Origin of the sequence: Stenotrophomonas sp. SORGH_AS_0282 (assembly GCF_030818125.1) — a bacterium.
Classification (GTDB): Bacteria; Pseudomonadota; Gammaproteobacteria; order Xanthomonadales; family Xanthomonadaceae; genus Stenotrophomonas; species Stenotrophomonas rhizophila_A.
Window position 1 is genome coordinate 572,969 of the sequence record NZ_JAUTAB010000001.1, and the last position, 55,077, is coordinate 628,045.

Consider the following 55,077-nt stretch of genomic DNA (forward strand, 5'->3'; position numbering starts at 1 on the left):
AGTCGCCTTAGTGGGTGCGGAATCCGAGCTTGGGGGCGACGAGGTGAGGGCGATGTCCGCACGCGCTGCACGGTGCCCACACATCGCGGTCACCACCCGGCTACGCAGGGCACGGTATCCCTTGCCTGACCCGCCCGAAGAACACGGTTCCACCGGTCATATATATGGATCAGATCGTCGAACATGCCGCGCCCGCGCTGGAGTCCGCCGCACGAGAGGTGCTGGCACGCCAGCCGTCGCTGCCGCTGCCCGGGCGTGGACATACGCTGGAGCGCTGGCGGGCGTTGGCTGCCATTGCCGGGCGCGATCTGTGCGTGGCGAAGGTGATGGAGGCCCACTACGACGCACAGGCGATCCTGGCCGACCTGCATTCGGCTCCCTTGGCGGACGGGACGCTTGCGGCGGTCTGGGCGGCGGAAGGTCCCCAGGCCACGCTGTGCTACGACGAAGCGACGGGCACGGTAAGTGGCGCCAAGCCCTGGTGCTCCGGCGCCGGTCTGGTCGATGTGGCGCTGGTCACTGCCCACTGCGGCGACGTATCCCGGCTGGTCTGCCTGCGCACTGACGCGCCCGGCATCCTGTTGCAGCCGCAGAGCTGGCATGCCACCGGCATGGGCGGCATTCCGAGCGGCACGGTGCAGTTCGACCACGTACGCGCCGAGCCCATCGGCGCGCCCGGCGCCTACCTCGCGCGCCCGGGCTTCTGGCATGGCGGTGCCGGTATCGCCGCGTGCTGGTATGGCGCGGCGGTTGCGTTGGCCTCACCGCTGCAGCGCTCGCCGCGCGTGGACGACAACGCCCAAGCCGCTGCATTGCTTGGCCAGGTCGACATGGCGCTGCAGGCGTCGGCGGCGCTGCTGCGCGAACTGGCTGCCTGGATCGATGCGATGCCATCGCAGCCGCACAGGTCCGACGTGACCCGCGTGCGCAGCGTGGTGGAGCGCGCCTGTGTGCAGGTGCTTGATGCGGTCGGACGCGCGCTGGGCCCCGCGCCCATGTGCCTGGATCCAGGCCACGCCCAGCGCTGGGCGGATCTTACCGTCTTCATCCGGCAGAGCCACGCCGACCGCGACTGGGCCGAACTCGGCCGCGCGATCCAGCGCCAGGAGCAACCATGGACGCTGTAACCGTGCGCATCGAAGGGCGCGGCACGCTGGAATCGGCGTGGGAAGCCTGCGCCTGGCTGGATGCGTTGCCCATGGTGGAGGCCGATACGGTGCTGCTGGGTGCGCGCCGCCTGGTGGTCGTTTCACCGCATCCGGACGACGAGGTGCTCGGCTGTGGCGGCCTGATGCAGGCGGCGTTGGCACAGGGCTGTGCGGTCCAGGTGGTCTCGGTCAGTGATGGTGAGGCCTGTTATCCCGACCACCCGCATTGGCCAGGGGCTCGGCTCCGCGATGCCCGGCGCCGCGAACTGGCCGATGCCATGCAGGCCTTGGGCATGGACGCCACCCATGTCACCGCGCTGGGCCTGCCGGACGGTGGCATTGCCCGGCATGAAACGGACCTCGCCGCCCACCTCGCCGCACGGTTGTCGCCCGGCGACGTGGTCGTCGGCCCTTGGGTACACGATGCCCACCCTGATCACGAAGCGGCCGGTCGTGCCGCCCGCGCGGCGGCGGCCAGTTGCGGGGCGCGGTTCCTGCAGTACCCGGTCTGGGCCTGGCACTGGCTGGATGCCGAGGCGCCGGTAGGGCCGTGGTCGAGCGCGCAACGCATTGCCCTGTGCGCCGATTCCCAGGCGCGCAAGCGCCAGGCGATGGCGGCATTCGCCACCCAGACCGGAGAGGTTGCGGGACTGGACCGTGAGCCCGTGCTCCCCGACCACGTGCTGGCCAGGTTCCGCCGTCCGTTCGAGGTGCTGATCGGATGAGCACCGCCGCTTACTTCGAGCAGATCTACCAGCACCCCGATCCCTTCCAGTACCGCGATCGTTGGTACGAAGCGCGCAAGCGCGCCCTCACCCTGGCCAGCCTGCCGCGCCAGCGTTACCGCAACGGGTGGGAACTGGGCTGTTCCAACGGCGTGTTGACGGCGGAGCTTGCGGCGCGGTGCGATGCGCTGCTGGCCACCGATCTCAGCGCGGCGGCGCTGGCCGAAGCGTCGGTGTCGACGCAGGCGCATGCCAACGTGCGGCTGCAGCAGGCCAGCCATCCCGACCAGTGGCCGCAAGGCCGGTTCGACCTGATCGTGGTGAGCGAGGTGGGCTATTACCTGTCCCCGCAGGACGTGGTGACGATGGCAACGCAACTGCGTGGCAGCCTGGCCGATGACGGGCTGCTGCTGGCCTGCCATTGGGTGCATCCGTTCGCCGAGGCCCGCACTTCCGCTGCGCAGGTGCACCGCACGTTTGCGCGTGGTCTTGAAGAAGCCTTCTGCTACCAGGACGCCGACATGCTGCTGCAGGGCTGGAGCGCCGAACCGGTCAGCGTGGCGCGCTGGGAGGGGTTGCGATGATCGCCGTGATCGTACCGGCGCATGACGAAGCGCATGCCATCGGGCGCTGCCTGGCGTCCATCACGGTTGCGGCTGCGGACCCGCGCCTGCGCGGCGAAGCGGTCCTTACCGTGGTCGCGCTGGATGCCTGTACCGACGATACCGCCGCCGTGTGCGCTGCGCACGGGGCGACCACCCTTGAAGTGACCGCCCGCTGCGTCGGCACCGCGCGGGCGGCCGCAGCCGAGCACGCGCTCGCGCGCGGCGCTCGCTGGATCGCCAGCACCGATGCCGATACCGAAGTGCCCCCGGACTGGTTGTGGCGGCAGCTGCGCTGCGGCGCCGATGCGTTCTGTGGCGTGGTCGAGGTCGTGGACTGGCTGGACTATCCCGACGTGGTACGCACCGCCTTCTCCGGGCGCGAGGCGATGCGCGACGGTCATCGGCATGTGCATGGCGCCAACCTCGGCCTGAGCGCGGCGGCCTACCGTGCCGTGGGCGGCTTTCCTCCCCTCCGCACCGGGGAGGACGTGGCCCTGGTGGAGGCACTGGCCGGCAGTGGCGCCCGCATTGCCTGGCTGGCGCGGCCGGTGGTCGCGACCAGCGCCCGCCGCAGCGCGCGTGCGCCGCATGGGTTCAGCAGTTTCCTGCGCGCGCTGGAGCGCGAGGTCCTCGGTGGCGGTGGGGCCCTGCGTCCCGCGCAGCTGGTGCAGGAGTGATGGAGCAGCCGGCCGACCTGCTGGGCTGGGCCGCGACCGTGGTGCTGATCGCCACGCTGGTCCGGCAGATCGTCAAGCAGCACCGGGCCGGTTCGGTGGAAGGCGTCTCGACGTGGTTGTTCGTTGGCCAGATCACCGCCTCGGTGTTGTTCATCGCCTACAGCGCGTTGCTGGGATCGCTGGTGTTCGTGGTGACGAACTCGCTGATCCTGGTCACGGCGGTGGTCGGGCAGGGCCTGGCCATGCGACGGCGGAGGTCGGCAGGAGAGCGTGGAAAGTAACGCCTGAGCGGCGGATTGGCTGAACAAGTCAGGGTTGTGCATCCGCTCTTCACGCGACATCAGTTGTCGTGATGGTCCGTGTACCTGAATTCATTTAAGCTCAGGTGAAACCAAGCCCCGTCACGTCCTCGTGGCGGGGCTTTCCCACCTTCCCAGCAGGAAACCACCCCCATGGCGGCTTTGCAGCAGCGCACCATCGACCTCATCCGCAGCCACCAGGACGCCGTCGTGGCGCAGTGGGTGGAACAGCTGGCCGGCGCCGGCCAGAGCCAGGACAGCCGCCTGTCCGCGCGTGAGCTGGATACCCAGGTGCGCGAGTTCTGGCGGCTGTTCCAAGCCGCGCTGTCCACCTCCGGTACGGGCGTGGCCGGCAGCGAATGGCAGGAACTCCGGCATTTCCTCGAGCAGCTCTCGCGCGAACGCGTGCTCAAGGGGTTCAGCTCGGCCGAGACCGCCAGCTTCCTGTTCTCGCTCAAGCGCCCCCTGTTCGAGCTGGCCCAACAGCAGCTGGCGGATGACCCGAAGGTACTGGGCGACCAGCTGTGGGCCATCTCCGAGCTGATCGACGGCCTGGGCCTGCACAGCGTCAAGGTCTACCAGAAGACCCGCGAAGACGTGATCCAGCGCCAGCAGGAAGAAATGCTGGAACTGTCCACCCCGGTGGTGAAGCTGTGGGAGGGCGTGCTGGCCCTGCCGATGATCGGCACGCTCGATTCGCAGCGCACCCAGGTGGTGATGGAATCGCTGCTGCAGCGGATCGTCGACACCGGCTCGGAAATCGCCATCATCGACATTACCGGCGTGCCCACCGTGGACACGCTGGTGGCCCAGCACCTGCTCAAGACGGTGACCGCCATCCGCCTGATGGGGGCCGACGCGATCATCAGCGGCGTGCGCCCGCAGATCGCGCAGACCATCGTCCACCTGGGCCTGGACCTGCAGGGCATCGTCACCAAGGCCAACCTGGCCGACGCATTGGCACTGGCGCTCAAGCGCACCGGCCAGACGGTGACCAAGGCAGCCCGCTGAAATGGACCGCATCCCAATTCTGCAGATGGGCAATCTGCTGCTGGTGACCATCCAGGTGGACATGCATGACCAGCTTGCGCTGACCCTGCAGGACGACCTGACCGAACGTATTCAGAACACCTCTGCACGCGGCGTGTTGATCGACATTTCCGCGTTGGACATCGTCGATTCCTTCATTGGCCGGATGATTTCCACCATTTCGTCACTGGCCAGGATCATGGATGCCACCACGGTGGTGGTGGGCATGCAGCCGGCCGTGGCGATCACGCTGGTTGAGCTGGGCCTGACCCTGACCGGGGTGCGCACCGCGCTGAATGTCGAGCGTGGCATGGATCTGCTGCGCAAGGACCTGCTGCAGCAACCCGACGAAGAGGCGCCATGACCCCCGTCTGTGGATCCTTGCCGATCCGCGTCGAGCAGGACGTGGTGCTGGCCCGCCAGGCTGCCCGGCAGGCGGCCGTGGCATGCAGGATGCGGCTCATCGACCAGACCAAACTGGTCACCGCCGCCAGCGAACTGGCCCGCAACGCGGTGATCTATGGTGGCGGCGGCAGCATGGAATGGGAAGTGGTGGACAGCGGCATCCGCCGCGGGCTGCGCCTGGTGTTCTCCGACAACGGTCCCGGCATTCCCGATATCGCCCAGGCCCTGACCGATGGCTGGACCTCGGGCAGCGGCATGGGGCTGGGGCTGTCCGGCTCGCGGCGGCTGGTGGACCAGTTCGAACTGGAGAGCGAACCCGGCAAGGGCACCCGGGTTGCCATCACCAAATGGATCTGAATTTCTCTGGCCGCGTTACCCGGGTCGTGGTGGTGGAAGAGGTCTCGCAGGTAGGGCAGGCCCGGCGCGAAGCGCTGGCCATGGCCGATGGCATCGGCTTCGATGAAATGGATGCCGGCCGGGTGGCCCTGGCCGCCACCGAGCTGGCCACCAATGTGATCAAGCACGGACGCGGCGGGCGCATCTACCTGTCAGTGGTATGCGGTCGCGGCGGCGAGGGCATCGAACTGTGCACCCTCGATGCCGGGCCGGGCTTCTCGCTGGCGCAGTCGCTGCCTGATGGCTATTCGACGGGCGGTACCCAAGGCCTGGGCCTCGGCGCGATACAGCGCCAGGCCACCGTGCTCGATGCCTGGTCCGACGACAAGGGCTGCGTGGTGGTGGCGCGCGTCTACGCCAGCCGTGTTGCCCGCGACGTGGACGTACCCTACGGTGCGCTGCGCCTGGCCATGCGCCATGAGGTGGCGTGCGGCGACGCCTGGCACCTGCGTGCCGATGCCCAGTCGGTGGCCGTGACGCTGATCGATGGCCTCGGGCACGGGCTGCAGGCGGCCGATGCCGCCCAGGCCGGCGTGGCGGTCGCAGCCGCGCGCGGGGCGGTTGCACCGGCGGACCTGATCGCGGCGATGCATGCCGGCATGTCCGGTACCCGGGGCGGGGCCGCGGCGGTTGCCAGCGTGGATGTTGCCAGCGGCGCGGTCCAGTTTGCCGGCATCGGCAACATTTCGGCGGGCCTGCACGAGGCGACCACGACCCGTGGCATGGCCTCGCATCCGGGCATCGTCGGGGTGCAGTTCCGCAAGGCGCAACCATTCCATTTTCACGCGCCGGAAGGCACGCTGCTGCTCATGCACAGTGATGGAATGCAGGCGCGTTGGAGCCTGCGCGACTACCCCGGCCTGTTCCATCGCCACCCGGCGCTTATAGTGGCGGTGCTGCAGCGCGATTTCGATCGTGGCCGCGACGACACCGGCATCATCGCCCTGCGGCTCGGAGACCTGCATTGAACGCCCCCTCACCGGAACAGGAAATCGACCAGCTGCGTGCGCAAGCCACGGCATTGCGCGCGGAGCTGGAGGAGACCAACCAGGGCGTGCTGGCCCTGTATGCCGAACTGGACCAGCAGGCGGAGCAGCTGCGCGAGGTGTCCGAACTCAAGAGCCGGTTCCTGTCCTACATGAGCCATGAATTCCGCACGCCGCTTGGGTCGATCCTGAGCATGACCCGATTGCTGGAAGACGGCATCGACGGCCCGCTCACCGACGAGCAGCGCCGCCAGGTGCGCTTCATCAGCGGGTCGGCGAGCGAGCTGCGCGAAATGGTCGACGACCTGCTGGACCTGGCCAAGATCGAAGCGGGCCGGATCACCATTTCGCCGGCCTGGTTCGACCTGATGGACCTGTTCGCGGCGCTGCGCGGCATGTTCCGGCCCCTCATCGAAGAAAACCGGGTGGACCTGGTGTTCGAAGATCCGCCGGCGTTGCCCCTGCTGTACACCGATGACAAGAAGCTGGCGCAGATCCTGCGCAACTTCATTTCCAACGCGCTCAAGTTCACGCCCAACGGCCAGGTGGTGGTGTCGGCCAAGCTGGTCGACGCGCATTCGGTGTGCTTCAGCGTGCGCGACACCGGCATCGGCATTCCGCAGGACCTGCTGCCTACCCTGTTCGAGGATTTCGTGCAGGTGGACACGCCGCTGCAGAAGCGTCTGCGCGGCACCGGCCTGGGCTTGTCGCTGTGCAAGCGCTTTGCCGAGCTGCTGGGCGGCGAGGTGGGGGTGACCAGCGAACTGGGCGTCGGTTCGGAGTTCCATGTGAAGCTGCCGCTGAAGCTGGCTGCCGAGGAGACCGCTGATGCCGACGCGTGACCGGATCCTGATCGTCGACGACAACGCGGCCACCCGCTATTCGGTGCGCCGGGTGCTGGAACACCACGGGTTCCGCGTGGAAGAAGCCGGCACCGGCACCGACGGCCTGGTCCAGCTCAACACGCAGGATTTCGGTGCGCTGGTGCTGGACGTCAACCTGCCCGACATGAGCGGTTTCGATGTGGTTCGCCAGCTGCGCGAAGATCCGCGCATGCAGCTGTTGCCGGTGGTGCATGTCTCGGCCGCCTCGATCGCCACCGGGGACCTCATCACCGGCCTCAACGCCGGTGCCGATGCCTACCTGGTGCACCCGGTGGATCCGGACGTGCTGCTGGCCACGCTGCGCAGCCTGCTGCGTGCGCGCCGCGCCGAAGACGCATTGCGCGATGCCGAAGCGCGTTTCGGCGAGATCTTCCGCCAGATCAATGCACCGATCACCGTCCTGGATGCGCAGCTGCAGGTGCATGAAGCCAACGATGCCTTCAAGCGCCTGCTTGGAGAGGACCTGGGGCCGGGCCGGATCGAGGCCTTGCTGGACCACCAGTTCGCGCCGATGAGCGCGTTGAAGGTGGCGCTGGCCGAAGGTGAGCGTTGGCAGGGCACCTTTGCCTTGCAGGTGCAGGGCAGCCGGCGCATGACCGAGTGGCGGGTGACGCCCTACAGCGCTCCCGGCCTCGGCCTGGTGCTGGTCGAAGACATCACCGAGCGCCACGTGCGCGAACTGGAGCAGCGCCAGGAGCTGGAGAGCGCCAACAGCGAGCTGGCCTTCCAGATCGCCGAGCGCGAGCGCACCGAAATGGAGCTGATGCAGGCCCAGAAGATGGATTCGCTCGGCCAGCTGACCGGCGGTATCGCGCATGATTTCAACAACCTGCTGACCACCATCATCTCCGGCCTGGACATGATCGAGATGGCCGCCAGCAGCGGCAAGTGGGAAAAGGCAAGCCGTTACGTCGACATCGCCACCGCCTCGGCGCACCGCGCCGCGGCACTGACCCAGCGCATGCTGGCCTTTGCCCGCAAGCAGCCGCTGGACCCGCAGACGTTCGACGTGGTTGCCCGCGTACGCTCGCTGGAAGACATGCTGCGGCGCTCGATCGGCGAGAACATCGAACTGGAACTGGAGCTGGGCGCCGAACCGCTGGTGGCCATGGCCGATCCCAACCAGTTCGAGAACGTCATGCTCAACCTGGTCATCAACGCGCGCGATGCGCTGGCTGGCCAGGGCCTGATCCGCATCCGCGCGGGCCGCGCGAGGATCGAGCGCGACCACGAGCTGTCGCCGGGCGACTACATCAGCATCAAAGTGATCGACAACGGCACCGGCATTCCACTGGACCTGATCAACAAGGTATTCGAACCGTTCTTCACCACCAAGCCGCAGGGCGAAGGCACCGGCCTGGGCCTGTCGATGACCTACGGCTTCGCGCGCCAGTCCGGCGGCAGCGCCCGTATTGCCAGCGAGCAGGGGGAAGGTGCCGAGATCGAACTGCTGTTGCCCGAGGGCCAGCAACAGGTCGAGCCGGCGTCTGCGTCCACCGCGCAGGTGCAGGTGCAGCGCGGCCATGCCGAACGCATCCTGCTGGTGGACGACACCGATTCGGTGCGGATGATGGTGCGCGAGATGCTGCTCGAGGTCGGCTACCAGGTCGTGGAAGCCACCAATGCGCAGCAGGCGCTGCTGGAGCTGCATTCAGCGCGGGCCGTGGATCTGTTGTTGTCCGATGTCGGCCTGCCCGGCATGAACGGTCGCGACCTGGCGGATGCCGCGCGCGCGTTGCGCCCGAGCTTGCCGGTGCTGTTCATCACCGGCTATACGGAAAGCGCCGCCGTGCGCAACGAGTTCCTGGGCGAGGGCATGTCGCTGCTGCCCAAGCCGTTCAGCGTGCACGAGCTGCTGCACAGCGTTGGCGCAATGTTCGGCCCCCGTCAGTAACCGCCCACCGGTTCGGTTTCGAACCGTTCGCCGAAGCCGGTGATATGCGGGCGTGCGCGGGCAATGGCCTGCTGCACGCCCGGCAGCGCCAGCGAGGCGTGGTGGAGTTCAGCGCTGTCCCAGACTTCAGTGATCCAGATCGCGTCGGCATTGGCGGGATCCTTCGCCACCACGTAGCTCCGGCATCCCGGCATGGCCTGGGTGCCCTCCAGCAGGATCGCGATGACCGCGTCGCGCTCGCCGGGAGCGATGTTCATCTTTCCGATCAGACCGTACATGGATGCCTTCCTGCTGCTCGAGGGAGGGTCGATGGTATCCTGCGCGCCGTTCTGCCGCCTGGCCCCCCATGTCTGTCTCCTATCCCCCGCGCCAGCAGTGGCTCGGCAATATCCGTGGCGACCTGCTTTCGGGCGCCGTGGTCGCCTTGGCGCTGATTCCTGAAGCCATTGCCTTCTCGATCATTGCCGGCGTGGACCCCAAGGTGGGCCTGTATGCGTCGTTCTGCATCGCCGTGGTCACCGCCATCGCAGGCGGCCGGCCGGGCATGATCTCGGCGGCCACCGGCGCGATGGCGCTGGTGATGGTGGACCTGGTGAAGGACCACGGCCTGCAGTATCTGCTGGCCGCGACAATCCTGGCAGGCCTGCTGCAGATCATCGCCGGCGCACTGAAGCTGGGCGCGCTGATGCGGTTCGTGTCGCGTTCGGTGATCACCGGCTTCGTCAACGCACTGGCCATCCTGATTTTCCTGGCACAGATGCCCGAGCTGATCGGGCGCTCGTGGCAGGTGTGGGCGGTGTGCGCGGCGGGGCTGGCCATCATCTACCTGCTGCCGCGGTTGACCCGCGCAGTGCCGTCGCCGCTGGTGGCCATCGTGGTGCTGACCGCGCTGTCGATCGGGCTGCACTGGGAAGTGCGGACCGTGGGCGACATGGGCGCACTGCCCGACAGCCTGCCCACGTTCCTGTTCCCCGATGTGCCGATGACGTGGGACACGCTGGCGCTGCTGCTGCCGGTCTCGGCAACCCTCGCGGTGGTGGGCCTGCTGGAGTCGATGATGACCGCGCAGATCGTCGAGGACATGACCGACACCCCGAGCCAGCGCAACCGTGAGTGCGCCGGCCAGGGCCTGGCCAACATCACCGCTGGCCTGTTCGGCGGCATGGGCGGCTGCGCGATGATCGGGCAATCGGTCATCAATGTGTCCTCCGGCGGGCGTGGCCGGTTGTCCTGCCTGGTGGCAGGCGTGCTGCTGTTGCTGCTGGTGGTGTACGGGCACGACTGGGTGCGGCAGATTCCCATGGCCGCGCTGGTGGCGGTGATGATCATGGTCAGCATCGGGACCTTCCACTGGCGTTCCTTTGCCGAGTTCCGCGTGCACCCCATGAGCTCCTCGGTGGTGATGGTGGCCACCGTCGTGGTGACCGTTGCCACCCACGACCTGGCCAAGGGCGTGCTGACCGGAGTGCTGCTGTCGGCGTTGTTCTTCGCGCGCAAGGTGGGTCGGCTGCTGGTCGTCACCGACCACACCGATGCCGACGGAGTCCGTACTTACACGGCGACCGGGCAGGTGTTCTTCGCTTCGGCGGGGCAGTTCGGCGAGAGCTTTGATTACCAGGAAGTGCCGGCGCGGGTACGGATCGACCTCAGCCAGGCGCATTTCTGGGACCTGAGTGCGGTTGGCGCACTGGACAGGGTTACCCTCAAACTGCGCGGGCATGGGGCGCAGGTCGAGGTGATCGGACTCAACGCCGCCAGCCAGACGTTGGTGGAGCGGCTGGGTGGCCGTACGCCTCACTGAACCTGGTCAGGATCCGGCGCTCAACATCTCCAGCACAGGGCCGTTACCAGCGTATGACCCGACCTGCATGTGCGTTGCACCGTGCCGGCCGGGCCGCAATGGACTGCGTGACGTAGTAGCGGTGCCCGCGGGCGCGCGCTGTTCTGTACTCCTGCCTGGAACACCCCCATGTCCACGTCCCGCTCGTCCGCTTCCAAGCGTCCCGGCAGCATCGCCAACCGGCTGATGATCGGAACCGCGCTGATCGCCATGCTCTGCTTCGGCGTGACCGCCGCCCTCAGTTACCGCGAAGCCAGCGAAGCGCTGCTCGAATCGTCGCGGCGGACCATGGAAAGCCAGGCCGAGGCCGAATCGCGCCGGGTCGGTGCCGATCTGGCCGCCGCGTTTTCCACCAGCCAGGCGCTGGCCGACAGCCTGGTGGTGCAGCACCGCGCTGCCACCCTGTCGCGCGCGACCGCCGCGCAGGTGCTGCAACAGCAGCTGCAATCGCACCCGGAATGGGTGGGCCTGGGCACGCTGTGGGAACCGCAGGCCTTCGATGGCAGGGACGCCGAGTTCGTCGGTGCCGAAGCCCACGATGCCACCGGCCGCTTCATGAGCTACTGGGCCTGGCAGGACGGCGCGCCGGTGCAGGATGTACTCAAGGGCTATGACGTCCCCGGCGATGGTGACTGGTACCTGCGCCCGCGTGAGCTCAAGCGGCAGGCCGTGAGCGAGCCGTACCGTTATGAGATCGGCGGCAGGCAGGTGCTGATGACCACGCTGTCGACCCCGGTGCTCGACAACGGACAGTTCCTGGGCGCGGTCACCGTGGACTTCGGCCTGGCTGCACTGCAGGAGCGTCTGGCGGCGCTGCGCCCGATGGGGCAGGGCCACGTCGAACTCATCTCGCCTGGCGGCATCGTGCTGGCCGCGCAGGATGCCAAGCAGATCGGCCAGCGCCGCGACGATGCCGTCACTGCGCAGGTCCTTGCAGCCGTGGCGCGTGACCAGCGCTTCGAGGCGTTCACTCCGGATGCCGCAGGCAACGTGAAAGCGTATGTGCCGCTGCGCATCGGTGGCAGCCAAGAGCGGTTCGCGCTGGGCGTGATCGTGCCGTATGCGCTGATCACCGAACAGGCGCGCTCGCTGCTGTGGATCATCCTCGGCGTTGGCCTGGGCGCGGCACTGGTGCTCAGCGCCAGCGTGTACGTGCTGCTGCGCCGCCAAGCGATCCGCCCGCTTGCCGATGCCGTGCGGCTTTCGGCGGACGTGGCCGAAGGCCGTCTGGACACGCCGCTGCCGCCGCCACGCGACGACGAAGTTGGCCGCCTGCTGGAGTCCATGCAGCGCATGCGCGGCCAGCTGCGCGCGGTGATGGCCGCGCAGGGCGAGATGGCGCAACGCCATGAAGCCGGCGAGCTGGGCTATCGCATGGACGCGCAGGCCTTCCCGGGCGCGTACGGACGCATGGTCGAAGACACCAACCAGCTGGTGGGCGCCAATATCGCCGTCACCCGTCGCCTGGTCGAGGTGATGCAGCGCTATGCGGTGGGCGATCTGTCGCAGGACATGGACCGCCTGCCCGGCGACCAGGCCGTGTTCACCGATGCAATGGACACCACCAAGGCCAACCTGCGCGCGATCAATACCCAGATCCGCGACCTGGCCGGTGCCGCCGCGCGCGGCGACTTCAGCCAGCGCGGCGATGGGGTGCGCTTCGACCACGACTTCCGCGCCATGGTCGAAAACCTCAACACCATGATGCAGGTGAGCGACGACAACCTGCAGCAGATCTCCGCGCTGCTGCGCGCGATCGCCGCCGGCGACCTCACCGCACGCATGCACGGCCAGTTCCACGGCGTGTTCGCGCAGATGCGCGACGATGCCGATACCACCGTGACCCAGCTGACCGACATCGTCGGTCGTATCCAGCAGGCGACCGACAGCATCAACCTGGCGGCGGGCGAAATCGCCTCGGGCAACAGCGATCTGTCGCGCCGTACCGAACAGCAGGCCGCGAGCCTGGAGGAAACCGCCGCGTCGATGGAGGAACTGACCTCCACCGTGCGCCAGAACGCCGACCACGCCGTGCAGGCCAACCAGCTGGCGGCCGGTGCTGCCAACGTGGCCGAACAGGGCGGGCAGGTGGTGGGCCAGGTGGTGACTACCATGGCCGGGATCGAGGCCGCGTCCAAGCGCATCGCCGAGATCATCTCGGTGATCGATGGGATCGCCTTCCAGACCAACATCCTGGCGCTCAACGCCGCCGTGGAAGCGGCGCGCGCCGGTGAGCAGGGCCGCGGCCTTGCGGTGGTGGCCTCGGAAGTGCGCGCGCTGGCGCAGCGCTCGGCCGGTGCGGCCAAGGAGATCAAGCAGTTGATCGACGATTCGGTGGAGCAGGTCGCCGAAGGCTCGGCGCTGGTGCAGACCGCCGGGCGCACCATGGAAGAGATCGTTACCGGCGTGCGCCGGGTCAACGACATCATGGCCGAGATTTCCGCCGCCTCGAAGGAGCAGTCCGCCGGCATCGAGCAGGTCAACCAGACCATCACCCAGATGGACGAAACCACCCAGCAGAATGCGGCGCTGGTGGAAGAAGCCACCGCTGCGGCGCGGGCGATGGAAGAGCAGGCCCAGCACCTGGGCACTGCGGTGGCGATCTTCCGCACCGGCGCGGCTGCGCCGGCCGCAGCGCCTGCGGCACCGCGCAAGGCCGTCGGCCAGAAGCGGGCCTCGGTGCGTGCAACAGCGACAGCGGTCGAGACCGAATGGGAAACCTTCTGAGCAGCAAAAAGCCCGGTCAATCGACCGGGCTTTTCAGGTGAGGCGAGCTGCGGGGGTTTACCAGCGCATGCCCTGGAAGGGGTTCCAGCTGGTGTCGCCCTTCACCTTTTCCAGGTAGTAGTTGTAGTTGGTGGTGAGCGCAATGAACAGCGACCACGCAATCGCGATGCCACGGCCGATCGGGTCGGGCAGGAATGCCAGCACCACGCCGAGCACCAGGGTCAGGCCCAGGATCGTCAGGGCCTTGCGCCACATGCCCAGGATGAAGAGGTAGATGCAGCCGAAGAACAGGGCGAAGAAGTTGAAGTTGACCTTGATCTTCTGCCCGAACGGCAGCGCCTTGTAGGCGGCCTTGAAGGCTGGCGAGTTCGGCGCGCCATAGGTGTTGAAGAAGTCGAACCGGAACTGCCACTTGGGGCTGAAGGATGACGCGATGTTGGAATCCATATCCACTTTATGATGTTGAAAACGGTTACATGATAGTCGCTGACTATTGAAAAGCGCCAGTTTTCGGGCGCGCGTCAGTGCTGATGCATTCCGGCGTAGGCGACGTCACACATTCGTCCACAAATTCATATAGGGTTCGCATTCCTCGCGGCATGGGTGCCGCGCGGGTGTATTGGAAGCGATCGAGAGTCAGACCATGTCGAGTGTTGTGATGTCCCCTGAGCGTCCTGAAGCCGGCCCGCGCATCCTGCCGTGCCCGGTTGCCACCCAGGCGCAGCATCTGCTGGCACAGCTGCAGTTTTCCCATGTCGGTTCGCGCGCGCTGGCGCGCCTGCCGGTGGAGAGCGATGTGGCCGTGGACGCCACCCCGGCCTGAAGCGGGTTCATCCCCCCCATTGAGCGCCGGTCTGCGCAGTTCCATGCCGGGTGCGTCTGTCCCCGGCCTTCTTTCCCAGGCTGCCCTGGGGCGCCTTCTGCCAGGGGTTACCCTACGCCCTGAATAGGGAAAGTCTTACGGCACAAGGCCTGCGGCCGTTTGTCGCAATCCGCCCGTTCGAGGGCTTGCGCCGGTTTGCTGAATGGGGGGGAATACCCCGAAAGCCCCTTCGCGCGCGGCTTACATTTGGCCCCCTATGCTGGGCCGCATTTTTCGCCTCAGTGCCGTTGGAGAGTTCGTGGGTTCCGGTAGTCACAGACATCAGCAGGGCGCCGGCCACGGCCACGCCGCTGCAGGACAGGGCAGCACTGGCGGGAAGCGCACGCAGGGTAGCCGCGCATGAGTGTGCAGACCGTCAACGCCGTGATCGATGCCGGCCGCCCGGTGCTGCCCGTTGAAAGCCCGATGGGCATGCCCGAACAGACCTTTACCCAAGGCCGCCTGCTGACGCCGCGCCAGCGCACCGCGCCGCGCATGATCGCGCTGCGCCGCTTCTACATCTTCGGCGGCACGGCGGCCATGACCGTGGCCGCCACCCACATGATGTGGAAGGTGCTGGCTACCAATGGCGTCACCGTATTGGAAGGCTGCCTGCTGGTGCTGTTCGTGGCGCTGTTCGCCTGGATCGCGCTGTCCTTTGCCGGTGCCCTGGCCGGGTTCCTCACCGCCGTGTTCGACCGTGGCTATAAGCTGGGCATCGACCCGGACCAGCCGCTGCCGCAGGTGCATACCCGCACAGCGCTGCTGATGCCGACCTACAACGAAGATCCGCGCCGCCTGCTGGCCGGCCTGCAGGCCATCTATGAGTCGGTGGCCGATACCGGGCAACTGGAGCAGTTCGATTTCTTCGTGCTCAGCGATACCCGGCGCGAGGACATCGGTGCGGCCGAGGAACAGGCGTTCGCCGAGCTGTGCGACGCGGTCGGTGGGCATGATCGCCTGTTCTACCGGCGCCGTGGCGACAACAGCGGGCGCAAGGCCGGCAACATCGCCGACTGGGTGCGCCGTTTTGGCGGCGGTTACCCGCAGATGCTGATCCTGGACGCCGACAGCCTGATGACCGGCGACACCATCGTGCGGCTGGTGGCGGGCATGGAGCACAACCCGGACGTGGGCCTGATCCAGACCCTGCCGGCGGTGATCGGTGGGCGTACCCTGTTCGCGCGCATGCAGCAGTTTGGCGGGCGCGTTTACGGCCCGGTGATCGGGCGCGGCGTGGCATGGTGGCACGGCGCGGAAAGCAATTACTGGGGCCATAACGCGGTGATCCGTACCGAGGCCTTTGCCGAGAACGCCGGCCTGCCGCCGTTGCCGGGCCGGCAGCCGTTTGGTGGCCACGTACTGAGCCACGATTTCGTCGAGGCGGCGTTGATGCGTCGCGGTGGCTGGGCCACCCATATGGTGCCCTACCTCAAGGGCAGCTATGAAGAAGGTCCGCCGACCCTGACCGACATGCTGGTGCGCGACCGCCGCTGGTGCCAGGGCAACCTGCAGCACGCCAAGGTGGTGGGTTCGCGTGGCCTGCACTGGGTCAGCCGCATGCACATGATGATCGGCATCGGCCATTACTTCACCGCGCCGATGTGGGCGATGCTGATGTTGATCGGCATTGCCATCCCGCTGTTCCAGGGCGGTATCGATTTCAGCGAAGTGCTGCACATGTCGCCGGGCCTGTACTGGCGCCAGCAGGATGAAACCCAGGTGATCCGCATGTTCGCCATCACCATGGCGGTGCTGTTGCTGCCCAAGGTGCTGGGCTACATCGCGATGTTGATCGACCCGGCCGAGCGCCGCGGTTGCGGCGGGGGCATCCGCGCATTCGTGTCGATGCTGCTGGAAACCGTGCTGGCCGCGCTGATGGCGCCGGTGGTGATGTACGTGCAGTCGCGCGGCGTGGCCGAAGTGCTGGCCGGCAAGGATTCGGGCTGGGATGCACAGCAGCGCGACGATGGCGGCATTTCCTGGCCGGCGCTGATCAAGGGCTACGGTGGCCTGAGCGTGTTCGGGCTGTTCATGGGCGTGCTGGCCTATGCGGTGTCGCCGGCGCTGGCCGCCTGGATGGCGCCGGTGGTGGTGGGCATGGTGCTGGCCATTCCGGTGGTCGCGTTGACTTCCGGGCGCCGCGCCGGCGACCTGCTGCACCGCCTGCGCCTGATGGAAATCCCGGAAGAGACCACCCCGCCGACCATCCTGCAGCGCGCCGCCGAACTGCGCCGTGCTGCTGCCCAACGCGCCGGCCACTGACATCTGGCCCCATAATGCGGCCAGAACGTACTGGAGCCGCACGATGTCGCAAGCGCTGGAAACCGTAGTCAACGAAACCGCCGCCAACCCGCAATGGTCCGTGCTCTGGCTGCACGGCCTGGGCGCGGATGGCCATGATTTCGCTCCGATCGTGCCCGAGCTGCTGCGTCCGCACTGGCCGGCGATCCGCTTCGTGTTTCCGCATGCCCCGATGCAGCCGATCACCATCAACAACGGCGTGCCCATGCGCGCCTGGTATGACATCGTCAGCATGGACTTCCGCTCGCGCGCCGATGCTTCCGGTGTGGATGCCTCGGTACGCGCGCTGGATGCCCTGATCGATGCCGAGGTAGCGCGCGGCATTCCCGTCGAACGCATCCTGCTCGCCGGCTTCTCGCAGGGCGGGGCGATCATCCTCAGCGCTGCATTGCGCTCGACCCGGCCCATCGCCGGTCTGATCGCGCTGTCCACCTACCTGCCGGATCCGGAAACGGCCATCAAGGCCGCCATTGCCGATGGCGCGCGGCCGCCGGTGTTCATGGCCCATGGCGCGCAGGACCCGGTGATCCCGCAGGTGATCGCTGCCGACACCGCCCAGCGGCTCACGGCAGCCGGCTTCCCGCTGGAGTGGCATTCCTATCCCATGGCCCACCAGGTCTGCGCAGAAGAACTGCAGGCGCTGGGCGACTGGCTGGACGCACGCTTCGCCGCCGCCTGAGCCATGAACGACCCGCGCCAGCAGCTGTGGTTGCCCGAGCTGTGCCGCCTGCCGCGACTGGGCGCGATGCTCGGCCTGGCAGAGCTGGTGGTGGTGGTGGTGGCGCTGTCGCCCGACGGCAGCCGGCAATGGAGCGTGCCGGATTTCCTGTCGGCCAGCGGCCTGGCGTTGTGGCTGGCATTGGCGGTCACGGTGAGTCTGTGCGCGGCACGGGCGACCTTGTCGCGGCTCCCGGAAGCGTTGGGTTCGGCGCTGGCAGTAGCCATGGCCGCCCTGATCGCTGCTGCCTGCACGGGCATCGTGCATGCGCTGTATGCGGTGCTGGATGCGCGCGGTTTCGCCGGGGATGTCGGCTTCTGGCGTTTCACCCTGGGCTGCGCCACGGTCACCGCTCTGATTGTGGCACTGGCGTTGCGCTACTTCTACGTGAGCGATCGCTGGAGCGCGCAGACCGTGGCCAACGCACGCGCGCAGGCCGATGCGCTGCAGGCGCGGATCCGCCCGCATTTCCTGTTCAACAGCATGAATCTCATCGCCAGCCTGGTGCGGCGTGATCCGGAAGTGGCCGAGCGCGCGGTGCTGGATCTGTCCGACCTGTTCCGTGCCGCGCTGGGGGCGGGCGAGGGCGACTCCACCCTGCAGGCCGAGTGCGAACTGGCCGAAGCCTACCTGTCGATCGAGTCGCTGCGGCTGGGGGAACGCCTGCAGGTGGAATGGCAACGCGCAGACGGCTTGCCCTGGACCCTGCCGATGCCGCGCCTGGTGCTGCAGCCGCTGGTGGAAAACGCGGTGCTGCATGGCATCTCGCGGCTGCCGGCTGGCGGCACCATCGTCATTGCGCTGTCCTTCGAAGGAGCGCAGCTGCACATCCGCATCCAGAACCCCGCGCCCGATCCGGACGTGCGTGCGCTGCCGCTGATGCAGGGCGCCGGGCACGCGCAGCGCAACATCGCGCACCGCCTGGCCTGGCGGTTCGGCCCGGCTGCACGGATGACGGGGGCATGGAACGACGGCTACTATGCCTGCGACATCTTCGTGCCTGTTCAGTGAGGAAGCCTGCTTGAGAGTTGTCATCGCCGACGACGAGCCGCTCGCCCGCGAGCGCCTGCGCAGCCTGCTGGCCGAACAGCCCGGGGTCGAGGTGGTGGCCGAAGCCGAGAATGGCGAGCAGGCGCTGCATGCCTGCGCGGAGCTGCAGCCGGACCTGGTGCTGCTGGATATCGCCATGCCCGGGCTGGACGGGCTGGAGGCCGCCCGTCACCTGGCTACCTTCGATCCGCGCCCGGCGGTGGTGTTCTGCACCGCCTACGATGCGCACGCGCTGTCCGCATTCGAAGCGGCGGCCATCGATTACCTGATGAAGCCGGTACGCAGCGAACGCCTGGTTGCCGCGCTGGAACGCGCCCGGACCTTCCTGGCCGGCCGCAACGGGCAGCCCAGCGCGCCCAGCCAGCAGGCACGCACGCTGTTGTGCGCGCGCCTGCGCGGCAGCCTGCGGCTGATCCCGATCGACGACATCCACTACATGCAGGCCGAGGAAAAGTACGTGGTGGTGCACCATGCACGCGGCGAGGACCTCATCGAGGAATCGCTGAAGTCGCTGGAAGAGGAATTTGCCAGCCGTTTCGTGCGCATCCACCGCAACTGCCTGGTGGCCCGCCACGAACTGGTGGAGCTGCGACGAAATGGCGCAGGCCAGGTCCAGGCCGTGCTGCGCCATGGCAAGGCCCCGCTGGAGGTCAGCCGGCGCTGCGTGGCCAGCCTGAAGCAGGACCTCAAGCACCTGTAACCGGCGATAATGGGCGCATGACCACCCTGCGCATCGCCACCCGAAAGAGCCCGCTTGCCCTGTGGCAGAGCGAACATGTTGCCGACCGCCTGCGCCTGGCCCACCCCGGGCTGGACGTGGTGCTGGTGCCGATGAGCACCCGCGGCGACGAAGTGCTGGACCGCTCGCTGGCCGCGATCGGCGGCAAGGGCCTGTTCCTGAAGGAGCTGGAGCTGGCCATGCTGCGGGGCGATGCGGACTGCGCCGTGCACTCGCTCAAGGACGTGCCGATGGAACTGGACGTACCGTTCGCGCTGCCGGCCATGCTGACCCGGCACGACCCGGCCGACGGGTTCATTTCCAACCTGTACGCCTCGGTGGACGCGCTGCCGATAGGCGCGCGCGTGGGCACCTCCTCGCTGCGCCGCCAGGCCCAGCTGCGCGCGCTGCGCCCGGACCTGGAACTGCTGGACCTGCGCGGCAACGTCAACACGCGCCTGGCCAAGCTCGACAACGGCGGCTACGACGCCATTGTGCTGGCCGTGGCGGGCCTGGAACGGCTGGGGCTGGGCGGGCGCATCGTGGCGCGGCTCGCTGCACCGGACTGGTTGCCGGCGCCGGCGCAGGGCGCGGTCACGGTGGAATGCAACGGCGACGATACGCGGGTGATGGCGCTGTTCGCCGCGCTCGACGATGCACGTACGCGCGCCTGCGTGGAAGCCGAGCGCGCCATGAACCGCGCGCTGCACGGCAGCTGCCACGTGCCGGTGGCCGGCTACGCGCAGTGGGAGGGCGACGATCTGTTCCTGCAGGGCCTGGTCGGCGGCGTGGCCGACGGGCGCCTGATCCGCGCCGAAGCGCGGGGCCCGGGCAATGACCCGGATGCGCTCGGAAAGTCGGTGGCCCAGGGCCTGCTGGACGGCGGTGCCGGCGAGTTGATCGCCGTCTGAGGCTGCGCGCGGTGTCCGGCCAACGGCCGGACCTACGAATTGCTACGGGCCCATTGGGATCGGGATGAACCAACCCCGGATCCCGGTTGTCCCCATTACTTGAATTTGTAGACCACGTTCATCGTCGTCAGGGTATCGGTCTTGCGCTTGTCTTCGGCCACGTCGCTGTTGTAACGCGCCTGCCAGGCCGCCTTCAGGGCCAGGTGCTCGTTCATGCTCACCGACACGCCGAAATCGTTCTGGCCGAAGGTGTTGTACGAGCCCGATTCCACCAGCAGGGTGTTGATCAGGTCGGTATTGGGGGTCAGCGAATACTTCACGTCGAACAGCCCGCGGCCGATCAGCCCGGTACGGGTCTCGTCGTCTTCGGTGTTGTGCGTGCGGCGCACACCGGGGCCGATCTGCGCATCCATGTAGAAACGGTCGCCTTCCACCAGCCGGGTGCCGTAACCCAGGCCGAACGAACTCTGGCGGTCGTAGGTGGCGAAATCGTCGCGCTCATAACGCACCGTGGCGGTGATCTGGCGGTGCTCGCCGAGCTGCAGCGCGCTGCCGGCGCTGCCGGTGTAGCGGTTGGCGGTGGTGTTGCTGCGCTTGGTGACGGTGCCATCGTCGGCGGTTTCGGTGTATTCCGAACGCGAGCGCAGCCCGAACAGGTCCATGCTGTGCACCCAGTCGTCATCGGTATAGCGCAGGCGCAGGCGGCCGTTGGCGCTTTCGGTGTTGCTGTTGCCCCGTGCGGAGGCAAAGCCGAGTTCGCCGCCGCTGCCGCTCCACGGCGAGGTCATCGCGGCCAGGTCGGTGGTGTCCTGGGCAAAGGCGGCCGGGGCACTGAGCAGCAGGGAAGCAAGCAACGTCACGCGCAGGGACATCAACGATTCTCCGGATCAACAGGGGGGAGGAGCAACGCGTGATGATACTGGATGCCTTCACGCCGTTTTTCCTTTTCCCGCCCGTGCTTTAGGAGAGGTTTGGACTTGTCGCCTGTTCAGGGCACTGCGATCTGCAGTGTGGGGTCGTCGAAACGGCTGTAATCCACCGTGACCTTGAAGGCTTTGCCCTGGGTCTGGCCCTGGCGTTCGATCCGCACCGGAAGGCCGGCCGTGTTGATCCAGTACAGCATGCCGTCAGGTGCGGCGCTGGCATGGCGCACGCGGTAGCGGCGGGCGGGCTGCCCCTCCACGCGCTCCTCGCCCAGTGCTTCAACCTGCAGTTCGGCGGCGGTGGCGTCAGCCGGCAACGGGCTGCGCCATTGCGCCAGCAGGCCCGGCGGCACCGGCACTTGGCGGACTTCGCCGGCGCGCTGCAGGAAGAACGTGTCGCCGATGATGGTCTGCACGCCCTCGTCGGTCTGCAGGCGGTAGCGGTCAGGCGCCACGAATTCCATGCTGGCGTCCAGCGTGCGCGGCCCCTGCATGTGCAGGCTGGCGTGGAAGCTGCGCAGCTGCCCGAAGCGCTGGCTGGCGGCCAGTACCGCCTGCGCGGGATCGCTGGCGACCGGTACCGGCGGCGTGGCGGCTGCAGGAGCGGCGGGCGCAGGTGCCTGCCCGCAGGCAGACAGCAGCAGGGACAGCACGGCAACGGCAGGCAGCAGGCGCATGGCGGGGTTCGGGCGGGCAGGGGGCCCCACGATAGCCGAAGTTCGGATCCGGGCCGCCACAACGGCGGCGACTCGGACATAATCGGGTCATGGACCGATATGAACGCATCAACGCCCTGCATCGTCTGCTGAAGTCCGCCCGCTATCCGGTCACGGTGGCGACCCTGCAGGAAAAACTGGCGTGTTCGCGCGCCACCGTCTATCGCGACCTGGCCTTCCTGCGCGATGCGCTGATGGCACCGGTCGAGGGCGATGGCGAGGCCGGCTTCCGCTACCAGGACAACGAGAGCGAGCGGTTCGAGCTGCCCGGCCTGTGGCTCAGCTCCGAAGAACTGCACGCCCTGCTGGCCTCCCAGCACCTGCTGGCGCGTACCGGCGGTGGCGTGTTGTCGTCGGTGCTGGCGCCGCTGCAGCAGCGCATCGAAGGGTTGCTGGCCGCGCAGGCCGGCGTGTCGACCTGGCCGGTGGACCGGGTGCGGGTCATTCCGCACCGCGGCCGCAAGTTCGATGAAGCCAGCTTCCGCGCCGTGGCGTCGGCCGTGCTGGAGCGCAGGCAGCTGGCGTTCGAGTACCGGGCCCGTTCCACCGACGAGGCGACCAAGCGCACCGTGTCGCCGCAGCGCATGACCCACTATCGCGACAACTGGTACCTGGACGCCTGGGACCACGGCCGCGAGGGCCTGCGCAGCTTCGCCGTGGACCGCATCTACAAGGCCCGCGTGGTCGACACGGTTGCGCGCGACGTGGACGACACCGAGCTGGACGAGCAGTTGGGTGCCAGCTACGGCATCTTCTCCGGCCCGCCCAAGGGCTGGGCCACCATCGTCTTCAGTGCCAAGGCCGCGCGCTGGGTGGCCGACGAGCATTGGCATTCCAAGCAGCAGGGCCGGTTCCTGGCCGACGGCCGCTACGAGCTCAAGGTGCCCTACAGCGTTTCGCGTGAGCTGCTGATGGACGTGCTGCACTACGGTTCGGACGCGGAAATCATCGAGCCGACCGTGCTGCGCGAGCAGGCCAAGGCGCTGCTGATGATGGCGCTGAGCAATTACGAATAACGGTCATGCCCCCCGGTCATATGGCCGGGATACCCGGCTGGCCGGGGCTTGCGGTATGGTTGGCTGCTACGCAGCCCCCCGGATTCCGTCCCCATGAAAAAGACCCTGTTGCTCCCGTTGCTGGCCGCCACACTGGCCCTGGCCGCCTGCGGCAAGCCCGCCGCCGATTCCAGCAAGCTGGTCGTTGCGGCCACTGCGGTGCCGCACGCCGAGATCCTGGCGGTGGTCAAGCCGATCCTGCAGAAGGAAGGCCTGGAGCTGGACGTAAAGGTCTTCAACGACTACGTGCAGCCCAACGACCAGCTGGTGCAGAAGCAGGTGGACGTGAACTACTTCCAGACCGAACCCTACCTGGACGCCTACAACCGCGACCGCAAGACCGACCTGACCAAGGTGATCGGCGTGCACATCGAGCCGTTCGGCGCCTACTCGCGCCGCTTCAAGTCGCTGGCCGATCTGCCGGTGGGGGCCGACGTGGTGATTCCCAACGACCCGAGCAACAACAGCCGTGCGCTGATCCTGCTGCACAAGGCCGGCGTGATCACGCTCAAGGACCCGACCAACGCACTGGCCACCCAGCGCGACATCATTGCCAACCCGAAGCAGCTCAAGTTCCGCGAACTGGATTCGGCGATGCTGCCGCGTGTGCTCGACCAGGTGGACCTGGCCCTGATCAACACCAACTACGCGCTGGATGCGGGCCTCAACCCGACCCAGGACGCGCTCGCGATTGAAAGCAAGGATTCGCCGTACGTGAACTTCCTGGTCGCCCGCCCGGACAACAAGGACGACCCGCGCGTGCAGCAGCTGGCCAAGGCGCTGACCAGCCCGGAAGTAAAGGCCTTCATCGCCGAGAAATACAAAGGCGCGGTGCTGCCGGCGTTCTGATCGGACACGAGCCGACCCACGGTCGGCTCCTACCGAGGGGTGCGGAAGCCCATCGTCGCTTCCACCGCCTGGAGCCACCCGGCATACAGCGCTTCGCGCCGGTCAACCGCCATCTGCGGCACGAACCGGCGATCCACCGCCCACTGCTCGGCAATCTCCGCGCGGCTGCTCCAGAACCCGGTGGCCAGGCCGGCCAGGTAGGCCGCGCCCAGCGCGGTTGTCTCGGCCACCTGCGGGCGCAGCACGGGCACGCCCAGCAGGTCGCTCTGGAACTGCGCCATGAAGTCATTGGCGATCGCGCCCCCATCGGCGCGCAGTTCCTTCAGTTCAATGCCCGCATCGGCCTGCATCGCGGCCAGCACGTCGCGGGTCTGGTACGCCATTGATTCCACCGCCGCGCGGATGAAGTGTTCCTTGGTGGTGCCCCGACTCAGGCCGAACACCGCCCCGCGCACATCGCTGCGCCAGTACGGCGCGCCCAGGCCGACGAAGGCCGGCACCATGTACACCCCACCGTTGTCGGCCGCGCGTTCGGCATAGGCCTGGCAGTCGCTGGACTTGCCGAACATGCGCAGCCCGTCGCGCAGCCACTGCACCACCGAGCCGGCCACGAAGATCGAGCCTTCCAGGGCGTACTCCACCTGCCCATCGATGCCCCAGGCCAGCGTGGTGAGCAGGCCGTTGCTGGAGGCCACCGCGCGGGTGCCGGTATGCATCAGCATGAAACAGCCGGTGCCATAGGTGTTTTTGACCATGCCAGGTTCGAAACAGGCCTGGCCGAACAGCGCGGCCTGCTGGTCGCCAGCGATGCCGGCAATTGGAATGTGCTGGTCGAAGAAGAACTGCGAACGCGTGGTGCCATACACCTCGCTGGAGCTGCGCACTTCGGGCAGCATCGCGCGCGGGATGTCCAGCAGCGCCAGCAACGCATCATCCCAGGCAAGGGTGTGGATGTTGAACAGCAGCGTGCGGGCCGCGTTGCTGTAGTCGGTGACGTGCACCGCGCCGCCGGTGAGGTTCCACACCAGCCAGCTGTCGATGGTGCCGAACAGCAGCTCGCCGCGCTCGGCGCGGGCCTGCGCGCCGTCCACGTGGTCAAGGATCCAGCGGATCTTGGTCGCCGAAAAGTAGGCATCCACCAGCAGCCCGGTGCGTGCGCGGATCAGCGGCTCGTGGCCTTCTGCCTTGAGGCGTTCGCAGATGTCGTTGCTCTGTCGGGACTGCCAGACGATCGCATTGTGGATGGGCTGGCCGGTGGCCTTGTCCCAGACCACCGTCGTTTCGCGCTGGTTGGTGATGCCGATCGCCGCGATCTGGCGCGGATCGATCTGCTCGCGGTTGAGCAGCTCGGTCAGGGTGGTATAGACACTGGTCAGGATCTCGCGCGGATCGTGTTCAACCCAGCCCGGCTGCGGGAAGATCTGCCCGAACTCGCGCTGCGCCACCCCGGCGACGTGTCCGGCGCGGTCGAACAGCATTGCGCGCGAGCTGGTGGTGCCCTGGTCGATGGCGAGTACGTAGCGTTTGTCCATGGGGGATCCTGGGGTACGGCCGGCACGATGCACTGGCGATGGTAACGCTACGCGATTGCCGCCATGGCAGATCGTACAGCTCGACGGCCCATTCCCGCGATCAAGGTAGTCCACTTCACGCGCATACAGCCCCGCGCCGAAATGCGACCGGTAAAAAGGGCAATGCCAGAAACGACAACGGGCCCGCGAGGGGCCCGTTGCATTGCTACGTGTAGCGGAAGCGCTTAGAAGCGCGCGCCGATACCAAAGCCCACGGTCCACGGATCCAGCTTGGCTTCGTCGCCGGTGCTGCGGCCGTTGACGGTCAGGTCCGGGCGCGAATGCATGTAGCGGGCATCGGCACGGGCGAACCAGGTGCTGTTGATGTTCATGTCCACGCCGACGGTACCGATGGCGCCCTTGGCGGTTTCCAGCCCGATATGGCCGGCGTCGCTGGCCAGCTTCTCGTTGCTGAAGTTCGACTCGTAGTAGCCCACGCCCACGAACGGGCGGAACACGTTGTCGGCCTGGCCGAAGTGGTACTGGCCGCTCAGCGCGATCGGCTGCTGCTCAACCGTGCCCAGCTGGCCATTGGCGCCGCGCACGCGGTGGTCGAACTTGTCAGCTGCGCCCCACAGTTCCACGGCCCAGTTGTCGTTGATGTAGTAGCTGAAGCTCAGCGTCGGCGCCGGGCCGCCATCGACCTTGTCGATGCCTTCCAGCGGATCATTCTTCGGCTGCAGCAGTGCAACGCCGCCGACAACGGCGAAATGCTTGCCCGACGCGGTGTCGGTGGTGCTGTCCTGCGCGAAGGCGGCAGGTGCGAAGGCAAGGGCAGTCAGGGTAGCCAGGGTCAGGGTGCGGATGGAGCGCATGGGGGAATCTCCTCAGGTATTTTTTTGTTCTTGGGCCCCCGTTGCATCGGGGCGAGGCAAACGTAGTCCCCGCAACATGAATCGAATCCGACGCACGTTAAAATTTAGTTTGTTCTGTTCAGCCAGCAGCGCGAAATCGTTGCGCTGGCGCGCGATCATGCAATGCGCGACATTCATGCATCTGGAGACACTGTGACGAATCCAACGCTGTGCATCGGCCTGCCTGCGCAGGTTTCGGCAGGTTGCCGCGTGCTGGTGCTGGGATCGATGCCGGGCGTGGCATCGCTGCATGCAGCGAAGTATTACGCGCATCCGCGCAACCGATTCTGGCCGTTGATGTCGGCGCTGACCGGGATCAACGCGGGTCTTGCCTACGTTGATCGCCTGCAGGCGTTGCAATTGGCGGGCGTAGGGCTGTGGGATGTGATCGGGCAGTGCGAGCGGCGTGGCAGCCTGGACGCGGCGATCGTGCGCGGCAGCGAAGTGCCCAACGCCGTGGCCGATCTGGTTGGCCAATTGCCGGCCCTCGCGGCGGTCGCCTGCAATGGCGCCACTGCACACGCGGCCTTCGTGCGTTACATCCTGCCGGTGCTGGACGACCGTGCGGCGTCCCTGGCGGTGTGGTCGCTGCCCTCGACCAGTCCGGCGAATGCGGCATGGCCGCTGCCGCGCCTGCAGGTGGCGTGGCAGCCCGTCGCCGATGTCCTGGCCGGCTGAGCCGGACCGTAGCGGGACAATACGGTACCGACTGGAACACCGGCCGCAGCAGCGCCCATCCCTGCTGCAACACGCTGTCCCGGGACAGAGCGGGTGAAAATTGCCCAAGCTGGTTGGCGCTGACGCCTCATGCCCCCACAATAGGCGATTCCCTACACCAGATTGCCGGAGTTATCCCCATGGCCGAAATCAAGGAAGCACTTGTCCCCGATATCGGTGACTACAGCGATATCCCGGTAATCGAGGTGCTTGTCGCCGTTGGTGACACCGTCAAGAAGGACCAGGGGCTGGTCACGCTCGAGTCGGACAAGGCCACGATGGAAGTGCCGTCCTCGGTCGCCGGCGTGGTCAAGGAAATCAAGGTCAAGGTCGGCGACAACCTGTCCGAGGGCAAGGTCGTGGCGCTGATCGAAGTGGCTGACGCGGCCGCAGCGCCTGCCCCGGCGGCTGCGCCGGCACCCGCTGCCGCCCCGGCCAAGGCCGCTGCTGCTGCCGCCCCGGCCCCGGCCACCCAGAGCGCGCCCGCCGCTGCACCGGCTGCTGCCGGCGGTGGCCCGGTGGAAGCGCTGGTGCCGGACATTGGCGATTACACCGACATCCCGGTGATCGAAGTGCTGGTCGCCGTCGGCGATACCGTCAAGAAAGACCAGGGCCTGGTCACGCTCGAGTCGGACAAGGCCACGATGGAAGTGCCGTCGTCGGTTGCCGGCGTGGTCAAGGAAATCAAGGTCAAGGTCGGCGACACCCTGTCGCAGGGCAAGGTTGTCGCCATCATCGAAGCCGAGGGCGCCGCCGCCCCGGCGCCGAGCCAGGCCGCCGCTGCCGCCGCCCCGGCCGCTGCCGAAACCGGCACCAAGGTGGAACCGGTCGCCGTGCCGGCCCAGCCGGACAAGCTGGCGGCGCGCGAAATCGCCAGCGCCCCCTCGGCCGGTGCCCCGAGCAGCCCGCCGGTGCAGTTCAACGCCGACAGCGTGCTGCCGTCCAAGGTGCCCTATGCCACCCCGGCGGTGCGCGTGTTCGCCCGCGAGCTGGGCGTGGACCTCAACCAGCTGACCGGCACCGAAAAGGGCGGCCGCATCACCAAGGCCGACGTGCAGAAGTTCGTCAAGTCGGCGCTGACCGGCGGTGGCGCCGCCGTTGCCGGTGGCACGGTCGCTGCGGGTGGTGGGCTCAACCTGCTGCCGTGGCCCAAGGTCGATTTCAGCAAGTTCGGTGAAGTCGAGACCCAGCCGCTGTCGCGCATCAAGAAGATCTCCGGCGCCAACCTGGCGCGCAACTGGGCCATGATCCCGCACGTCACCCAGTTCGAGCAGGCCGACATCACCGACCTGGAAGGCCTGCGCGTGGCGCTGAACAAGGAAAACGAGAAGGCCGGCATCAAGCTGACCATGCTCGCCTTCCTGATCAAGGCCAGCGCCGCGGCGCTGAAGCAGTTCCCGGAATTCAACGCATCGCTGGATGCGGCCGGTGAAAACCTGACGCTGAAGAAGTACTTCAACATCGGCTTCGCTGCTGACACCCCGAACGGCCTGGTCGTTCCGGTGATCCGCGACGTGGACAAGAAGGGCGTGGTGCAGATCGCCCAGGAAACCGGCGAGCTGGCCAAAAAGGCGCGCGACGGCAAGCTGGGCCCGGCCGACATGAGTGGCGGCTGCTTCTCGATCAGCTCGCTGGGCGGCATCGGCGGCACCGCCTTCACCCCGATCGTCAATGCACCGGAAGTCGCCATCCTGGGCGTGTCCAAGTCCTCGATCCAGCCGGTCTGGAACGGCAAGGAATTCGCTCCGAAGCTGATGCTGCCGCTGTCGCTGAGCTACGACCACCGTGTCATCGACGGTGCGCTGGCCGCGCGCTTCACCACGTACCTGTCGCAGGTGCTGGCCGACATGCGGCGCGTGCTGCTGTGAGGCAGCGCCTGGCGGGCGTTGCGGTGATGTTGGCCGCCCTGGTTGTTGCGCCCGGCGCGTCCGCCGCGTGCACGACCGATATCGGCCGCGGCTGGCCGCCGGCGGTGGGCAACTACGGCCAGGCCGTGGAAACCCTGTTCAACGGCAAGGCACAGCCCGCGCTGGCGCTGACCATCCTGCCCAAGGGCGGGGTGGAAACCGGCGTGGCGCTGCTGCCCGGCAGCCAGGACCAGGCGTGGACCCTGCGCTACAGCGAGGCCGACAAGCGCGTGTACAACTGGAACAACAGTGCACGCGGTGGTGGCGTGGAGCTGCGCGTGGACCAGGAACCGGACCAGTACCAGGTCGCCATCCCCGCCGCGCTGGCCCAGCGCCTGCTGCGCAGCTGGCAGGCCGCGCTGGATTCGGGTGTGCCGGCAGGGCGCAAGGCGCCGGTGACCGACGGTGAGGTGCTGTCCTTCCAGGTGGCTGGAGAGCGCTACAGCGGCCCGCGCTGGGAGTGCGGCGCCGGCAAACTGATGATGAAACAGGTGGCGCTGCTGATCGAAGCCAGCGACACCAAGGAAAAGAAGCTCGACCGTCGCTGGCAGGATCTGGACGAGTCGCTCGACGAACTGCAGCAACTGCTCGCCGGCAACGCCGGCTGAGACCCAGGAGAAGACGAATGGCCGCTATTGAAATCAAGGTTCCCGACATCGGCGATTACAGCGCGGTGCCGGTGATCGAACTGCTGGTCGCCGTGGGCGACACGGTGAAGAAGGACCAGGGCCTGGTCACGCTGGAATCGGACAAGGCCACCCTGGAAGTGCCGTCTTCGGCTGCCGGCGTGGTGAAGGAAATCAAGGTCAAGCTCGGCGATACGCTGTCCGAAGGCGATGTGGTGGTGGTGCTGGACGCCGAAGGCGCCGCTGCCGCTCCGGCCGCGTCTGCGGCGGAAGCGCCCAAGGCCGCCGCCCCGGCCAGCAAGCCGCCGGTGACCCCGTCGCACCGCGCGCCGGCCGAACCGGCCGCGCCGCAGCCGGCGCTGTCGTCGGGCAAGCCGGCCGACATCGAATGCCAGATGGTGGTGCTGGGTGCGGGTCCGGGCGGTTACACCGCCGCGTTCCGCTCGGCCGACCTGGGCGTGGACACCGTGCTGATCGAACGCTACGCCAGCCTGGGCGGCGTGTGCCTCAACGTGGGCTGCATTCCGTCCAAGGCGCTGTTGCACGCCGCTGCGGTGATCGACGAAGTGGCCCACGCGGGCGATTTCGGCGTGGAATTCAGCGCGCCGAAGATCACCCTGGACAAGCTGCGCGGCTACAAGGAAAAGGTGGTCACCCAGCTGACCAAGGGCCTGTCGGGCATGGCCAAGCAGCGCAACGTGCGCACCGTGCAGGGCGTGGCCACGTTCGTCTCGGCCAATGAGCTGGAGATCGTCGGCGACGACGGCACGACCCAGCTGCTGCGCTTCCAGCAGTGCATCATCGCCGCCGGTTCGCAGGCGGTGAAGCTGCCGAACTTCCCGTGGGACGACCCGCGCGTGATGGATTCCACCGACGCGCTGGAACTGGCCGACATTCCCGGCTCGCTGCTGGTGGTCGGTGGCGGCATCATCGGCCTGGAAATGGCGACCGTGTACGCGGCGCTGGGCAGCAAGGTGACCGTGGTGGAGTTCATGTACCAGCTGATGCCTGGTGCCGACAAGGACCTGGTCAAGCCGTTGGCCGACCGCCTGAAGAAGCAGGGCGTCGAGGTCCACCTCAAGACCAAGGCCTCCGGCGTGAACGCGGACAAGAAGGGCATTACCGTGACCTTCGAAGCCGCTGCCGAAGGCGAGAAGCCGGGGCTGGAGCAGGGCACCTTCGACCGCGTGCTGGTGGCCGTGGGGCGCTCGCCGAACGGGAAGAAGATCGGCGCGGAGAAGGCCGGGGTGGGCGTCACCGAGCGTGGCTTCATTCCGGTGGACCGTCAGATGCGCACCAATGTGCCGCACATCTTTGCCATCGGCGATATCGTCGGCAACCCGATGCTGGCCCACAAGGCCACGCACGAGGGCAAGCTGGCCGCTGAAGTGGCCTCGGGCGAGAAAAAGGAGTGGGTGGCGCGGGTGATTCCGTCGGTGGCCTACACCAACCCGGAAATCGCCTGGGTTGGCGTGACCGAAACCGAAGCCAAGGCGCAGGGCCTGAAGGTTGGCGTAGCGAAGTTCCCGTGGGCGGCCAGTGGCCGTGCCATCGGCATCGGCCGCACCGAGGGCTTCACCAAGCTGATCTTCGATGAGGAAACCCACCGCATCATCGGCGGCGCGATCGTCGGCGTGCACGCCGGTGACCTGCTGGCCGAGATCGGCCTGGCCATCGAGATGGGCGCCGAAGCTGAAGACATCGGGCACACCATCCACGCCCACCCGACGCTGAGCGAATCGGTGGCGATGGCCGCGGAAATCTACGACGGCACCATCACCGATCTGTACATCCCGAAGAAAAAATGATTGGTAGAGCGGACTGTTAGTCCGCTGCATGCCTGATCCGCTGCATGCCTGGTCCGCTGCATGCCACCCAACAAAAAACCCGGCTTTCGCCGGGTTTTTCGTGCGGTAACACACCAACCAACGGTTGGATCAGAACGAAACGCTGATGCCGGCCACCGGGCCCTTGAATTCCTGCTTCAGGCCGATGGTGCCATCGCTGCCGGTCTGGTCGACGTCGAGGCGGAACCAGTCGTAGCCGGCGAAGATGCCGAAATTGTCGGTGAACCTGTAATCCACGATCACGTTGGCGCGGGTCAGGTCGCCATCGTAGTCATCGAAGTTGCCCCAGTCGGTGTTGAGGTACTGGCCCTGCGCGGTGATCATCCACTTCTCGGACGGGGTGATGGTGAAGCGCGCACCGACCACCGGCGCAACGCCGTCGGCCTTCTCGTCCAGGAACTCACCCTGGTACACGGTGCCCAGGTCGGCGTAGGCCTTGGTACTCACCTTGGCGTACTCCGCACCCAGCTGCAGGCCGAGGTCGAACTTCTCGGTGTCCACCACCGAGTAGTCGTACACCAGGCTGGCCACCTGGTACTTCAGCTCGCCCTTGACGAAGCTGCCGGCCGGCACGGTTTCGCCGCCGAAGCTGATGCCGTCGTTGAGGGTTTCGCGGCGGTCCTTGTCGTACTTGAAGTAGTTGAAGATCAGGCGCTGGCGGTCGCTGATGCGGAACAGGCCGTCAATGCGCGGCTCCCATTCCTTGCCGCCCAGGCCGAAGTCCTCGGAGAAGCCCACATCCTGGCCGAGCACCGTGGTGTTGCCCCGGATCGTGTTGTCCGAGTCGATGTTCATCGCACCCAGGCGCAGGGCGAAGCGGTCATCGCCTTCGGCCGCGCTCGCGGACGTGGCGTGGGTGAGGGCGGCCATGGCCAGCGGCAGGGCGAGCAGGGGAAGCAGGCGCATCGTTCTATCCTTGGAGGGATTCAGTGAAGTGGAATCACTCTGCCCAGCGCCGCGTCCACCATTCGTGAACGTATGGTGGAGATTGTGTGTACCGTTCATGCACCCCGGGTGACCGTCGGAGGTGGCGCGTGGCCGCCGCGCGCGCTGCACCACGTTGTAGCGGATGCGGCCTGCCCGGAAAAAGGCGGCCCCGGAGAGAGCTCGGGGCCGCCCGGTACCGGCCTGCTTCAGGGGCGTCGACGAGGATCGAATTGGCAGGCCCACTTCTCTGACCGGGCCCCACGGCCAAAGTTCAATATGGTGCGACGCGACATGAATTGGGGCGGGCTGTGGCGGGATCGGACCCCCTCCCGGGCCAAAATCTGTGGCGATGCAGCAACTTGCGTCGTCCGGGATGAACAGGCGCAGGTTGTCTCGCAAATTGTCCCGTTGCTATAATTTGGCGGCTCGACGGGGCACAGGCAGTTCCAGCCCCGGTCACCCCTCCCACAACCATGCAGGACATACGTGTGCTGAACTCCGTTGACGCGGGTCGGCGACTGATGCTGCGCGCAGCGGTGTACCCGCTGGCTGCAGTGGCTGTCCTGGCCCTGGTGCTCCTGCTGCTGGCAGGCCCGAAGTACGCGCTTGGCGCGCTGGCATCGGGCATCGCGGTATCGGCGGGCGGCTGGGTCGCGGCGCGGATGGCGCTGGGGGGCGGGGTGCAGGCGGCAGGTTCAGCGATGTCGCGGCTGATCCTGGCGGTGGTGGCAAAGTGGGCGCTCGTATTCGGTGTCCTGGCGGTGGGTTTCGTGGTCTTCAAGCTGCCTGCATTGGCGCTGCTGGCCGGAATCGCCGTCGGACTGATGTTCCAGGTCCTGGCTCTGGCCAGGCGCTGATCCAATTTATTTAACTCAAGGTTCCGGACACATGGCAGGCGAGGCGCTTACACCCACCTCCTACATCCAACATCACCTGCACAACCTGACGTTCCACATGCAGGAAGGTGGTTTCTGGGCAATTCACGTCGACACCATTGTGACTTCGGTCCTGATGGGTTTGTTGATGGTGTTTGGCTTCTGGATGGCCACCCGCAAGGCCACCGCCGGCGTACCGGGCAAGTGGCAGGCGTTCGTTGAAATCTGCCTGGAGTTCGTTGACCGCCAGGCCAAGGACACCTATCACGGCACCAGCAAGCTGGTGACCCCGATCGCGATCACGATCTTCTTCTGGATCCTCCTGATGAACCTCATCAAGATGATCCCGGCCGACTTCATCGCCCTGCCGCTTGAAGCGCTGGGCATTCCGTACTGGAAGCCGGTCCCGACCGCCGACGTCAACGCCACCCTGGGCATGTCGATCAGCGTGTTCTTCCTGATGCTGTTCTTCGCGCTGCGCGCCAAGGGCCTGGGTGGTTTCACCAAGGAATTCCTGACCGCACCGTTCGGCAAGTGGATGATGCCGTTCAACCTGATCCTCAACATCGTCGAGTGGCTGAGCAAGCCGATCTCGCTGGCGATGCGACTGTTCGGCAACATGTTCGGCGGCGAAATCGTGTTCCTGCTGATCTGGGTGCTGGGCAGTGCCGGCATCATGGGCGCCATCGCAGGCGGTGCCTTCGGCCTCGGCTGGATGCTGTTCCACCTGCTGGTGATTCCGCTGCAGGCCTTCATTTTCATGATGTTGTCCATCGTGTACCTGAGCCTGTCGGAAGACGCTCACTGAGTTTCCGCTTCACCCTTCATCCGTTTCATTACCCTTAGCTACTTAAGTTTCCGGAGATAACCCATGTACTTTGCCGTCCTGACCAACCTCGCCCAAGTCCAGAGCTCCACCGTCCTCGCCGTCGGCATCATGATCGGCCTGGCCGCGCTGGGTGCCGGTCTCGGTCTGGCCATCATGGCCGGTAAGTTCCTGGAATCGGCTGCCCGCCAGCCGGAACTGATCCCGGTGCTGCAGGTCCGCATGTTCATCACCGCCGGCCTGATCGACGCCGCGTTCATCATCTCGGTCGCCGTCGGCCTGCTGCTGGCCTTCGCCAACCCGACCATCGCTGAGTTCGTGACCCGCCTGCCGCCGGTTGCCGGCTGATCCAGCGAAAGCGAAACGATCAGGCGCCTCGAGCGCCTGATCGCGGATGAAGGAACGGATGCGCCGCTCCTGCGGCGCCTCCACCCCATCACCCCAGATTGAGCGAACCCCATGGAAATCGGTTTTACCCTCGTTGCCCAGGCACTGGCGTTCGCCGGTCTGATCTGGATCATCGCGACCAAGATCTGGCCGCCGCTGATGAACGCCATCGAAGAGCGCCAGCAGAAGATCGCTGAAGGGCTCGCTGCTGCCGACCGCAGCCAGAAGGATCTGGCCCAGGCGCAGGAAAAGGTCAACGAAGCACTGAAGGATGCGCGCACCAAGGCCAACGAGATCATCGACCAGGCCCATGCCCGCGCCAACCAGATCGTTGATGCTGCCAAGAATGAAGCCATCGTCGAAGCGAACCGCCAGAAAGAACTGGCCCACGCCGAGATCGAACTGGCCGCCAACCGTGCCCGCGAGGATCTGCGCAAGCAGGTGTCCGTGCTGGCCGTGACCGGTGCCGAAAAGCTGCTCAAGCGCGAAATCGACGCCAACGCCCACAAGGCGCTGCTCGACGAGCTGGCCTCGGAGATCTGATCGATGAGCCAGGCCCTCACGCTTGCACGCCCGTATGCCCGCGCCGCGTTCGCGACCGCGCGCGACGAAGGCACGTTCGCGCCGTGGTCGGACGCGCTTGCGTTCTCCGCCCATGTAGCCGCCGATCCGCGCGTGTCGGCCCTGCTGTCGAACCCGGAGCTGGGCCGTGACGATGCCGTCGCGTTGCTGGCCCCGGAAACGGCAGGCGAGTCGTTCGGTCGCTTCCTGGCCATCCTGGCCGAAGCGCACCGGCTGCCGCTGCTGCCGGAAATCGCAGGCATGTACGACCAGCTCCGCGCTGAAGCCGAACACGTGGTGAAAGCCACGGTGACCTCGGCCGCCGAGCTGTCCACCGCTGAGCTGGACGCCATCAAGGCCGCGCTGCGCAAGCGCTTCGGCCAAGAGGTCGACGTCACCACCGCCATCGATGCGTCGCTGATCGGCGGTGCGGTGATCGACGCTGGCGACGTGGTGATCGATGGCTCGCTCAAGGGCAAGCTGTCGCGCCTGCAGACCGCGCTCGCTAACTGAATTCATTTAACGTCCGGCGTGATCGCCGGCACTAGGACTTGACGATGGCAACCACGCTCAACCCCTCCGAAATCAGCGAACTGATCAAGAACCGCATCGAGAAGGTCAAGCTGGCCGCGGAATCGCGCAACGAAGGCACCGTGACCAGCGTGTCCGACGGCATCGTGCGCATCTTCGGCCTGGCCGACGTGATGCAGGGCGAAATGATCGAACTGCCGAACAACACCTTCGCCCTGGCCCTGAACCTGGAGCGCGACTCGGTCGGCGCCGTGGTCCTGGGTGGCTATGAGCACCTGCGCGAAGGCGACGTGGCCAAGACCACCGGCCGCATCCTGGAAGTGCCGGTCGGTCCGGAGCTGCTGGGCCGCGTGGTCAACGCGCTGGGCGAGCCGATCGACGGCAAGGGCCCGATCGCTGCCCAGGCCACCGCACCGGTGGAGCGCGTTGCCCCGGGCGTGATCTGGCGCAAGTCGGTCGACCAGCCGGTGCAGACCGGTTACAAGTCCGTCGACTCCATGATCCCGATCGGCCGCGGCCAGCGCGAGCTGGTCATCGGTGACCGCCAGACCGGCAAGACCGCCCTGGCCATCGATGCGGTGATCAACCAGAAGGACACCGGCATCAAGTGCGTGTACGTCGCGATCGGCCAGAAGGCCTCGACCGTGGCCAACATCGTGCGCAAGCTGGAAGAGAACGGCGCCCTGGCCCACACCGTGGTCGTGGCCGCCACCGCGTCCGAATCGGCTGCCATGCAGTACATCAGCGCCTACTCGGGCTGCACCATGGGTGAGTACTTCATGGACCGCGGCCAGGATGCCCTGATCGTGTACGACGACCTGTCCAAGCAGGCCGTTGCCTACCGCCAGATCTCGCTGCTGCTGAAGCGCCCGCCGGGCCGTGAAGCCTACCCGGGTGACGTTTTCTACCTGCACTCGCGCCTGCTCGAGCGCGCCGCCCGCGTCTCGGAAGAGTACGTGGAGAAGTTCACCAATGGTGCCGTCAAGGGCCAGACCGGTTCGCTCACCGCGCTGCCGATCATCGAAACCCAGGCCGGCGACGTTTCCGCGTTCGTGCCGACCAACGTGATCTCGATCACCGACGGCCAGATCTTCCTGGAAACCGACCTGTTCAACTCGGGCATCCGCCCGGCCGTGAACGCCGGTATCTCGGTGTCGCGCGTCGGTGGTGCGGCCCAGACCAAGATCATCAAGAAGCTGTCGGGCGGCATCCGCATCTCGCTGGCCCAGTACCGTGAGCTGGCGGCGTTCGCGCAGTTCGCCTCGGACCTGGACGAAGCCACCCGCAAGCAGCTTGAGCGCGGTCAGCGCGTGACCGAGCTGATGAAGCAGAAGCAGTACGCCCCGATGTCGATCGCCAACCAGGCGCTGTCGATCTACGCCGTCAACGAGGGTTACCTCGACGACGTGCCGGTCAACAAGCTGCTGGCCTTCGAAGAAGGCCTGCACGCCCACTTCGCCAACACCCAGGGCGAACTGGTCGGCAAGGTCAACGCCACCGGCGGTTGGGACAACGACATCGAAGCGGCCTTCAAGAAGGGCATCTCCGAGTTCAAGACCACCGGCAGCTGGTAAGCCGCTTCGTGGGGCGGGGAGTGTTTCCCCGCTGCGCAAACGACAAAGCGGGGCATGGCCCCGCTCTACGGGAATAAGAGATGGCAAGCGGACGCGAAATCAAAACCAAGATCAAGAGCGTGCAGAACACCCGCAAGGTGACCCGCGCGCTTGAAATGGTCTCGGCCTCCAAAATCCGCAAGGCGCAGGAGCGGATGAAGACGTCGCGTCCGTATGCGCAGGCGATGAAGCAGGTGATCGGCCACCTGGCCCAGGCCAGCACCGATTACCAGCATCCGTTCCTGGTCCAGCGCGACGAAGTGAAGCGCGTGGGCTACATCGTGGTCTCTTCCGACCGCGGCCTTGCCGGCGGCCTGAACAACAACCTGTTCCGCAAGATGCTCGGCGACGTGCGCGAGTGGCAGGACAAGGGCGCCGAGATCGACCTGGTGACCATCGGCCAGAAGGCATCCACCTTCTTCCGCCGCGTCAAGGTCAACATGGTCGGCAGCGTCACCCACATGGGCGACGTGCCGCACCTGGAACAGCTGATCGGTGTCATCAAGGTCATGCTCGACGCCTTCACCGAGGGCAAGGTCGACCGCGTGTACCTGGTCTACAACCGCTTCATCAACACGATGACGCAGAAGGCCAGCTTCGACCAGCTGCTGCCGTTGCCGGCCGCCGAGAAGCAGGTTGCACACCACGACTGGGACTACCTGTACGAACCCGACGCCGCGACCGTGCTGGAGCACGTGATGACGCGTTACGTCGAATCGCTGGTGTACCAGGCAGTGCTGGAAAACGTCGCGTCCGAGCATGCAGCCCGCATGGTCGCGATGAAGTCGGCCAGTGACAACGCCAACAAGCTGATCGGAACCCTGCAGCTGGTCTACAACAAGGCCCGCCAGGCAGCGATCACCCAGGAAATTTCGGAAATCGTCGGCGGCGCGGCAGCAGTCTGACGCGCGCAGTCAAAGCATTTAAATTAGAGGATGCAGCAATGAGTCAGGGCAAGATCGTTCAGATCATCGGCGCCGTCGTCGACGTGGAATTCCCCCGCGAGTCGGTGCCGAAGGTGTACCACGCGCTGAAGGTGGACAACACCGAAATCACGCTGGAAGTGCAGCAGCAGCTCGGCGACGGCGTGGTCCGTTGCATCGCGCTGGGCTCCACCGACGGCCTGAAGCGCAACCTGGTGGCCACCAACACCGAACGCGCCATCTCGGTGCCGGTCGGTGCAGGCACCCTGGGCCGCATCATGGACGTGCTGGGCCGTCCGATCGACGAAGCCGGTCCGGTGACCGCCAGCGACAGCTGGGAAATCCACCGTGAAGCGCCGTCGTACGAAGACCAGTCGCCGGCCACCGAGCTGCTGGAAACCGGCATCAAGGTCATCGACCTGATGTGCCCGTTCGCCAAGGGCGGCAAGGTCGGCCTGTTCGGCGGCGCCGGCGTCGGCAAGACCGTCAACATGATGGAGCTGATCAACAACATCGCCAAGGCGCACAGCGGCCTGTCCGTGTTCGCCGGCGTGGGCGAGCGTACCCGTGAGGGCAACGACTTCTACCACGAGATGAAGGACTCCAACGTCCTGGACAAGGTCGCGATGGTGTACGGCCAGATGAACGAGCCGCCGGGCAACCGCCTGCGCGTCGCGCTGACCGGCCTGACCATGGCCGAATACTTCCGCGACGAGAAGGACGAAAACGGCAAGGGCAAGGACGTGCTGCTGTTCGTCGACAACATCTACCGCTACACCCTGGCCGGTACCGAAGTGTCGGCACTGCTGGGCCGCATGCCGTCGGCCGTGGGTTACCAGCCGACCCTGGCCGAGGAGATGGGCGTGCTGCAGGAGCGCATCACCTCGACCAAGAACGGCTCGATCACCTCGATCCAGGCCGTCTACGTGCCGGCCGATGACTTGACCGACCCGTCCCCGGCGACCACCTTCGCCCACCTGGATTCGACCGTGACCCTGTCGCGTTCGATCGCCTCGCTGGGTATCTACCCGGCGGTGGATCCGCTGGATTCGACCAGCCGCCAGATGGACCCGCTGGTCATCGGCCACGAACATTACGACACCGCCCAGCGCGTCCAGCAGACCCTGCAGAAGTACAAGGAACTGAAGGACATCATCGCCATCCTGGGCATGGACGAACTGTCCGAAGAAGACAAGCAGGCCGTTTCGCGCGCCCGCAAGATCGAGCGCTTCTTCAGCCAGCCGTTCCACGTGGCAGAAGTGTTCACCGGCTCGCCGGGCAAGTACGTGTCGCTGAAGGACACCATCCGCGGCTTCAAGGCCATCGTCGACGGCGAATACGACCACCTGCCGGAGCAGGCGTTCTACATGGTCGGCAGCATCGAAGAAGCGGTCGAGAAAGCCAAGAAGATGGCTGAGAAGGCCTGATCATGAGCACCATCCGTTGCGACATCGTCAGCGCCGAGCAGGAAATCTTCCGTGGTGAAGCGACTCTGGTCGTGGCTACGGGTGAGCTTGGCGAACTGGGCATCGCGCCCAAGCATGCCCCGCTGATCACCCGGCTCAAGCCGGGCAAGGTGGTGGTCACCACCCCGAATGGCGAACAGCTGGACTTCGCCATCTCCGGCGGCATCCTCGAGGTGCAGCCGCAGGTCGTGACCGTGCTGGCCGACACCGCGATCCGCGCGCAGGACATCGACGAAACCTCGGTCCGCAAGGCCAAGGAAGAAGCCGAGCGCATCCTGGCCAACCGTGGCGAAGCAATGGAAGTGGCCGAAGCCCAGCAGAAGCTGGCCGAAGCCGTGGTCCAGCTGCAGGCGCTGGAGCGCCTGCGCAAGACCCTCAAGCACTGACATCCAGCGCTTACCGCTGCATACGACAACGCCGGCTTCTGCCGGCGTTGTTGTTTCCGCGTGCCGGAAACGCGGCACATTGACGGCGGGCGTTCTAGAATCGCAGTCGTCACCTTTGATCACCCTCCATCCCCATGACCCAAGCCCTGCACGTCATCATCCTCGCCGCCGGCGCTGGCAAGCGCATGAAGTCGGACCTGCCCAAGGTGCTGCAGCCGATTGCCGGCCGCCCGATGCTGGCCCATGTGATCGATACCGCGCGCCAGCTGCGGCCCGACGCCATCCATGTGGTGTACGGCCACGGTGGTGAAGCGGTGCGCGCGGCGTTCGCCGACCAGCCCGACCTGCAGTGGGCCGAGCAGACCCAGCAGCTGGGCACCGGCCATGCCGTGCAGCAGGCCATGCCGCAGGTGCCCGATGCGGCCACGGTGCTGGTGCTGTACGGCGATGTGCCGCTGATCCAGGTGGATACCCTGCGCCACCTGCTGGCCCAACCGGGCCGCCTGGCCGTGCTGGTGGCCGATATGCTCAACCCGACCGGCTATGGCCGGATCGTACGCAATGCCGAAGGCAAGGTCGGCGCCATCGTCGAGCAGAAGGACGCGACCGACGAACAGCTGGCCATCCGCACCATCAACACTGGCATCATCACCGCCGAATCGACCGCGCTGCGCACCTGGTTGTCTCAGCTGTCCAACAGCAACGCGCAGGGCGAGTACTACCTGACCGACGTGTTCGCTTCGGCAGCGGCCGACTACACCCCGGCCGACATGGCCTTCGTTGCCGACGCCCAGGAAGCCGAGGGCGCCAACGATCCCTGGCAGCTGTCGCAGCTGGAACGGGCCTGGCAGCTGCGCGAAGTACGCGCCTTGTGCACGCAGGGTGCGCGCGTGATCGACCCGGCCCGGCTGGATATCCGGGGTACGGTCACGGTCGGCCGTGACGTGCAGATCGACGTCAACGTGATCCTGGAAGGCACCGTTGAACTGGGCGATGGGGTCAGCATCGGCCCGTTCACCCGGCTCAAGGACGTCAAGCTGGCCGCCGGCACGGTGGTCAAGCCGCATTGTGACCTGGACGGCGTGGTCAGCGAGGGCGCGGCCGACATCGGCCCGTTCGCGCGGCTGCGCCCGGGTACCGTGCTGGCCGACGGTTCGCACGTGGGCAACTTCGTGGAAACCAAGAAGGTGCACCTCGGCGTGGGCAGCAAGGCCAACCACCTCACCTACCTGGGTGATGCGGTGATCGGCAGCAAGGTAAACATCGGCGCCGGCACCATCACCTGCAACTACGACGGCGTGAACAAGTCGCAGACCACCATTGGCGACAACGCCTTCATCGGCTCCAACAGCTCGCTGGTGGCGCCGGTGACGATCGGGCAGGGCGCAACAATCGCGGCCGGTTCGGTGATTACCCGCAATGCACCGGAAGGCAAGTTGACCCTCGCGCGCGCGCGCCAGGAAACCATTGATGGCTGGCACCGCCCGGTGAAGAAGTAACCGGGCACCGCCTGGGCCGGCCAACGGCCGGCGCTACCGCGGCGTATCCGGAGCCCATGGTTGATTGATCCGGATCCCAATGGACCCGTAAAAATTCGTAGCGCCGGCCGTTGGCCGGCCCAGGCGAACCCATCAGCCCGGCAAAAAGATCGCCACGCACAGACCGCCCTCGCGGCGGTTCTGCAGCGACACGCGGCCACCATGCGCCTCGACGATCTCTCGGGTAAGCGCCAGGCCCAGTCCCGTGCCATTGCGCTTGGTGGAATAGAACGGCATCAGCGCGTTCTGCAGCACCGCCTCGTTCATGCCCTTGCCCCGATCCAGCACCTCGATCCGCAGCCACTGCGGCAGCCGGGTCAGGCGCAGCTCCACGTCATCATTGGGTGGCTCCGCTTCACTGCACGCTTCATGCGCGTTCTTGAGCAGGTTCAGCAGCGCCTGGCCCAGCTGGGCGATGTCCACGCGCCCCTGAAGGTCCTCGGGAATGTCCGTCATGCGGAATGGAATCTGCAGCTGCAGTCCGGCCAGGAACTGCTTCCACTGCACGTTCTGCAGCTGCGGCTGCGGCAGCTTGGCAAAGCGCGCGTAGCCGCGGATGAAGCCTTCCAGGTGCCGTGACCGGTCTTCGATGGTGGCGAACACTTCTTCCAGGCGCTCGGTCTTGCCACGCCGCACCAGCTCGCCCCCGGAATGCGCCAGCGACGCAATCGGTGCCAGCGAGTTGTTGAGTTCGTGGCTGATCACCCGGATCACCTTCTTCCAGGTCTGCACTTCCTGTCGCCGCAGCTCGGCGGTAAGCAGGCGGATCAGCAGCAGGTCGTGCGGGCGGCCGTTGAGATGGAAGCTGCGCCGCGACAGGTGGTAGACCTGCTCGTCATCGTCATCCGCCTCGTCATCCACGTCACCCGGGCCGCGCACCGCAAACAGGCTGTCGCCGCCGCGTTCGATGGCATCGCGCAGCTCCACCGGCATGGTCTCCAGTACGTTCTGCATGGCCTGGCCTTCCAGCTTCCAGCCGTTGTGCAGCAGCTTGCGCGCGGCCAGGTTGGAGAACATCACGCGCTGCACGCCATCGCCGCCGTTGGCCAGCAGCAGCATCGATACCGGCGTGTTCTGCACCATGGTGTCCAGCAAGAGTTCGCGCTGCACCAGCCCCTGGCGCTGTTCGCGCAGCACGTCACCCAGCTCGCGGTGCGCCCGGACCAGGTCGCCCAGTTCATCGTTGCCCGGCCAGTACACGCTGAAGTTGTATTCGCCATCGCGGTAGCTGCTGGTGGTGCCCGACAGCGCCCGCAGCAGCGAGCGGACCGGCGCGGTGGCACGGCGCAACGTCCACCACATCAACACCAGCAGCGCCACGGCCGACACCAGCGTCACCAGCCAGCCCTGGTCCATCCAGTACGCCAGCAGCCACGGCCCGGCCGCGGCCAGCGCCAGCACCGGCAGCAGGCGCAGGAACAGGCGGAGGGTGAACGAGGTGCGCTTCATTCGCGCGGAATACCGTAGCGGTCCATGCGGCGGTACAGCGCCTGCCGGCTCAGGCCGAGTTCGGCCGCAGCCTGGGCAATGATGCCGTGGCTGTGCGACAGCGCCGATTCGATCCGGCTGCGGTCCGGATCGGCGGCAGGCGTGGCCGCACGCGGCGGCGCCGCAACACGCGGCAGGTTCAGGTCCCCCACTTCAATACGCGGGCCTTGTGCGAGCAGGCCGGCGCGCTGGATCACGTTGCGCAGCTCGCGCACGTTGCCGGGCCACGCGTGGCGTTGCAACGCACTGGCGGCGGCATTGGACAGTGGCTTGCCATCGCCCAGGAAGCGTTCGGCCAACGGCAGGATGTCGCCCGGTCGCTCGGCCAGCGGCGGCAGTGCCAATTCAACGGTGTTGAGGCGGTAGTACAGGTCTTCGCGGAACTGGCCGTCGCGGATCATCGCCGGCAGGTCGGCGTTGGTCGCGCTGATCACGCGCACCTTGACCTGGCGCTCGCGGTTGGAGCCCAGCCGCTCGAAACGGCCGGTTTCCAGCACGCGCAGCAGCTTCATCTGCCCGCCCAGCGACAGGTTGCCGATCTCGTCCAGGAACAACGTGCCGCCATCGGCGGCTTCGAACTTGCCTTCGCGCGCCTTGTTGGCGCCGGTGTAAGCGCCGGCCTCGGTGCCGAACAGTTCAGCCTCGATCAGCTCGGACGGAATGGCGCCGCAGTTCAGCGCCACGAACGCGCCTTTGGCCACCAGCGAGTTGGCCTGGATGATCTCGGCGATCTTCTCCTTGCCTGCGCCGTTGGGCCCGGTGATCAGCACCGGCAGCTCAGAGCGCGCGACCTGGCAGGCCAGGTTCACCACGCGTTCGCTGGCCGAGTCGGCCACCACCGCGCCGCGCAGGTCGTAGCGTGCCTCCAGCGCACTCCGGTCGCGCTGCTCGCGCGCACGGCGGCGGTCAAGCTCGCGGCGGGTTTCAGACAGCTCCAGCAGGTTGTTGACCGTGGTCAGCAGCTTGCGGTCGTCCCAGGGCTTGGCCAGGTAGTCGGCCGCGCCGGCCTTGACCAGGTCCACTGCGCTGCTCAGATGGGTCCAGGCGGTGAGCAGGATCACCGGCAGGTCCGGATGGCGGGCGCGGATCTGCTGGAACAGCGCCTCGCCTTCTTCACCGGACGTCGTGTCTTCGGTGAAGTTCATGTCCTGGATGACCAGGTCCACCGGCTGCTGTTCCAGCAGCGCCAGGCCTTCGTCTGGCGACAGCGCGTGCACGGCGTCGATGTCGTGCAGCGAGAACAGGACCTCCAGCGCGGTAGCCACGCTGGCGTTGTCGTCAATGATCAGGATCGAAGGCATGCGGCAACGAAGGACCGGAAAGTAGGCAGAGAGTACCCGAGCGCCGGGCCCACCGGCAGGGTGGCCCGGAAGGCGGCTTACGGGCGTCCCGGCGGTGACGGCGGCGCCGGCGGGCGAGGCGGGGGCGGTGGCTGCACCGCGCGCCATGCTGAGGTCGGCACGCTGACTACCTGGTCGCGGCCGGCGCGGCGCACTGTGACCGGCACGCTGGCTTTGTCGCTGGCCGACAGTGCGTCGGTCAATTCGCCCACCTTGCGCACCGGCACGCCGTCCACGCGCAGGACCTGGTCGCCGGCCTGCACGCCGAAGCGGCTGGCCGGCGACGCGGCGGTAACGCTCACCGCGCCCTGTTCGGATTCGAGGGTGAGGCGCGCGCCATCCTGGCGCCAGTCCATACGCGACGACTCGGTCTGGGTGCTTTCGGCGCAGGCGGTGGTGCTGATCAGCAGCAGGGCGGCCAGCGTGAGACGGATGGGGGAAAAGGTCATGTCAGGCACTCCGGGTGGCGACGGCCGGCGGTACCGCTGCGGCGCGGTGGGCGGGCCCGAACACGGCGATCTGGCCCAGCAGCCAAAGTAGCACTGCGCCAATGGGCAGGTAGGTGATCGGCATGCGCGGCAGCTCGTAGGCACCCATCAGCCACAGGTTGATCGAGTACGCCAGCAGCATGCCCAGCACGATACCCACGGTGGCCAGCAGGAAGTTCTCGGTCTGGAAGTACCGGAGGATCTGGCCACGGGTGGCGCCCAGCGCACGCCGGATGCCGATCTGCTTGGTACGCTGCTGCACCCAGAAGCTGGCCAGGCCCACGATGCCCAACGCGGTGACCACCAGCAGCGCCACGCAGACCGTGATCAGCAGGCCGACCATCGCGCGGTCGTTCTGGAAGTACTTGGTGCGCTGTTCTTCGTAGGTGAGCTTGGCGCGCACCATGCGGCTGCTGTCCACCTTCTCCAGCGCGGCCACGGCGGCGGTGAGCACTTCCTGGCGGCGCGCCGCGTCGGTCACCCGGATCAGGTACGTGCCCATATCGTAGTTGACCCGCACCGGAAGGATCATCGAATAGCCGGTGTCGGACTCCACCGTCACCGGGCGCGCCAGTTCCTTCACCACGCCGACGATGCGTAGCGGCATGCGCCCGCTGTAGATCGTCTTGCCGATGGCCTGGCCATCCGGGAACAGCTTGGTGGCGGCCTTGCTGCTCAGGATCACCGCCGAGCCGCGTTGCTCGATGGTGGCGTCCTTCTCCACGTCTTCCAGGTTGGCGAATTCGTCGCCCTCGAAGTCGCGGCCGGCCACCAGCTGCAGGCCCATGGTATCCAGCGTACCTTCCATGGAGAAGTACTGCGCGGCGTTGAAGTTGGGGCGTTCCTGGTCGGGGATCAGCGACAGGCTGGTGTTCCAGGAGTTGCGCCGGAACGGCAGCTGGTTGATCGCCACTGCGTTCTTCACCCCGGGGATGGCGCGCAGCGCGGCCAGGTCCTCACGGGTACGGGCGGTGGCATTGACCTGCTTGCCGATGCCGCCCAGCCGCACTTCCAGCAGCTCCTGTTCGGCAATGCCGCTGGGCTGGTTGATCTTTTCCAGGCGCTGGCCGATCAGGAACAACGCGTTGCAGACGATCGCGCAGGTCAGCGCGATCTCCAGCACGATGAGTGCGGCGGCGGTCTTGTGCCGGCGCAACGTGCTCAGGATGGGTCGGATATCCATGATGTGCTCCGGATCCTTACTGCGATTTGAGTTGAATGGCGGGGGTGACCTGCATGGCGCGCAGCGCCGGCAGGAAACCGGCCAGCAGGCTGGCGGCCAGGGTCAGGCCGAAGGTGAGCAGCAGCATCTTGCCGTCCAGCGTGGCCAGCTTGGCGTAGTCCACCGGCTGCTGCCGAACTGCATACAGGCCCAGCAGGGCCAGTCCCAGGCCCAGCAAGCCACCGGCCAGGCCGACGGTGCCGGCTTCGACCAGCGACTGCAGGAAGATCTGCCCACGGCTGGCACCCAGTGCGCGGCGTACGCCGATCTCGCCGCTGCGGCGCAGGAACTTGGCCAGCAGCAGGCCCACCGTGTTGATCAGGCACACCGCCAGGAAGCCCAGTGCCAGCCACAGCTGCAGGCGTACGTCGCTGGGCACCACTTGCTTGAAGTCCAACCACTCCATTACATTGCGCAGGCGCACGTTGGACGGACGCTGGAAGCGACCGGCGGCCTTCTGCTGTGCCGAATAGTTTTCCAGGTACGCCCGGTAGTCGCCGGCGTCGGCCGGCGAGGCCAGCTCAACCCAGTACTGCATCCACACGCACGGTGCATTGAGCGCGGTTTCCTCGCCGTTGGCGTTGTCCCAGCAGTTCATGTTGCCGTTGCGGCCGAACTTAAGGTCCAGCGCGGTGAACACCGGCACGAAGATGTCTTCGCTGTCGCCGTAGCGGCCGGTTTCCAGGTCGTAGAAGTGCGGGTTGGGATTCCATTCGTCCAGCACGCCGACGATGTTGAAGGTGTGCCCATCCATGCGCAATGGCTTGCCCACGCTGTTCTGGCCGTTGAACAACTTCTCGTTCAAGGCCTTGGAGATCACCGCCACCCGGCCACGGCCTTCGTCCTGGTCGGGCTTCCAGCCCTGGCCGTACTTGAACGGCGCATCGAACATGGTGAAGAAATCGCTGGACGCATAGCGCGCATCGGTGTCGAACGGACGCAGCGTGCTGTTGTCCGGTTCCACCGTGACGCCACCACCGGTCATCAGCACCTGGTGTTTGGCCTTCTTCTCACGCAGCAGCGTTTCGCCATCGAAGCGGGTGACCTGCTCTTCGGGCTCTTCGCTGGGCTGGTAGCCGATCATCGGCCGCGGGTCGACCTGCACGTTGAACAGGCGGTCGCTCTTCTGCGGGATCGGATCGCCTGACAGCACATGGAACACGGTCAGGGTGGTCATGGAAGCACCGATGCCCAGCGCGATGGCGATCACCATCAGCGCGGTCAGCACCTTGTTGCGCCGGAAGCTGCGCAGGGCCAGTCGGAAGTAGTAGGCGAGCATGGTGGCGGGCCTCAGTCGTTGAGCGTGGCGACGGCAACGCGCGGGGTGGCCAGCACCGGTTCGCGCACCAGGTCGGTGGCCTGGCCATCGACGATGTGCACGTTGCGCTGGGCACGCGCGGCCAGTTCCGGGTCATGGGTGACCATGACGATGGTGGTGCCGGCGGCGTTGATCTCTTCCAGCAGTTCCATCACGCCACGGGCCATCTGGCTGTCCAGGTTGCCGGTCGGTTCGTCGGCCAGCAGCAGGCGCGGGCTGCCGGCCAGGGCGCGGGCGATGGCGGCGCGCTGCTGCTGGCCGCCCGACAGTTCGGAGGGGTAGTGCTTCATGCGCGAGCCCAGCCCGACCTGGCCCAGCGCGCGTTCGATGCGCTGTTTGCGTTCGCTGGCCGGCATGCCGCGGTAACGCAGCGGCACGTCGACGTTGTCGAACAGGTTGAGGTCGGAGATCAGGTTGAAACCCTGGAAGATGAAGCCGATCTTCTGGTTGCGCAGGCGGCTGCGGGCATCGTCGCCCAGCTTGCTCACGTCCTGCCCATCGAGCATGTAGGTGCCGCTGGTGAAGGTTTCCAGCAGGCCGGCGATATTGAGGAAGGTGGTCTTGCCCGAACCGGACGGGCCGGTTACCGCAACGAACTCACCCTCGCGCACGTGCAGGTCCAGCGAACGCAGGGCATGGGTTTCCACCTGTTCGGTGCGGAATACTTTGGCGACCGAGCGCATCTCGAGCATGGCTGTTTCCTTGGTTGAAGTGATGAGGGTGATCAGTTGATGGACACGGATTCGGCACCGCCGAACAGGTCAGCGCCGGAGACGACCACGCGGTCGCCCGGGCGCAGGCCGGACAGGATTTCCACTTCGCCCAGGCTGCTGACGCCCAGCCGGACCGGGCGGCGGATCGCGGTATCGCCATCCATGACGTAGGCCTGGCCGTTGCCCTGTTCCACGAACGGGCCACGCTCGACCTTGATGACATTGCGGCGGGTATCGAGCACGATCCGCGACTGCATGCGCTGGCTCTGGCGCAGGCCCTGCGGTTGTTTGTCGGTGAAGCGGATGCGGGCGTTCACTTCGCCGGCCACCACTTCGGGCGACACCGCGCTGATCTCGCCCGGGAACGGCTGGCCGTTGCCGCTGGTGAGCTGGGCCGGAATGCCGATGGACAGGTCGCGGGCGAAGCTTTCCGGCACCTTGATCTCGATCTCGAAGCGCGACAGATCGACCACGCCCAGGATCGGCGCGTTGGCCGCCACCTGGGTGTGCTGGGTGGCCTGGACCTGGCCCACCTGGCCATCGAACGGTGCGCGCAGGGTCAGCGCGTCCACCTGGCGCTGCACTTCTTCCACCACCGCGCGCTGGCGGTCGGCCAGCAGGCGCTTGTTGCGGGCATCGAGGTCCGCGCCCTGGCCCTGCAGGCGGGCGTCGGTCTGGGCGTTGGCCAGCGAGATGTCGGCCTTTTTCAGGCTGTCGTTGGCCTTGGCCAGGTCGATCTGCGGCACCGCGCCGCCGTCATAGCCGCGCTGGTAGCGCTGCAGGTCGCGTTCGGCGGCCTGGCGCTCAATGCTGGCCTGGTCGGTTTCCTTGCTGGCCTTGGCCCGGGCCAGGGTGGCATCGAGCACGGCGCGGCTGGCTTCGGCTTCCAGCCCGGCCAGGGTGGTGCGCTCCTGGGCCAGCTTGCTGCGCAGCTCGGGGCTGTCGATCACCGCCAGCTCCTGGCCCTTCTTCACCACATCGCCGGCCACCACCTTCAGGTCCACTGTACCGGCGGAGATCGCGTACAGGATCGGGCTGTTAGCGGCGATCACCCGGCCATCGGCGGCCAGGTCGCGGACCAGGTCGCCTTGCTTGACCTCGGCAATGCGCACCCGCGCGCTGTCAAAGGAGCGGCTGGACCCGAGCCAGGCGCGGGCGGCGAAGACGATCGCCAGCAGCACCACCAGCGCGGCGATGCCCGGCCACAGCCAGCGCTTCCACGGCGCGGCCGTGCCCGGGGTGGAGAGGGTCTGGTCCTGTGCGGAAGTGTCGCGGATCATCGGGCTCGTTCGCGGTTGGGTTGCGGTATACCAAGCACACCGCGTGCCAACATTGGCCCCTTTGAAAACAACAGCTTGCGAAGCGGGCGCGATTGTCCGGGTGTCCGCGGACACCGCAGCGGACACTTTTGTTAAGCGGACAGCGTCCAAGCGGTCCAGCCGCCCACGCTAGAATGGGCATTCGACAGCAGGGATCTGAATCTATGTGCGGGATTGTGGGGGCGATCGCGGATCGCGATGTGGTACCGGTACTCATCGAAGGACTGAAGCGGCTGGAATACCGGGGCTACGACTCGTCCGGCATCGCGGTACTGGACCAGACCCAGGCCCAGGCCGACGTGCGCCGCGTGCGCCGTACCGGCCGCGTGGCCGAGATGGAAAAGGCCGCCATCGCCGAAGGCTTCGACGCCACGCTCGGCATCGGCCACACCCGCTGGGCCACCCACGGCGGCGTTACCGAAGCCAACGCCCACCCGCACATCAGCCACGGCGTTGCGCTGGTGCACAACGGCATCATCGAAAACCACGAAGAGCAGCGTGAGCGCCTGCGCGGGTTGGGCTACGTGTTCGAGTCGCAGACCGACACCGAAGTCATCGCCCACCTGATGCACCACAACCTGAAGAACGGCGACAGCCTGCTGTCGGCGCTGCAGCGCACGGTCAAGGAACTGACCGGTGCCTATGCGCTGGCGGTGATGAGCCGCGCCGAGCCGGATCACTTCGTCTGCGCGCGCATGGGCTGCCCGCTGCTGGTGGGCCTGGGCCAGGGCGAGAACTTCGTGGCCTCCGACGTGTCGGCGGTGATCTCGGCCACCCGCAACGTGATTTTCCTGGAAGAGGGCGACACCGCCGACATCCGCCGCGATGGCGTGCAGGTGTATGACGAACACAACCAGCCGGTGGACCGTGGCGTGCACCAGTCGGATGTGTCGCTGGCCTCGCTGGAGCTGGGCCCGTACCGCCACTTCATGCAGAAGGAAATCCATGAACAGCCGCGCGCGCTGGGCGACACCATCGAAGCGGCGATCGACGCCGGTGGCTTCCCGGCCGAGCTGTTCGGCAAGAACGCCGAAAGCGTGCTGGCCGGCATCGAAGGCGTGCAGATCCTTGCCTGCGGTACCAGCTACTACGCCGGCCTGACCGCGCGCTACTGGATCGAATCCATCGCCGGCCTGCCGTGCAGCGTGGAGATCGCCAGCGAGTACCGCTACCGCGCCGCGTATGCCAACCCCAAGCACCTGATCGTCACCATCTCCCAGTCCGGTGAAACCCTGGACACGATGGAGGCGCTGAAGTACGCCAAATCGCTGGGCCACCTGCACACGCTGTCGATCTGCAACGTGCCGGAAAGCGCGATCCCGCGCGCCAGCGAACTGGTCTGCTACACCCGTGCCGGTGCCGAGATCGGCGTGGCCTCGACCAAGGCGTTCACCACCCAGCTGGCCGCGCTGTTCCAGCTGACCGTGGTGCTGGGCAAGCTGCACGGCCGCATCGATGCCGCGCAGGAAGCGGAGTACCTGGAGCAGCTGCGCTTCCTGCCGGGCAGCGTGCAGCATGCGCTGAACATGGAACCGCAGATCGCCATCTGGGCAGAGCGCTTCGCGCGCAAGAACAGCGCCCTGTTCCTGGGCCGCGGGTTGCATTACCCGATCGCCCTGGAAGGCGCGCTCAAGCTCAAGGAAATCACCTACATCCACGCCGAGGCCTACCCGGCCGGCGAGCTCAAGCACGGTCCGCTGGCCCTGGTCGATGAAGACATGCCGGTGGTGGTGATCGCGCCCAACGACAGCCTGCTGGAGAAGGTCAAATCCAACATGCAGGAAGTGCGCGCGCGCGGCGGCGAGCTGTTCGTGTTTGCCGACCAGGACAGCAACTTCGTCGAATCCGAAGGCGTGCATGTCATCCGCACTCCGCGCCACGCCGGCGTGCTCAGCCCGGTGGTGCACACCATCCCGGTGCAGCTGCTGGCGTACCAAACGGCATTGGCGCGCGGCACCGACGTGGACAAGCCGCGCAACCTGGCAAAGAGCGTGACGGTGGAATAGCAAGCGACCAAGGTCGGTTGCGGGTAGGGAAGGGCGACCCTGAGGGGCCGCCCTTTTTCATGGTGGTACCCGGCCCCTATACAGCTTTGTAGAGACCCGGATAGACTCCGCGACGGCGCCACAGGCCGCGACCCCCACCGCACCGACTCGCCATCCGATGTCCAACAATCGCGTGCAGGATGCACGCCACAGGGGGCTTTGTTTGAACAAGATGTTGATGCTGGGGGTGGCTGCGGCCATCACCTTGATGTCCGGCTGCGCGTCGGTTCCGATGGCTGACAAGGGGACGCTGGATGTCGCCAAGACGTTCCCCGCTCCGGAAGCGGGCAAGGCGGGCGTCTATGTGTTTCGCAACAGCGGAATAGGCCAGGCGCTCAAGAAGGATGTCCTGATCGACGGGGAGTGCCTGGGTGAGACCGCGAACAAGGTGTTCTTCTACACTCTGGTTGCGGGCGACCGCGAGCACACCTTCTCCACCGAGTCGGAGTTCTCGCCGAACGATCTGAAGCTGGTCACAGCTTCGGGCCAGAACTACTTCATCCGGCAGTCCATCAAGATGGGCGTCTTTGTGGGCGGTGCGAAGCTCGAGGCGGTGCCGGAAGCAGAAGGGCGCCGCCAGATTGCCAGCCTCAAGCTGGCTGCGCACGGCACGTGCTCGGTCAAGAAATGAATGGCTAGGTAGCGACCGGTGGTCGCTGCACCATCCCAGGCAAAGGGCGGTCCACCCGGGCCGCCCTTTGCCGTTTCTGGCGTCGGGAAAACTTTAGTCGAGTCCGCCTGCGACATTCAGCGTCGGTTCTAGTCGGAATGCCATTCTCGGGGTGTCAGCCGCTGGCTGCGTCAATCGGTCCCACCACGCAAGGCGTGTGGCTTCACCCAGTCTGCAACAGGAAAAAGAATGAACGTCCGCGAACTTCTGCAATCCAAGAAAGACTCCGTTGTCACCATCGACGTCGAAGACACGATCGGCGCCGCCGCCCACAAGATGAGCGCGCACAAGATCGCCGCGCTGGTGGTGATGAAGGATGATGTGCCGGTCCGGATCATCTCCGAGAAAGACATCGTGCGCAGCCTGGCCGACGATGGCCCCCAGGCGGGTCGCCGGGTCATCGCCACGCTTCCCTCAGCCGGCTTGGAAGGCATCGCCCCCGAGGCGACCCTGAAGCAGGCCATGGCGCTGATGACCTACTCGCGCCACCGCCACCTGATGGTGACCGAAGGCAGCAAGCTGGTGGGCATCCTGAGCCTGGGTGACATCGTCAAGAACCTGCTCAGCGAGCTGGAGCTGGAGAAGGCGGTGCTTCAGGACATCTACATGGCTGCACATTAACGGAACGCCGTAGAGCGGGGCAGAGTACCGCTCTACTGGTTCAGCGCGTGGCGGCTTCCGCGCGTTGGCGGGACTTGGCAGTGCTTTCTCGTACCAGACGCATCGCGGTTTGAGCCTTGGTGAGCTCTGGTTGAGAGAGCTGCTTCGTATCCGGCGGGAGAAACCAGCCCTTGATGCAGCCGGTGTCTCTCAAGGCAATCTGCACATGGCTATCCCTGTGAAATCCGGAGTTCGGCGCGATTTCGGGGCCTTGCCGGAAGGCGCCCCGCACGGCTTGGAACTGCTCGAGCCCGGCAACGTCCTGGCGGCTTGAATGTATGAATTGGATCACCGCTCTATCCAGTCCACGAAGTAGGATCTCTTCGTCACGTGCGTCCACCGGGACATTCAGAGGGAGTGACTGCCCAATACGAAGGTAGCCCGCCTGAAAGTTCAGGTAGGCGTTCTCGAACTCCAGACGGCCGGCCTTTGTGGTCATGTCAAGGCATCGGTGAACGCTGAAGACACACCCAACGACGGCTGGTGTCGCAATGGGTCTCGCCGTCAATCTGCGCTGCGGTTGGCTGGCCGCTGCTTCGGCAAAGGCCATCGCCCTCTCTTCATCGCCTTCGAACAGGTAGAAGCCTGGGCCGAGCCAGTCGTACTGATTGCCACTGGGCGAAGGCGACAGTCGTCCGGAAACCAGTCCGTCTCTTACCGTGACGTCGCAGCCGTGATAACCGAGCTGAAGATGTCCATCGTTCATCGGTAGCCGCGCTTCAGCTTGCCAGAAGCGGTCAAGATGCCGGACTTGCGTATGATCGCCTCCGCCTGCTCCGGCGTCATGTCATATATCCGGCGAATCCTTTCCTCGTCGCTCAAGGTCAGCAGGTCCGCGGCGCTCATCCGTACGCGTCTGCTTTCACTCCTTTCGGCAACAGAGGGCTGCTTACTGGATTTTGAAGTAGTCATGGATGCAGCATACCGTCGCGCGGCCTGCCCCACCCAGGTGCCTCCTCAACCTGTAATCGGCCAGCGTGCCGGACATGGGAAGGAGGCTGAAAAATGCACAAAAAGAACGACTTCAATCACTCAGGCACGCTGCGGATCAGCCCCTACCCATTGTCGCGAATGGCAATCGGGTGGGTTTCGACCTACCCGTGTTTGCCGGAAGGGTGGTGGGTGGGAATGTGATCCGCAAGCTTCGCCAAGTCGTCCAGCATCAGTCGATACGCATCCGCCTGCGCCGGGCCCGCGCTTTGCCGCAGTACCCACGATGGGTGGACCGTGGCGAACCCGCGCGTGCCGTCTTCCAGGGTATGCCATTGGCCACGGTCGCGACCTAGTAGGAAGCCGGGACCAAAGACGGCACGCGCTGCACTGGCGCCCAGGCAGACGATTACTTTCGGGCTCACCTGTTCAATCTCCGCCAGCAACCATGGCCGGCACGCGTTGATATGGGTGACCTGAGGTTTGGAATGGATGCGCTTCTTTCCGCGCCGCTCGTAGCGGAAGTGCTTCACCGCGTTGGTCAGGTACAGCGTGTTGCGATCGATGCCCAGTTCCTGCAGCGCACGATTCAACAGCTGCCCCGCCGGCCCGACGAAGGGGTGGCCGCTCAGGTCCTCGGAGTCCCCGGGTTGCTCGCCGACCAGCATCACCTGCGCATCGCGCGGGCCTTCGCCGAACACGGTCTGGGTGGCCGGCTCCCAGAGCGGGCAACGGCGGCAAGCGGCGGCCGCGGTGCGCAGCTCGTCGAGGGAATCGCCGTTCGCGGTTGCCGGGCCGCGCACGGGAATGTGCTGCTCGGGAATCCGCCGCTGTGGCGCCTGCGCTTCACGGTCATGCATTTCCTGCACGCGGTCACCGGCATCGCGTACCAGCGTGGGCAGCAGGCTCGCCTCCGGCAGGTGCTTCCAGTATCTGGCCGGCATTTCCTGCTGCATCATCCGCGTGTTGAGCCGGGCAGGGTTGAAGATGTTGGCGTAGTAGGTGCGCCACAGCTCTTCGCGCGCATCCTCCACCGGCGCATCCGCCTGCTTGCTGCCGGGGCCGAATGCCAGCACCTGGCCGTCCCAGCGGGCACTGCGATACGGCGTGAGGATGGCCCAGCGCATGCCGGCAAAGCGGCGCGCGAAGAACGGCGCGACCCGATCCACGATGAAGTGGTCGGGCTCGAACCAGGCGATGAAGGCATCCTCTTCGCCCGGTACTTCGCGGAAACGCACGAAGGCTTTCATCTTGTGGCTGTCGCGGCGCACCGCCTGGGCGAGGGCCATCGCACGCAGCACGTCCGGATCGGCCGGGTTGGTGAGCAGGCCACGCTCGCCGTGGGTGATCCGCCACAGCATGCGGTACAGCAGCGAGTGGCGCTGCGGATCGCGGTGGCACAGGCAGCTGGCGGCCAGTTCGAGGAACGCCTTCGGCACCGCAATGGCGGTGGCTTCAGCGTCAGGCACTGAGAGGGTGGCCAGCGCCGGCGCGTCCAGCAGCGAACCTTCACCCTCCTGCAGCCAGTCCAGCTGCTCCGGTGCGACGCGGTGCTGCAGCGCCCGCCGCGCGGCCTCACGCCAGGACTGCACCGACCACGACGGGTCG

General features: G+C 66.5%; 55 protein-coding genes (1 of these 55 running past the window's edge). 38 read left to right on the forward strand and 17 right to left on the reverse strand.

The annotated features are described in order from the left end of the window. Positions 1-164 precede the first annotated feature (164 nt). From QE395_RS02455 to QE395_RS02505, 11 genes are all read left to right on the forward strand, one after another. Positions 165-1,127 (forward strand): acyl-CoA dehydrogenase, encoded by a 963-nt coding sequence (locus tag QE395_RS02455; RefSeq protein ID WP_306987465.1) that lies wholly within the window; start codon positions 165-167, stop codon positions 1,125-1,127. Beyond that, entirely contained in the window at positions 1,115-1,873 is a 759-nt protein-coding gene (locus QE395_RS02460) for a PIG-L family deacetylase (RefSeq protein WP_306987466.1), read from the forward strand. The genes QE395_RS02455 and QE395_RS02460 overlap by 13 nt, the downstream gene beginning before the upstream one ends. Further along, entirely contained in the window at positions 1,870-2,457 is a 588-nt protein-coding gene (locus tag QE395_RS02465) for a class I SAM-dependent methyltransferase (RefSeq protein WP_306987467.1), read from the forward strand. The genes QE395_RS02460 and QE395_RS02465 overlap by 4 nt, the downstream gene beginning before the upstream one ends. Then, a complete protein-coding gene (locus QE395_RS02470) occupies positions 2,454-3,155 on the forward strand; it encodes a glycosyltransferase family 2 protein (RefSeq protein WP_306987468.1) in 702 nt (233 codons plus the stop codon). Before QE395_RS02465 ends, QE395_RS02470 begins: the two co-directional genes overlap by 4 nt. Further along, complete coding sequence (locus QE395_RS02475) at positions 3,155-3,436, forward strand: PQ-loop repeat-containing protein (protein WP_306987469.1); 282 nt, start codon at positions 3,155-3,157, stop codon at positions 3,434-3,436. The genes QE395_RS02470 and QE395_RS02475 overlap by 1 nt, the downstream gene beginning before the upstream one ends. 171 nt (positions 3,437-3,607) lie before the next feature. After that, on the forward strand, positions 3,608-4,465 hold the full coding sequence (locus QE395_RS02480) for an STAS domain-containing protein (protein ID WP_306987470.1): 858 nt from the start codon (positions 3,608-3,610) through the stop codon (positions 4,463-4,465). A gap of 1 nt (position 4,466) precedes the next feature. Further along, positions 4,467-4,847, forward strand: a complete 381-nt coding sequence (locus QE395_RS02485; RefSeq protein ID WP_306987471.1) for an STAS domain-containing protein — start codon at positions 4,467-4,469, stop codon at positions 4,845-4,847. Next, the gene (locus QE395_RS02490; RefSeq protein WP_306987472.1) at positions 4,844-5,245 is read left to right on the forward strand and encodes an ATP-binding protein; all 402 of its coding nucleotides are present in this window, start codon (positions 4,844-4,846) and stop codon (positions 5,243-5,245) included. The genes QE395_RS02485 and QE395_RS02490 overlap by 4 nt, the downstream gene beginning before the upstream one ends. Further along, entirely contained in the window at positions 5,236-6,252 is a 1,017-nt protein-coding gene (locus tag QE395_RS02495; protein ID WP_306987473.1) for an ATP-binding protein, read from the forward strand. Before QE395_RS02490 ends, QE395_RS02495 begins: the two co-directional genes overlap by 10 nt. Further along, positions 6,249-7,112, forward strand: coding sequence for an ATP-binding protein (locus tag QE395_RS02500; protein ID WP_306987474.1), 864 nt, complete (start codon positions 6,249-6,251; stop codon positions 7,110-7,112). Before QE395_RS02495 ends, QE395_RS02500 begins: the two co-directional genes overlap by 4 nt. Continuing rightward, positions 7,099-9,048 carry a response regulator gene (locus QE395_RS02505; RefSeq protein WP_306987475.1) on the forward strand — a complete coding sequence of 650 codons (1,950 nt, stop codon included), beginning with the start codon at positions 7,099-7,101 and terminating at the stop codon, positions 9,046-9,048. Before QE395_RS02500 ends, QE395_RS02505 begins: the two co-directional genes overlap by 14 nt. Here the strand turns inward: QE395_RS02505 and QE395_RS02510 are convergent. Next, the gene (locus tag QE395_RS02510; RefSeq protein WP_068854122.1) at positions 9,042-9,326 is read right to left on the reverse strand and encodes a putative quinol monooxygenase; all 285 of its coding nucleotides are present in this window, start codon (positions 9,324-9,326) and stop codon (positions 9,042-9,044) included. The two genes, QE395_RS02505 and QE395_RS02510, sit on opposite strands and share 7 nt — an antisense overlap. A gap of 68 nt (positions 9,327-9,394) precedes the next feature. On the opposite strand from QE395_RS02510, the gene QE395_RS02515 reads away from it, so the two are divergent. Both QE395_RS02515 and QE395_RS02520 read left to right on the forward strand, forming a co-directional pair. Continuing rightward, the gene (locus tag QE395_RS02515; protein WP_306987476.1) at positions 9,395-10,849 is read left to right on the forward strand and encodes a SulP family inorganic anion transporter; all 1,455 of its coding nucleotides are present in this window, start codon (positions 9,395-9,397) and stop codon (positions 10,847-10,849) included. Positions 10,850-11,017: 168 nt separating this feature from the next. Next, positions 11,018-13,615 carry a methyl-accepting chemotaxis protein gene (locus QE395_RS02520; protein ID WP_306987477.1) on the forward strand — a complete coding sequence of 866 codons (2,598 nt, stop codon included), beginning with the start codon at positions 11,018-11,020 and terminating at the stop codon, positions 13,613-13,615. Positions 13,616-13,672: 57 nt separating this feature from the next. On the opposite strand, the gene QE395_RS02525 is transcribed toward QE395_RS02520, so the two are convergent. Next, entirely contained in the window at positions 13,673-14,062 is a 390-nt protein-coding gene (locus QE395_RS02525) for a DUF2628 domain-containing protein (protein WP_306987478.1), read from the reverse strand. A 211-nt stretch (positions 14,063-14,273) separates the two neighbouring features. On the opposite strand from QE395_RS02525, the gene QE395_RS02530 reads away from it, so the two are divergent. The 6 genes from QE395_RS02530 (at position 14,274) to hemC (ending at position 20,178) form a co-directional block, all read left to right on the forward strand. Then, positions 14,274-14,438 carry a hypothetical protein gene (locus tag QE395_RS02530; protein ID WP_157771772.1) on the forward strand — a complete coding sequence of 55 codons (165 nt, stop codon included), beginning with the start codon at positions 14,274-14,276 and terminating at the stop codon, positions 14,436-14,438. A 399-nt stretch (positions 14,439-14,837) separates the two neighbouring features. Beyond that, entirely contained in the window at positions 14,838-16,742 is a 1,905-nt protein-coding gene (gene mdoH, locus QE395_RS02535; protein ID WP_306987479.1) for a glucans biosynthesis glucosyltransferase MdoH, read from the forward strand. 43 nt (positions 16,743-16,785) lie between these two features. After that, on the forward strand, positions 16,786-17,460 hold the full coding sequence (locus QE395_RS02540; RefSeq protein WP_306987480.1) for a dienelactone hydrolase family protein: 675 nt from the start codon (positions 16,786-16,788) through the stop codon (positions 17,458-17,460). Between the two features lie 3 nt (positions 17,461-17,463). Then, on the forward strand, positions 17,464-18,510 hold the full coding sequence (locus tag QE395_RS02545; RefSeq protein WP_210131111.1) for a histidine kinase: 1,047 nt from the start codon (positions 17,464-17,466) through the stop codon (positions 18,508-18,510). Further along, a complete protein-coding gene (locus QE395_RS02550) occupies positions 18,479-19,249 on the forward strand; it encodes a LytTR family DNA-binding domain-containing protein (RefSeq protein WP_176472593.1) in 771 nt (256 codons plus the stop codon). The genes QE395_RS02545 and QE395_RS02550 overlap by 32 nt, the downstream gene beginning before the upstream one ends. A gap of 17 nt (positions 19,250-19,266) precedes the next feature. Further along, complete coding sequence (gene hemC, locus QE395_RS02555) at positions 19,267-20,178, forward strand: hydroxymethylbilane synthase (RefSeq protein WP_093534662.1); 912 nt, start codon at positions 19,267-19,269, stop codon at positions 20,176-20,178. A 95-nt stretch (positions 20,179-20,273) separates the two neighbouring features. Here hemC and QE395_RS02560 read toward each other — a convergent pair whose 3' ends face one another. Further along, a complete protein-coding gene (locus QE395_RS02560; protein ID WP_068854114.1) occupies positions 20,274-21,050 on the reverse strand; it encodes a DUF481 domain-containing protein in 777 nt (258 codons plus the stop codon). 116 nt (positions 21,051-21,166) lie between these two features. Further along, on the reverse strand, positions 21,167-21,778 hold the full coding sequence (locus QE395_RS02565) for a hypothetical protein (RefSeq protein WP_306987481.1): 612 nt from the start codon (positions 21,776-21,778) through the stop codon (positions 21,167-21,169). A gap of 89 nt (positions 21,779-21,867) precedes the next feature. On the opposite strand from QE395_RS02565, the gene QE395_RS02570 reads away from it, so the two are divergent. After that, entirely contained in the window at positions 21,868-22,833 is a 966-nt protein-coding gene (locus QE395_RS02570; RefSeq protein ID WP_068854112.1) for a YafY family protein, read from the forward strand. 93 nt (positions 22,834-22,926) lie between these two features. Continuing rightward, positions 22,927-23,721, forward strand: coding sequence for a MetQ/NlpA family ABC transporter substrate-binding protein (locus QE395_RS02575; protein WP_068854111.1), 795 nt, complete (start codon positions 22,927-22,929; stop codon positions 23,719-23,721). Positions 23,722-23,750: 29 nt separating this feature from the next. On the opposite strand, the gene glpK is transcribed toward QE395_RS02575, so the two are convergent. Both glpK and QE395_RS02585 read right to left on the reverse strand, forming a co-directional pair. Next, positions 23,751-25,253, reverse strand: coding sequence for a glycerol kinase GlpK (gene glpK / locus QE395_RS02580; RefSeq protein ID WP_095363007.1), 1,503 nt, complete (start codon positions 25,251-25,253; stop codon positions 23,751-23,753). 224 nt (positions 25,254-25,477) lie between these two features. Next, positions 25,478-26,107, reverse strand: a complete 630-nt coding sequence (locus QE395_RS02585; RefSeq protein ID WP_306987482.1) for an OmpW family outer membrane protein — start codon at positions 26,105-26,107, stop codon at positions 25,478-25,480. Between the two features lie 192 nt (positions 26,108-26,299). Here QE395_RS02585 and QE395_RS02590 point away from each other — a divergent pair, with 192 nt between their 5' ends. The 4 genes from QE395_RS02590 to lpdA all read left to right on the forward strand — a co-directional run bounded on the left by QE395_RS02590 (position 26,300) and on the right by lpdA (position 31,204). Continuing rightward, a complete protein-coding gene (locus QE395_RS02590; RefSeq protein ID WP_306987483.1) occupies positions 26,300-26,824 on the forward strand; it encodes a DNA-deoxyinosine glycosylase in 525 nt (174 codons plus the stop codon). A 179-nt stretch (positions 26,825-27,003) separates the two neighbouring features. Then, positions 27,004-28,731, forward strand: a complete 1,728-nt coding sequence (gene aceF, locus QE395_RS02595; RefSeq protein WP_095363005.1) for a dihydrolipoyllysine-residue acetyltransferase — start codon at positions 27,004-27,006, stop codon at positions 28,729-28,731. Positions 28,732-28,757: 26 nt separating this feature from the next. Next, positions 28,758-29,378, forward strand: a complete 621-nt coding sequence (locus QE395_RS02600) for a hypothetical protein (RefSeq protein WP_093534942.1) — start codon at positions 28,758-28,760, stop codon at positions 29,376-29,378. Positions 29,379-29,395: 17 nt separating this feature from the next. After that, positions 29,396-31,204, forward strand: a complete 1,809-nt coding sequence (gene lpdA / locus QE395_RS02605) for a dihydrolipoyl dehydrogenase (RefSeq protein ID WP_306987484.1) — start codon at positions 29,396-29,398, stop codon at positions 31,202-31,204. A gap of 129 nt (positions 31,205-31,333) precedes the next feature. On the opposite strand, the gene QE395_RS02610 is transcribed toward lpdA, so the two are convergent. Further along, on the reverse strand, positions 31,334-32,149 hold the full coding sequence (locus tag QE395_RS02610; protein WP_068854105.1) for a hypothetical protein: 816 nt from the start codon (positions 32,147-32,149) through the stop codon (positions 31,334-31,336). Between the two features lie 509 nt (positions 32,150-32,658). Here QE395_RS02610 and QE395_RS02615 point away from each other — a divergent pair. The 10 genes from QE395_RS02615 (at position 32,659) to glmU (ending at position 41,237) form a co-directional block, all read left to right on the forward strand. Continuing rightward, positions 32,659-33,027 carry a hypothetical protein gene (locus QE395_RS02615; protein WP_176472592.1) on the forward strand — a complete coding sequence of 123 codons (369 nt, stop codon included), beginning with the start codon at positions 32,659-32,661 and terminating at the stop codon, positions 33,025-33,027. A 31-nt stretch (positions 33,028-33,058) separates the two neighbouring features. After that, a complete protein-coding gene (gene atpB, locus QE395_RS02620; protein ID WP_068854103.1) occupies positions 33,059-33,853 on the forward strand; it encodes a F0F1 ATP synthase subunit A in 795 nt (264 codons plus the stop codon). Between the two features lie 63 nt (positions 33,854-33,916). Beyond that, the gene (gene atpE, locus QE395_RS02625; RefSeq protein ID WP_068854102.1) at positions 33,917-34,219 is read left to right on the forward strand and encodes a F0F1 ATP synthase subunit C; all 303 of its coding nucleotides are present in this window, start codon (positions 33,917-33,919) and stop codon (positions 34,217-34,219) included. Between the two features lie 111 nt (positions 34,220-34,330). Then, positions 34,331-34,801, forward strand: coding sequence for a F0F1 ATP synthase subunit B (locus QE395_RS02630; RefSeq protein ID WP_068854101.1), 471 nt, complete (start codon positions 34,331-34,333; stop codon positions 34,799-34,801). A gap of 3 nt (positions 34,802-34,804) precedes the next feature. Beyond that, entirely contained in the window at positions 34,805-35,332 is a 528-nt protein-coding gene (locus QE395_RS02635) for a F0F1 ATP synthase subunit delta (RefSeq protein ID WP_068854100.1), read from the forward strand. A gap of 44 nt (positions 35,333-35,376) precedes the next feature. After that, positions 35,377-36,924 carry a F0F1 ATP synthase subunit alpha gene (gene atpA, locus QE395_RS02640; RefSeq protein WP_068854099.1) on the forward strand — a complete coding sequence of 516 codons (1,548 nt, stop codon included), beginning with the start codon at positions 35,377-35,379 and terminating at the stop codon, positions 36,922-36,924. Positions 36,925-37,004: 80 nt separating this feature from the next. Further along, positions 37,005-37,868, forward strand: a complete 864-nt coding sequence (atpG, locus tag QE395_RS02645) for a F0F1 ATP synthase subunit gamma (protein WP_068854098.1) — start codon at positions 37,005-37,007, stop codon at positions 37,866-37,868. Between the two features lie 38 nt (positions 37,869-37,906). Continuing rightward, positions 37,907-39,313 (forward strand): F0F1 ATP synthase subunit beta, encoded by a 1,407-nt coding sequence (atpD, locus tag QE395_RS02650; RefSeq protein WP_068854097.1) that lies wholly within the window; start codon positions 37,907-37,909, stop codon positions 39,311-39,313. 2 nt (positions 39,314-39,315) lie between these two features. Continuing rightward, the gene (locus tag QE395_RS02655; RefSeq protein WP_068854096.1) at positions 39,316-39,738 is read left to right on the forward strand and encodes a F0F1 ATP synthase subunit epsilon; all 423 of its coding nucleotides are present in this window, start codon (positions 39,316-39,318) and stop codon (positions 39,736-39,738) included. A gap of 134 nt (positions 39,739-39,872) precedes the next feature. Beyond that, positions 39,873-41,237 (forward strand): bifunctional UDP-N-acetylglucosamine diphosphorylase/glucosamine-1-phosphate N-acetyltransferase GlmU, encoded by a 1,365-nt coding sequence (gene glmU / locus QE395_RS02660; protein WP_095363003.1) that lies wholly within the window; start codon positions 39,873-39,875, stop codon positions 41,235-41,237. Positions 41,238-41,369: 132 nt separating this feature from the next. Here glmU and QE395_RS02665 read toward each other — a convergent pair whose 3' ends face one another. The 7 genes from QE395_RS02665 to QE395_RS02695 form a co-directional block, all read right to left on the reverse strand. Continuing rightward, positions 41,370-42,725 carry a HAMP domain-containing sensor histidine kinase gene (locus QE395_RS02665; RefSeq protein ID WP_249833157.1) on the reverse strand — a complete coding sequence of 452 codons (1,356 nt, stop codon included), beginning with the start codon at positions 42,723-42,725 and terminating at the stop codon, positions 41,370-41,372. Then, on the reverse strand, positions 42,722-44,065 hold the full coding sequence (locus tag QE395_RS02670; protein WP_249833156.1) for a sigma-54 dependent transcriptional regulator: 1,344 nt from the start codon (positions 44,063-44,065) through the stop codon (positions 42,722-42,724). Before QE395_RS02670 ends, QE395_RS02665 begins: the two co-directional genes overlap by 4 nt. 77 nt (positions 44,066-44,142) lie before the next feature. Then, positions 44,143-44,553, reverse strand: coding sequence for a PDZ domain-containing protein (locus tag QE395_RS02675; protein WP_249833155.1), 411 nt, complete (start codon positions 44,551-44,553; stop codon positions 44,143-44,145). Between the two features lies 1 nt (position 44,554). Next, a complete protein-coding gene (locus tag QE395_RS02680; protein WP_249833154.1) occupies positions 44,555-45,775 on the reverse strand; it encodes an FtsX-like permease family protein in 1,221 nt (406 codons plus the stop codon). 16 nt (positions 45,776-45,791) lie between these two features. Further along, complete coding sequence (locus QE395_RS02685; protein ID WP_249833153.1) at positions 45,792-47,093, reverse strand: ABC transporter permease; 1,302 nt, start codon at positions 47,091-47,093, stop codon at positions 45,792-45,794. A gap of 11 nt (positions 47,094-47,104) precedes the next feature. Continuing rightward, a complete protein-coding gene (locus QE395_RS02690) occupies positions 47,105-47,824 on the reverse strand; it encodes an ABC transporter ATP-binding protein (protein ID WP_068854090.1) in 720 nt (239 codons plus the stop codon). 32 nt (positions 47,825-47,856) lie between these two features. Further along, positions 47,857-49,125, reverse strand: coding sequence for an efflux RND transporter periplasmic adaptor subunit (locus QE395_RS02695; RefSeq protein WP_306987486.1), 1,269 nt, complete (start codon positions 49,123-49,125; stop codon positions 47,857-47,859). Positions 49,126-49,328: 203 nt separating this feature from the next. On the opposite strand from QE395_RS02695, the gene glmS reads away from it, so the two are divergent. From glmS to QE395_RS02710, 3 genes are all read left to right on the forward strand, one after another. Beyond that, the gene (glmS, locus tag QE395_RS02700) at positions 49,329-51,170 is read left to right on the forward strand and encodes a glutamine--fructose-6-phosphate transaminase (isomerizing) (RefSeq protein WP_306987487.1); all 1,842 of its coding nucleotides are present in this window, start codon (positions 49,329-49,331) and stop codon (positions 51,168-51,170) included. 211 nt (positions 51,171-51,381) lie between these two features. Beyond that, positions 51,382-51,840 carry a DUF2846 domain-containing protein gene (locus QE395_RS02705; RefSeq protein ID WP_095363106.1) on the forward strand — a complete coding sequence of 153 codons (459 nt, stop codon included), beginning with the start codon at positions 51,382-51,384 and terminating at the stop codon, positions 51,838-51,840. A 228-nt stretch (positions 51,841-52,068) separates the two neighbouring features. Further along, a complete protein-coding gene (locus QE395_RS02710; protein ID WP_095362998.1) occupies positions 52,069-52,500 on the forward strand; it encodes a CBS domain-containing protein in 432 nt (143 codons plus the stop codon). Positions 52,501-52,540: 40 nt separating this feature from the next. Here QE395_RS02710 and QE395_RS02715 read toward each other — a convergent pair whose 3' ends face one another. The 3 genes from QE395_RS02715 to QE395_RS02725 form a co-directional block, all read right to left on the reverse strand. Continuing rightward, positions 52,541-53,245: a hypothetical protein gene (locus QE395_RS02715; RefSeq protein WP_306987488.1), complete on the reverse strand. Its 705-nt coding sequence runs from the start codon at positions 53,243-53,245 to the stop codon at positions 52,541-52,543. Beyond that, positions 53,242-53,385, reverse strand: coding sequence for a hypothetical protein (locus QE395_RS02720; protein WP_249833151.1), 144 nt, complete (start codon positions 53,383-53,385; stop codon positions 53,242-53,244). The genes QE395_RS02715 and QE395_RS02720 overlap by 4 nt, the downstream gene beginning before the upstream one ends. A gap of 248 nt (positions 53,386-53,633) precedes the next feature. Then, on the reverse strand, positions 53,634-55,077 hold the 3' portion of the coding sequence (locus tag QE395_RS02725; RefSeq protein ID WP_306987489.1) for a UdgX family uracil-DNA binding protein. The gene runs 23 nt beyond the window's last position; 1,444 of the gene's 1,467 nt are visible here — the last part of the coding sequence; the start codon falls outside the window, past its right edge — the gene reads right to left on this strand; it ends in the stop codon at positions 53,634-53,636.

What these genes read in the sequence shown, in the direction of transcription:
- QE395_RS02455 (WP_306987465.1), top strand. Translation starts at nt 165, where the DNA reads ATGGATCAGATCGTCGAACATGCCGCGCCCGCGCTGGAGTCCGCCGCA.
- QE395_RS02460 (WP_306987466.1), top strand. Translation starts at nt 1,115, where the DNA reads ATGGACGCTGTAACCGTGCGCATCGAAGGGCGCGGCACGCTGGAATCG.
- QE395_RS02465 (WP_306987467.1), top strand. Translation starts at nt 1,870, where the DNA reads ATGAGCACCGCCGCTTACTTCGAGCAGATCTACCAGCACCCCGATCCC.
- QE395_RS02470 (WP_306987468.1), top strand. Translation starts at nt 2,454, where the DNA reads ATGATCGCCGTGATCGTACCGGCGCATGACGAAGCGCATGCCATCGGG.
- QE395_RS02475 (WP_306987469.1), top strand. Translation starts at nt 3,155, where the DNA reads ATGGAGCAGCCGGCCGACCTGCTGGGCTGGGCCGCGACCGTGGTGCTG.
- QE395_RS02480 (WP_306987470.1), top strand. Translation starts at nt 3,608, where the DNA reads ATGGCGGCTTTGCAGCAGCGCACCATCGACCTCATCCGCAGCCACCAG.
- QE395_RS02485 (WP_306987471.1), top strand. Translation starts at nt 4,467, where the DNA reads ATGGACCGCATCCCAATTCTGCAGATGGGCAATCTGCTGCTGGTGACC.
- QE395_RS02490 (WP_306987472.1), top strand. Translation starts at nt 4,844, where the DNA reads ATGACCCCCGTCTGTGGATCCTTGCCGATCCGCGTCGAGCAGGACGTG.
- QE395_RS02495 (WP_306987473.1), top strand. Translation starts at nt 5,236, where the DNA reads ATGGATCTGAATTTCTCTGGCCGCGTTACCCGGGTCGTGGTGGTGGAA.
- QE395_RS02505 (WP_306987475.1), top strand. Translation starts at nt 7,099, where the DNA reads ATGCCGACGCGTGACCGGATCCTGATCGTCGACGACAACGCGGCCACC.
- QE395_RS02510 (WP_068854122.1), bottom strand. Translation starts at nt 9,326, where the DNA reads ATGTACGGTCTGATCGGAAAGATGAACATCGCTCCCGGCGAGCGCGAC.
- QE395_RS02515 (WP_306987476.1), top strand. Translation starts at nt 9,395, where the DNA reads ATGTCTGTCTCCTATCCCCCGCGCCAGCAGTGGCTCGGCAATATCCGT.
- QE395_RS02520 (WP_306987477.1), top strand. Translation starts at nt 11,018, where the DNA reads ATGTCCACGTCCCGCTCGTCCGCTTCCAAGCGTCCCGGCAGCATCGCC.
- QE395_RS02525 (WP_306987478.1), bottom strand. Translation starts at nt 14,062, where the DNA reads ATGGATTCCAACATCGCGTCATCCTTCAGCCCCAAGTGGCAGTTCCGG.
- QE395_RS02530 (WP_157771772.1), top strand. Translation starts at nt 14,274, where the DNA reads ATGTCCCCTGAGCGTCCTGAAGCCGGCCCGCGCATCCTGCCGTGCCCG.
- mdoH (WP_306987479.1), top strand. Translation starts at nt 14,838, where the DNA reads ATGAGTGTGCAGACCGTCAACGCCGTGATCGATGCCGGCCGCCCGGTG.
- QE395_RS02540 (WP_306987480.1), top strand. Translation starts at nt 16,786, where the DNA reads ATGTCGCAAGCGCTGGAAACCGTAGTCAACGAAACCGCCGCCAACCCG.
- QE395_RS02545 (WP_210131111.1), top strand. Translation starts at nt 17,464, where the DNA reads ATGAACGACCCGCGCCAGCAGCTGTGGTTGCCCGAGCTGTGCCGCCTG.
- QE395_RS02550 (WP_176472593.1), top strand. Translation starts at nt 18,479, where the DNA reads ATGCCTGCGACATCTTCGTGCCTGTTCAGTGAGGAAGCCTGCTTGAGA.
- hemC (WP_093534662.1), top strand. Translation starts at nt 19,267, where the DNA reads ATGACCACCCTGCGCATCGCCACCCGAAAGAGCCCGCTTGCCCTGTGG.
- QE395_RS02560 (WP_068854114.1), bottom strand. Translation starts at nt 21,050, where the DNA reads ATGTCCCTGCGCGTGACGTTGCTTGCTTCCCTGCTGCTCAGTGCCCCG.
- QE395_RS02565 (WP_306987481.1), bottom strand. Translation starts at nt 21,778, where the DNA reads ATGCGCCTGCTGCCTGCCGTTGCCGTGCTGTCCCTGCTGCTGTCTGCC.
- QE395_RS02570 (WP_068854112.1), top strand. Translation starts at nt 21,868, where the DNA reads ATGGACCGATATGAACGCATCAACGCCCTGCATCGTCTGCTGAAGTCC.
- QE395_RS02575 (WP_068854111.1), top strand. Translation starts at nt 22,927, where the DNA reads ATGAAAAAGACCCTGTTGCTCCCGTTGCTGGCCGCCACACTGGCCCTG.
- glpK (WP_095363007.1), bottom strand. Translation starts at nt 25,253, where the DNA reads ATGGACAAACGCTACGTACTCGCCATCGACCAGGGCACCACCAGCTCG.
- QE395_RS02585 (WP_306987482.1), bottom strand. Translation starts at nt 26,107, where the DNA reads ATGCGCTCCATCCGCACCCTGACCCTGGCTACCCTGACTGCCCTTGCC.
- aceF (WP_095363005.1), top strand. Translation starts at nt 27,004, where the DNA reads ATGGCCGAAATCAAGGAAGCACTTGTCCCCGATATCGGTGACTACAGC.
- QE395_RS02600 (WP_093534942.1), top strand. Translation starts at nt 28,758, where the DNA reads ATGTTGGCCGCCCTGGTTGTTGCGCCCGGCGCGTCCGCCGCGTGCACG.
- lpdA (WP_306987484.1), top strand. Translation starts at nt 29,396, where the DNA reads ATGGCCGCTATTGAAATCAAGGTTCCCGACATCGGCGATTACAGCGCG.
- QE395_RS02610 (WP_068854105.1), bottom strand. Translation starts at nt 32,149, where the DNA reads ATGCGCCTGCTTCCCCTGCTCGCCCTGCCGCTGGCCATGGCCGCCCTC.
- atpB (WP_068854103.1), top strand. Translation starts at nt 33,059, where the DNA reads ATGGCAGGCGAGGCGCTTACACCCACCTCCTACATCCAACATCACCTG.
- atpE (WP_068854102.1), top strand. Translation starts at nt 33,917, where the DNA reads ATGTACTTTGCCGTCCTGACCAACCTCGCCCAAGTCCAGAGCTCCACC.
- QE395_RS02630 (WP_068854101.1), top strand. Translation starts at nt 34,331, where the DNA reads ATGGAAATCGGTTTTACCCTCGTTGCCCAGGCACTGGCGTTCGCCGGT.
- QE395_RS02635 (WP_068854100.1), top strand. Translation starts at nt 34,805, where the DNA reads ATGAGCCAGGCCCTCACGCTTGCACGCCCGTATGCCCGCGCCGCGTTC.
- atpA (WP_068854099.1), top strand. Translation starts at nt 35,377, where the DNA reads ATGGCAACCACGCTCAACCCCTCCGAAATCAGCGAACTGATCAAGAAC.
- atpG (WP_068854098.1), top strand. Translation starts at nt 37,005, where the DNA reads ATGGCAAGCGGACGCGAAATCAAAACCAAGATCAAGAGCGTGCAGAAC.
- atpD (WP_068854097.1), top strand. Translation starts at nt 37,907, where the DNA reads ATGAGTCAGGGCAAGATCGTTCAGATCATCGGCGCCGTCGTCGACGTG.
- QE395_RS02655 (WP_068854096.1), top strand. Translation starts at nt 39,316, where the DNA reads ATGAGCACCATCCGTTGCGACATCGTCAGCGCCGAGCAGGAAATCTTC.
- glmU (WP_095363003.1), top strand. Translation starts at nt 39,873, where the DNA reads ATGACCCAAGCCCTGCACGTCATCATCCTCGCCGCCGGCGCTGGCAAG.
- QE395_RS02665 (WP_249833157.1), bottom strand. Translation starts at nt 42,725, where the DNA reads ATGAAGCGCACCTCGTTCACCCTCCGCCTGTTCCTGCGCCTGCTGCCG.
- QE395_RS02670 (WP_249833156.1), bottom strand. Translation starts at nt 44,065, where the DNA reads ATGCCTTCGATCCTGATCATTGACGACAACGCCAGCGTGGCTACCGCG.
- QE395_RS02675 (WP_249833155.1), bottom strand. Translation starts at nt 44,553, where the DNA reads ATGACCTTTTCCCCCATCCGTCTCACGCTGGCCGCCCTGCTGCTGATC.
- QE395_RS02680 (WP_249833154.1), bottom strand. Translation starts at nt 45,775, where the DNA reads ATGGATATCCGACCCATCCTGAGCACGTTGCGCCGGCACAAGACCGCC.
- QE395_RS02685 (WP_249833153.1), bottom strand. Translation starts at nt 47,093, where the DNA reads ATGCTCGCCTACTACTTCCGACTGGCCCTGCGCAGCTTCCGGCGCAAC.
- QE395_RS02690 (WP_068854090.1), bottom strand. Translation starts at nt 47,824, where the DNA reads ATGCTCGAGATGCGCTCGGTCGCCAAAGTATTCCGCACCGAACAGGTG.
- QE395_RS02695 (WP_306987486.1), bottom strand. Translation starts at nt 49,125, where the DNA reads ATGATCCGCGACACTTCCGCACAGGACCAGACCCTCTCCACCCCGGGC.
- glmS (WP_306987487.1), top strand. Translation starts at nt 49,329, where the DNA reads ATGTGCGGGATTGTGGGGGCGATCGCGGATCGCGATGTGGTACCGGTA.
- QE395_RS02705 (WP_095363106.1), top strand. Translation starts at nt 51,382, where the DNA reads ATGTTGATGCTGGGGGTGGCTGCGGCCATCACCTTGATGTCCGGCTGC.
- QE395_RS02710 (WP_095362998.1), top strand. Translation starts at nt 52,069, where the DNA reads ATGAACGTCCGCGAACTTCTGCAATCCAAGAAAGACTCCGTTGTCACC.
- QE395_RS02715 (WP_306987488.1), bottom strand. Translation starts at nt 53,245, where the DNA reads ATGAACGATGGACATCTTCAGCTCGGTTATCACGGCTGCGACGTCACG.
- QE395_RS02720 (WP_249833151.1), bottom strand. Translation starts at nt 53,385, where the DNA reads ATGAGCGCCGCGGACCTGCTGACCTTGAGCGACGAGGAAAGGATTCGC.